General features: G+C 50.9%; 49 protein-coding genes and 1 riboswitch (2 of these 50 cut by a window edge). Of the genes, 32 read left to right on the top strand and 17 right to left on the bottom strand.

The genetic code is table 11. The annotated features are described in order from the left end of the window. The 6 genes from ACF8PK_RS19810 to deoD form a co-directional block, all read left to right on the top strand. Window positions 1–216: the 3' end of a NupC/NupG family nucleoside CNT transporter gene (locus ACF8PK_RS19810; protein WP_014205716.1), read on the top strand. Its footprint begins 1,050 nt before the window's first position; the window shows 216 of its 1,266 coding nt (coding positions 1,051–1,266); the start codon falls outside the window, past its left edge; the stop codon is at window positions 214–216. Window positions 217–478: 262 nt separating this feature from the next. After that, window positions 479–649 (top strand): XapX domain-containing protein, encoded by a 171-nt coding sequence (locus ACF8PK_RS19805; protein ID WP_004729583.1) that lies wholly within the window; start codon window positions 479–481, stop codon window positions 647–649. Between the two features lie 246 nt (window positions 650–895). Further along, a complete protein-coding gene (gene deoC, locus ACF8PK_RS19800; protein ID WP_392443209.1) occupies window positions 896–1,675 on the top strand; it encodes a deoxyribose-phosphate aldolase in 780 nt (259 codons plus the stop codon). Window positions 1,676–1,767: 92 nt separating this feature from the next. Beyond that, complete coding sequence (gene deoA / locus ACF8PK_RS19795; RefSeq protein ID WP_392443207.1) at window positions 1,768–3,096, top strand: thymidine phosphorylase; 1,329 nt, start codon at window positions 1,768–1,770, stop codon at window positions 3,094–3,096. A 19-nt stretch (window positions 3,097–3,115) separates the two neighbouring features. Further along, window positions 3,116–4,336, top strand: coding sequence for a phosphopentomutase (deoB, locus tag ACF8PK_RS19790; RefSeq protein WP_392443205.1), 1,221 nt, complete (start codon window positions 3,116–3,118; stop codon window positions 4,334–4,336). Between the two features lie 158 nt (window positions 4,337–4,494). Beyond that, the gene (gene deoD / locus ACF8PK_RS19785; protein WP_004729579.1) at window positions 4,495–5,220 is read left to right on the top strand and encodes a purine-nucleoside phosphorylase; all 726 of its coding nucleotides are present in this window, start codon (window positions 4,495–4,497) and stop codon (window positions 5,218–5,220) included. Window positions 5,221–5,290: 70 nt separating this feature from the next. Here deoD and ACF8PK_RS19780 read toward each other — a convergent pair whose 3' ends face one another. Then, complete coding sequence (locus tag ACF8PK_RS19780) at window positions 5,291–5,896, bottom strand: YtjB family periplasmic protein (protein ID WP_014205714.1); 606 nt, start codon at window positions 5,894–5,896, stop codon at window positions 5,291–5,293. Window positions 5,897–5,999: 103 nt separating this feature from the next. Between ACF8PK_RS19780 and serB the strand changes: the two genes are divergently transcribed. Next, window positions 6,000–6,980 (top strand): phosphoserine phosphatase, encoded by a 981-nt coding sequence (serB, locus tag ACF8PK_RS19775; RefSeq protein WP_392443202.1) that lies wholly within the window; start codon window positions 6,000–6,002, stop codon window positions 6,978–6,980. A gap of 43 nt (window positions 6,981–7,023) precedes the next feature. Here the strand turns inward: serB and ACF8PK_RS19770 are convergent, their stop codons facing one another. Further along, window positions 7,024–9,372: a PilZ domain-containing protein gene (locus tag ACF8PK_RS19770; RefSeq protein ID WP_158164967.1), complete on the bottom strand. Its 2,349-nt coding sequence runs from the start codon at window positions 9,370–9,372 to the stop codon at window positions 7,024–7,026. Window positions 9,373–9,504: 132 nt separating this feature from the next. Between ACF8PK_RS19770 and radA the strand changes: the two genes are divergently transcribed. Next, on the top strand, window positions 9,505–10,884 hold the full coding sequence (gene radA, locus ACF8PK_RS19765) for a DNA repair protein RadA (RefSeq protein WP_004729573.1): 1,380 nt from the start codon (window positions 9,505–9,507) through the stop codon (window positions 10,882–10,884). Window positions 10,885–11,075: 191 nt separating this feature from the next. Continuing rightward, window positions 11,076–13,163 (top strand): elongation factor G, encoded by a 2,088-nt coding sequence (gene fusA, locus ACF8PK_RS19760; protein WP_392443200.1) that lies wholly within the window; start codon window positions 11,076–11,078, stop codon window positions 13,161–13,163. 128 nt (window positions 13,164–13,291) lie between these two features. On the opposite strand, the gene ACF8PK_RS19755 is transcribed toward fusA, so the two are convergent. Next, the gene (locus tag ACF8PK_RS19755) at window positions 13,292–14,224 is read right to left on the bottom strand and encodes a LysR substrate-binding domain-containing protein (protein WP_004729570.1); all 933 of its coding nucleotides are present in this window, start codon (window positions 14,222–14,224) and stop codon (window positions 13,292–13,294) included. Between the two features lie 98 nt (window positions 14,225–14,322). Here ACF8PK_RS19755 and ACF8PK_RS19750 point away from each other — a divergent pair, with 98 nt between their 5' ends. Further along, window positions 14,323–14,529 (top strand): DUF1127 domain-containing protein, encoded by a 207-nt coding sequence (locus tag ACF8PK_RS19750; RefSeq protein ID WP_392443197.1) that lies wholly within the window; start codon window positions 14,323–14,325, stop codon window positions 14,527–14,529. Here ACF8PK_RS19750 and ACF8PK_RS19745 read toward each other — a convergent pair. The 3 genes from ACF8PK_RS19745 to ACF8PK_RS19735 all read right to left on the bottom strand — a co-directional run bounded on the left by ACF8PK_RS19745 (window position 14,526) and on the right by ACF8PK_RS19735 (window position 18,288). Further along, on the bottom strand, window positions 14,526–15,431 hold the full coding sequence (locus ACF8PK_RS19745) for a LysR substrate-binding domain-containing protein (RefSeq protein WP_154180789.1): 906 nt from the start codon (window positions 15,429–15,431) through the stop codon (window positions 14,526–14,528). The genes ACF8PK_RS19750 and ACF8PK_RS19745 overlap by 4 nt on opposite strands. 354 nt (window positions 15,432–15,785) lie before the next feature. Beyond that, the gene (locus ACF8PK_RS19740; RefSeq protein ID WP_154180790.1) at window positions 15,786–17,471 is read right to left on the bottom strand and encodes an AMP-binding protein; all 1,686 of its coding nucleotides are present in this window, start codon (window positions 17,469–17,471) and stop codon (window positions 15,786–15,788) included. A gap of 187 nt (window positions 17,472–17,658) precedes the next feature. Beyond that, window positions 17,659–18,288, bottom strand: a complete 630-nt coding sequence (locus tag ACF8PK_RS19735) for a helix-turn-helix transcriptional regulator (RefSeq protein ID WP_004729563.1) — start codon at window positions 18,286–18,288, stop codon at window positions 17,659–17,661. Between the two features lie 577 nt (window positions 18,289–18,865). On the opposite strand from ACF8PK_RS19735, the gene ACF8PK_RS19730 reads away from it, so the two are divergent. The 14 genes from ACF8PK_RS19730 to ACF8PK_RS19665 are packed head-to-tail and all read left to right on the top strand — an operon-like array spanning window position 18,866 to window position 31,324. Further along, window positions 18,866–19,030 (top strand): Flp family type IVb pilin, encoded by a 165-nt coding sequence (locus ACF8PK_RS19730; RefSeq protein ID WP_055465924.1) that lies wholly within the window; start codon window positions 18,866–18,868, stop codon window positions 19,028–19,030. Between the two features lie 31 nt (window positions 19,031–19,061). Next, a complete protein-coding gene (locus ACF8PK_RS19725; RefSeq protein ID WP_158164970.1) occupies window positions 19,062–19,592 on the top strand; it encodes a prepilin peptidase in 531 nt (176 codons plus the stop codon). A 27-nt stretch (window positions 19,593–19,619) separates the two neighbouring features. Continuing rightward, window positions 19,620–20,969, top strand: a complete 1,350-nt coding sequence (locus ACF8PK_RS19720) for a hypothetical protein (protein ID WP_055465926.1) — start codon at window positions 19,620–19,622, stop codon at window positions 20,967–20,969. Next, window positions 20,966–21,715: a Flp pilus assembly protein CpaB gene (gene cpaB, locus ACF8PK_RS19715; protein WP_004729559.1), complete on the top strand. Its 750-nt coding sequence runs from the start codon at window positions 20,966–20,968 to the stop codon at window positions 21,713–21,715. The genes ACF8PK_RS19720 and cpaB overlap by 4 nt, the downstream gene beginning before the upstream one ends. Window positions 21,716–21,723: 8 nt before the next feature. Continuing rightward, complete coding sequence (locus tag ACF8PK_RS19710) at window positions 21,724–23,193, top strand: type II and III secretion system protein family protein (protein ID WP_055465927.1); 1,470 nt, start codon at window positions 21,724–21,726, stop codon at window positions 23,191–23,193. A gap of 10 nt (window positions 23,194–23,203) precedes the next feature. Next, window positions 23,204–23,461 carry a hypothetical protein gene (locus tag ACF8PK_RS19705; RefSeq protein ID WP_392443193.1) on the top strand — a complete coding sequence of 86 codons (258 nt, stop codon included), beginning with the start codon at window positions 23,204–23,206 and terminating at the stop codon, window positions 23,459–23,461. An 11-nt stretch (window positions 23,462–23,472) separates the two neighbouring features. Beyond that, entirely contained in the window at window positions 23,473–24,696 is a 1,224-nt protein-coding gene (locus ACF8PK_RS19700; RefSeq protein WP_004729552.1) for a Tad domain-containing protein, read from the top strand. Continuing rightward, window positions 24,696–25,127, top strand: a complete 432-nt coding sequence (locus ACF8PK_RS19695; protein ID WP_392443189.1) for a TadE/TadG family type IV pilus assembly protein — start codon at window positions 24,696–24,698, stop codon at window positions 25,125–25,127. Before ACF8PK_RS19700 ends, ACF8PK_RS19695 begins: the two co-directional genes overlap by 1 nt. Beyond that, a complete protein-coding gene (locus ACF8PK_RS19690) occupies window positions 25,124–25,612 on the top strand; it encodes a TadE/TadG family type IV pilus assembly protein (RefSeq protein ID WP_055465931.1) in 489 nt (162 codons plus the stop codon). The genes ACF8PK_RS19695 and ACF8PK_RS19690 overlap by 4 nt, the downstream gene beginning before the upstream one ends. Window positions 25,613–25,623: 11 nt before the next feature. Then, complete coding sequence (locus ACF8PK_RS19685) at window positions 25,624–26,847, top strand: AAA family ATPase (RefSeq protein ID WP_041942621.1); 1,224 nt, start codon at window positions 25,624–25,626, stop codon at window positions 26,845–26,847. 17 nt (window positions 26,848–26,864) lie between these two features. After that, on the top strand, window positions 26,865–28,325 hold the full coding sequence (locus ACF8PK_RS19680) for a CpaF family protein (RefSeq protein ID WP_392443187.1): 1,461 nt from the start codon (window positions 26,865–26,867) through the stop codon (window positions 28,323–28,325). Window positions 28,326–28,334: 9 nt separating this feature from the next. After that, on the top strand, window positions 28,335–29,300 hold the full coding sequence (locus ACF8PK_RS19675; protein WP_055465933.1) for a type II secretion system F family protein: 966 nt from the start codon (window positions 28,335–28,337) through the stop codon (window positions 29,298–29,300). Window position 29,301: 1 nt separating this feature from the next. Further along, entirely contained in the window at window positions 29,302–30,258 is a 957-nt protein-coding gene (locus ACF8PK_RS19670) for a type II secretion system F family protein (protein ID WP_055465934.1), read from the top strand. A gap of 7 nt (window positions 30,259–30,265) precedes the next feature. Continuing rightward, the gene (locus tag ACF8PK_RS19665) at window positions 30,266–31,324 is read left to right on the top strand and encodes a lipopolysaccharide assembly protein LapB (RefSeq protein WP_158141090.1); all 1,059 of its coding nucleotides are present in this window, start codon (window positions 30,266–30,268) and stop codon (window positions 31,322–31,324) included. Between the two features lie 21 nt (window positions 31,325–31,345). Here ACF8PK_RS19665 and ACF8PK_RS19660 read toward each other — a convergent pair whose 3' ends face one another. The 4 genes from ACF8PK_RS19660 to ACF8PK_RS19645 form a co-directional block, all read right to left on the bottom strand. After that, a complete protein-coding gene (locus tag ACF8PK_RS19660; RefSeq protein WP_143680168.1) occupies window positions 31,346–32,503 on the bottom strand; it encodes an HD domain-containing phosphohydrolase in 1,158 nt (385 codons plus the stop codon). 102 nt (window positions 32,504–32,605) lie between these two features. Next, window positions 32,606–33,766 (bottom strand): chromate efflux transporter, encoded by a 1,161-nt coding sequence (gene chrA / locus ACF8PK_RS19655; RefSeq protein WP_392443182.1) that lies wholly within the window; start codon window positions 33,764–33,766, stop codon window positions 32,606–32,608. 102 nt (window positions 33,767–33,868) lie between these two features. Next, complete coding sequence (locus tag ACF8PK_RS19650; RefSeq protein WP_392443180.1) at window positions 33,869–34,717, bottom strand: phosphatase PAP2 family protein; 849 nt, start codon at window positions 34,715–34,717, stop codon at window positions 33,869–33,871. Between the two features lie 369 nt (window positions 34,718–35,086). Next, window positions 35,087–36,175 carry a phosphatase PAP2 family protein gene (locus ACF8PK_RS19645; RefSeq protein WP_392443178.1) on the bottom strand — a complete coding sequence of 363 codons (1,089 nt, stop codon included), beginning with the start codon at window positions 36,173–36,175 and terminating at the stop codon, window positions 35,087–35,089. 361 nt (window positions 36,176–36,536) lie between these two features. Between ACF8PK_RS19645 and galM the strand changes: the two genes are divergently transcribed. Continuing rightward, window positions 36,537–37,583, top strand: a complete 1,047-nt coding sequence (gene galM, locus ACF8PK_RS19640) for a galactose-1-epimerase (protein ID WP_392443309.1) — start codon at window positions 36,537–36,539, stop codon at window positions 37,581–37,583. A 156-nt stretch (window positions 37,584–37,739) separates the two neighbouring features. After that, entirely contained in the window at window positions 37,740–38,084 is a 345-nt protein-coding gene (locus tag ACF8PK_RS19635) for a tRNA-binding protein (protein ID WP_004729531.1), read from the top strand. On the opposite strand, the gene ACF8PK_RS19630 is transcribed toward ACF8PK_RS19635, so the two are convergent. The 3 genes from ACF8PK_RS19630 to ACF8PK_RS19620 form a co-directional block, all read right to left on the bottom strand. Continuing rightward, a complete protein-coding gene (locus tag ACF8PK_RS19630) occupies window positions 38,081–38,632 on the bottom strand; it encodes a gamma-glutamylcyclotransferase family protein (RefSeq protein ID WP_206981639.1) in 552 nt (183 codons plus the stop codon). The two genes, ACF8PK_RS19635 and ACF8PK_RS19630, sit on opposite strands and share 4 nt — an antisense overlap. Before the next feature lie 112 nt (window positions 38,633–38,744). Then, the gene (locus tag ACF8PK_RS19625) at window positions 38,745–39,686 is read right to left on the bottom strand and encodes a zinc transporter ZntB (protein WP_014205692.1); all 942 of its coding nucleotides are present in this window, start codon (window positions 39,684–39,686) and stop codon (window positions 38,745–38,747) included. Between the two features lie 47 nt (window positions 39,687–39,733). Then, window positions 39,734–41,185 (bottom strand): RimK family protein, encoded by a 1,452-nt coding sequence (locus ACF8PK_RS19620; RefSeq protein ID WP_014205691.1) that lies wholly within the window; start codon window positions 41,183–41,185, stop codon window positions 39,734–39,736. Between the two features lie 193 nt (window positions 41,186–41,378). Here ACF8PK_RS19620 and ACF8PK_RS19615 point away from each other — a divergent pair, with 193 nt between their 5' ends. Together ACF8PK_RS19615 and ACF8PK_RS19610 are read left to right on the top strand one after the other, a co-directional pair. Continuing rightward, the gene (locus ACF8PK_RS19615) at window positions 41,379–42,482 is read left to right on the top strand and encodes a GNAT family N-acetyltransferase/peptidase C39 family protein (RefSeq protein ID WP_392443174.1); all 1,104 of its coding nucleotides are present in this window, start codon (window positions 41,379–41,381) and stop codon (window positions 42,480–42,482) included. 168 nt (window positions 42,483–42,650) lie between these two features. Next, the gene (locus ACF8PK_RS19610) at window positions 42,651–43,835 is read left to right on the top strand and encodes an NnrS family protein (RefSeq protein WP_392443172.1); all 1,185 of its coding nucleotides are present in this window, start codon (window positions 42,651–42,653) and stop codon (window positions 43,833–43,835) included. Between the two features lie 68 nt (window positions 43,836–43,903). Here the strand turns inward: ACF8PK_RS19610 and ACF8PK_RS19605 are convergent, their stop codons facing one another. From ACF8PK_RS19605 to ACF8PK_RS19590, 4 genes are all read right to left on the bottom strand, one after another. Then, window positions 43,904–44,911, bottom strand: a complete 1,008-nt coding sequence (locus tag ACF8PK_RS19605; protein WP_392443169.1) for an adenosine deaminase — start codon at window positions 44,909–44,911, stop codon at window positions 43,904–43,906. Window positions 44,912–44,992: 81 nt separating this feature from the next. After that, window positions 44,993–45,092, bottom strand: a riboswitch (purine riboswitch). A gap of 240 nt (window positions 45,093–45,332) precedes the next feature. Then, on the bottom strand, window positions 45,333–46,364 hold the full coding sequence (gene dapD, locus ACF8PK_RS19600) for a 2,3,4,5-tetrahydropyridine-2,6-dicarboxylate N-succinyltransferase (RefSeq protein ID WP_143680160.1): 1,032 nt from the start codon (window positions 46,362–46,364) through the stop codon (window positions 45,333–45,335). 266 nt (window positions 46,365–46,630) lie between these two features. Next, window positions 46,631–46,921 (bottom strand): YebG family protein, encoded by a 291-nt coding sequence (locus ACF8PK_RS19595; RefSeq protein WP_004729512.1) that lies wholly within the window; start codon window positions 46,919–46,921, stop codon window positions 46,631–46,633. Between the two features lie 100 nt (window positions 46,922–47,021). Continuing rightward, window positions 47,022–47,912 (bottom strand): LysR family transcriptional regulator, encoded by an 891-nt coding sequence (locus ACF8PK_RS19590; protein WP_206981633.1) that lies wholly within the window; start codon window positions 47,910–47,912, stop codon window positions 47,022–47,024. A 146-nt stretch (window positions 47,913–48,058) separates the two neighbouring features. On the opposite strand from ACF8PK_RS19590, the gene ACF8PK_RS19585 reads away from it, so the two are divergent. The 4 genes from ACF8PK_RS19585 to recD all read left to right on the top strand — a co-directional run. Beyond that, complete coding sequence (locus tag ACF8PK_RS19585; protein ID WP_392443166.1) at window positions 48,059–49,027, top strand: TDT family transporter; 969 nt, start codon at window positions 48,059–48,061, stop codon at window positions 49,025–49,027. A gap of 94 nt (window positions 49,028–49,121) precedes the next feature. Then, window positions 49,122–52,643, top strand: coding sequence for an exodeoxyribonuclease V subunit gamma (recC, locus tag ACF8PK_RS19580; protein ID WP_392443163.1), 3,522 nt, complete (start codon window positions 49,122–49,124; stop codon window positions 52,641–52,643). 296 nt (window positions 52,644–52,939) lie between these two features. After that, complete coding sequence (recB, locus tag ACF8PK_RS19575; protein ID WP_392443161.1) at window positions 52,940–56,566, top strand: exodeoxyribonuclease V subunit beta; 3,627 nt, start codon at window positions 52,940–52,942, stop codon at window positions 56,564–56,566. After that, window positions 56,563–57,671 carry the 5' portion of an exodeoxyribonuclease V subunit alpha gene (gene recD / locus ACF8PK_RS19570; RefSeq protein WP_392443159.1) on the top strand. Its footprint extends 1,048 nt past the window's final position, so only the first 1,109 of its 2,157 coding nucleotides appear in the window; it begins with the start codon at window positions 56,563–56,565; its stop codon lies off the right edge, out of view. The genes recB and recD overlap by 4 nt, the downstream gene beginning before the upstream one ends.

Here is a 57,671-nt window from a genome sequence, read left to right as displayed (position 1 = left end):
GGTGCAGTGATGTCTGAGAAGACGCAAGCAATCATCTCCTTCGCTCTGTGTGGTTTCGCGAACCTATCTTCAATCGCGATTCTGCTGGGTGGCCTAGGTGGTATTGCACCAAACCGTCGTCACGACATCGCACGTTTCGGTATGAAAGCTGTGGCTGCTGGTACGCTATCTAACCTGATGGCAGCAACCATTGCTGGCTTCTTCCTGTCTTTCTAAGTTTGTAGAGAAAGATTATATAGACGCCGTTTAACATCACCCCGTAGCAAGAGATTGCTGCGGGGTTTTTTTGTTTTCTGACCATCGAAAATGAAGAGGGTGCGTGTAATGGATTGCATGCAAAATCTAGCGCCGACAAGGGCTGAACCTCGTTTCGATGGGGAATTATTTTGAGATACAAACCGTTTGCTCTAGCAACGGCACTACAGTTTTGCGACGAATATCTATACTGTATACATCTAGAGAAAATAGGGTAAACCTCATGAATGATGTTGTCCTTGCAACCCTGGCTGGGGTTGTGGTTGGAATCCTGTTTTCTGCCATCAAACTTCCGATTCCTGCGCCACCGGTGTTACCGGGTGTCATGGGGATCGTCGGTGTCTACATCGGTGGTGTAACTTATCAATGGTTGATTGAGAAGTTTTTTAGCTAGCATGAATGAATACATGGAGTATTATTCACGCTGTGGCAACGCGAGTTGTCTGTATACGTTAGACACCACAATCGCAGATTGTTGTGCCATAGACCAAATTTGGTACTGTGCGGTGACAGGGATAGCAATTGGTGCGTCGCACCGAGTCTTCAAGGAACCAAGTCCGTTCATTTGTGACTGTCCGCCACGAAGCAAACGCTGGTGGTTGGACGGTGAACTATTTGAAACTATTGATCGGAGATAGAAATGAGCGATTTAAAAGCAGCAGCACTACGTGCACTTAAACTGATGGACCTGACCACGCTGAATGATGATGACACGGATGCGAAAGTGATCCAGCTTTGTCATGATGCGAAGAGCCCAGTCGGTAACACCGCTGCGATCTGCATCTACCCTCGCTTTATTCCTATTGCTAAGAAGACCCTTCGTGAGCAAGGTACACCTGACGTTCGTATTGCAACCGTGACTAACTTCCCACACGGGAATGACGATGTGGAAATTGCAGTCGCTGAAACCAAAGCTGCTGTGGCTTACGGTGCAGACGAAGTTGACGTGGTGTTCCCATACCGTGCTCTGATGGCAGGCAATGAACAGGTTGGTTTTGACCTGGTGAAACAATGTAAAGAGGCTTGTGGCGACACTGTGCTTTTGAAAGTGATCATCGAAACCGGTGAACTGAAAGAAGAAGCGCTGATCAAAAAAGCCTCTCAAATCTGTATTGAAGCGGGTGCCGACTTCATCAAAACATCAACCGGTAAAGTGCCAGTGAATGCAACGCCTGAATACGCGCGCATGATGCTGGAAGTGATTCGTGACATGGGTGTTGCGAAAAGCGTCGGTTTCAAACCTGCGGGCGGCGTTCGTACTGCAGAAGATGCAGCGCTGTATCTGGCTATGGCGGATGAACTGCTGGGTGACAACTGGGTCGACAGCCGTCACTACCGTTTTGGTGCATCAAGCCTACTGACCAATCTCCTAAATACATTAGAAGTGACCAACGAAACTGCAGATCCTGCAGCGTACTAATTCGTTTTGCGTCTGAGGTGGCGCGCTGCGCCACCAACAATTCACTCTACACGACTAGACCATGGCTCTGATTCAGAGCTTGGGAGGCACTCATGTATTTACCTCAAGAAATTATTCGCAGAAAACGTGATGGGGAAGTCCTGACCGCAGAAGAGATCAACTTCTTTATTCAGGGTGTCGCAAACAATACGGTTTCTGAAGGCCAAATCGCAGCCTTTGCGATGGCGGTGTTCTTTCGTGAAATGACCATGCCAGAACGGATTGCGCTGACTTGTGCAATGCGCGATTCCGGCATGGTGATTGACTGGAGCCACATGAATTTTGATGGCCCGATCGTCGACAAACACTCCACTGGCGGTGTGGGCGATGTGACCTCACTGATGCTTGGCCCAATGGTGGCAGCATGTGGGGGGTACGTGCCGATGATCTCTGGCCGTGGCCTTGGCCACACCGGTGGTACGCTGGATAAACTGGAATCGATTCCAGGCTACAACATTACCCCAACCAACGACGTGTTCGGCAAAGTCACCAAAGAGGCTGGCGTGGCCATCATCGGTCAAACCGGCGATTTGGCCCCCGCGGATAAACGTGTTTACGCGACGCGTGATATCACCGCCACCGTCGACAACATTTCGCTCATCACGGCTTCCATTTTGTCGAAAAAATTAGCGGCAGGTTTGGAATCGCTGGTGATGGACGTCAAGGTGGGTTCTGGCGCGTTCATGCCGACTTACGAAGCGTCGGAAGAGCTGGCGAAATCTATCGTGGCTGTGGCCAACGGTGCGGGCACCAAAACCACCGCAATTCTGACCGACATGAACCAAGTGTTGGCTTCATCGGCGGGGAATGCCGTGGAAGTGCGCGAAGCGGTGCGCTTCCTCACCGGGGAATACCGTAACCCACGCTTGTTTGAAGTGACCATGGCGTCGTGCGCTGAAATGCTGGTGCTGGGTAAATTGGCCCAAGACACCACCGATGCGCGCGCTAAACTGCAAGCGGTGTTGGATAACGGCCAAGCGGCGGAACGCTTTGGCAAAATGGTGGCCGGTCTTGGTGGCCCTGCTGATTTTGTGGCGAACTACGACAACTACCTTGACAAAGCAGAGATTATTAAACCTGTCTATACCGAGCAAAGCGGCGTGGTGTCTGCGATGGACACGCGCGCGATCGGTATGGCGGTGGTCGGCATGGGCGGCGGACGCCGTGTGGCGACAGACAAGATCGATTACGCGGTCGGCTTTGACCAGTTTATTCGTCTGGGTGAGGTGGCCGACAGCAATAAACCTTTAGCAATGATTCACGCCCGCACGGAAGCGCAGTGGCAAGACGCTGCCAACGCATTACAACGTGCAATTAAAGTGGGCGGAGAGTATGTACCAACTCCGGAAGTGTACCGTCAGATTCGTGAAGAAGACGTGTAGTTTCGGCGAGGAGTGAGCAATGAAAAGAGCATTTATTTTAGTTTTAGATTCTTTCGGTATTGGCGCGGCACCGGATGCAGAAGTATTTGGTGATGTGGGTGCAGACACACTCGGTCACATCGCCGATCAGTGTGCCGCCGGCGACGCGGACAACGCCAATCGCAAAGGTCCACTGACGCTACCTAACTTGTCTAAGTTGGGTCTGGCGATGGCCCACAAAGAGTCAACGGGTCGTTTCGCGCCGGGCTTGGATGAGCGTGCAGACATCATCGGTGCTTACGGTCATGCGTCGGAACTGTCGTCTGGTAAAGACACTCCGTCTGGTCACTGGGAAATCGCTGGGGTGCCGGTTCTGTTTGAATGGGGTTACTTCAGCGACAAACAAAACAGCTTCCCGAAAGCGCTAACCGATCGCATTCTGGCGCGCGCGGGTCTCGACGGATTCTTGGGCAACTGCCACGCATCGGGCACGCAAGTGCTGGATGACCTGGGTGAAGAGCACATGAAAACCGGTCGTCCGATTTTCTACACGTCAGCAGACTCCGTCTTCCAAATTGCGTGTCACGAAGAGACGTTTGGTCTTGATCGCTTGCTGGAACTGTGCCAAATCGCGCGTGAAGAGCTGGAAGATTACAACATTGGCCGCGTGATCGCGCGCCCATTTATTGGCCCGGGCAAAGGTCACTTTGAACGAACCGGTAACCGTCGCGACTTGTCCGTTGAGCCGCCTTCAGCGACCGTGCTGCAAAAACTGGTCGATGAGAAACAAGGCCACGTGGTATCGATCGGTAAGATTGCTGATATCTACGCCAACTGCGGCATCACTAAGAAAGTGAAAGCGACTGGCATTCCGGCGCTGTTTGATGCGACGTTGGAGCAGATTTCTGCAGCCGGTGACAACACCATCGTGTTCACCAACTTCGTCGATTTCGATTCCGCTTACGGCCACCGCCGTGATGTTGCTGGCTATGCTGCGGCATTGGAATACTTCGACAAGCGCCTGCCACAAGTGCTGGAACTGATGCAAGACGATGACCTGCTGATCCTGACCGCGGACCATGGCTGTGATCCAACTTGGCCGGGCACTGACCACACGCGTGAACACATTCCCGTGATTGTGTACGGCAAAAAAGTGAAACCGGGCTCTCTGGGCCAACGTGACACCTTTGCTGACATCGGCCAAACGCTGGCGAGCTACTTCGGTACGTCAGCAATGGACTACGGTAAAAACTTTCTGTAAACCCGCGCCGCAGGCGTGAACGCGTCATGAACGTGTCACGTCTGCGGGCAACTATTTCACTGCCTGTAGGCAACTCTTTCAATGCCTGTGAGCAGAAATAAGAATCAACGATTAAGATTTACCCGATGATTGGGTAAACGAAACAAAGGAAAACACACATGGCTACTCCACATATCAATGCTGAGATGGGCGATTTTGCTGATGTTGTACTCATGCCGGGTGACCCGCTGCGCGCGAAGTACATCGCAGAAACTTTCTTAGACGATGTTGTTCAGGTTTGCGACGTGCGCAATATGTATGGTTACACAGGGACTTACAAAGGCCGCAAAGTGTCAGTCATGGGCCACGGCATGGGCATTCCATCTTGCTCAATCTACGTGACTGAGCTGGTGAAAGACTTCGGCGTGAAGAAAATCATCCGTGTTGGTAGCTGCGGCGCGGTCAACGAAGACATCAAAGTGCGTGATGTGGTGATTGGTATGGGTGCTTGTACCGACTCTAAAGTGAACCGTATCCGTTTCAAAGACCACGATTTCTCTGCAATCGCCGATTACAAAATGGTGAAAGCGGCAGAAGAAGCGGCGAAAGCACGCGGTATCGACGTGAAAGTGGGCAACTTGTTCTCTGCAGAACTGTTCTACACACCAGATCCATCGATGTTCGATGTGATGGATAAATACGGCATTGTGGGTGTGGAAATGGAAGCGGCAGGCATCTACGGCGTTGCCGCAGAATACGGCGCGAAAGCACTGGCGATCTGTACCGTGTCTGACCACATCAAAACCGGTGAGCAAACCACATCAGAAGAGCGTCAAAACACGTTCAACGAAATGATTGAAATCGCGTTGGATTCTGTGCTGATTGGCGATCAAGCTGGTTACTAAGTCGCTCGAAGCGATAAAAAAACAAAAACCTCAGCCTAGGCTGAGGTTTTTTTGTGCATGACCCATGAGGTTAGCCGACGTTTTTCAGCAGCAAGTTTTCCCCTTTGCTTTTGGGTTGGCGACGCAGCAGCAGTGTCAGCAACATGCCACTGATAAAGCTCATCAATAGCATCAAATACATGTAACGATCGCTTTTGCGATAGTGATGATCAGAAATTGCGGTCACTTTGCCGGTTTCAAACGTGATGCGTACAAAGCCAATCAAACTGCCATCGTGCATCACCGGCTCGACCAGTTGTTGACGGCCTATGGCGGCAGTTTGCAATGGTGTATCCAATCCCAACACTTCGCGCACACTGAGCGCGGCGTCGCTGGCGGCCAGTTTCACCCCTTCAGCATCGTAAATGGTGGCATCAAACACCAAACGCTCTTGGGCCAGTTGATTGGTTAATGCCAATAAGCGTTCCTGATCTTGATCGGCAATCATGCTGCTTGCTGACAACGAGGCCTGCGTGATCAGTACTTTGGTCAGCGTTTCCAACTGATTGGCTTGAATGCGTTCATTGCCTTTACTGATCACCACACTGTTTTTGATGGTGATGAAAAACATTGTCGCCAGCAGGATCATTGCCACCGCACGAACCACCATTCGGAAGGAGAATAAGGAGCCGTCCATAGACCGTTCACCCTAAGAAAAATAAGACTGGGCTCATATTGAGACTTGCGTTTTTAAATTGCAATAGGGTAACGTCAGGGAATCCCAACAAAGGAAAGTGGACATGGACGCTTTGAAAACCTTACCTATTAAAAAACATACGACTTTGCTCAACCGCCTGCCTGAAACCCGTTTTGCGAGCCAGTTAGACAAGGCCAAAGCCAGCTGGATTATCTTTGGCGAGTGTCTGTCGCCGCAGCAATTTGACGACATCGACTTCTTTACGGGTCAATACAACACCATCTTGGACACCTGGAAAGTGGGGTATTACGACGTCGCATTGATGGCGGGCGAGTTAACGCCGGAGCATGAAACCATTCTCAAAGGCCTCGCGCTGGATTTTGCGCGCATCACGGAAGTTCCGGATCTCTCAAAGCCCGGCCTGATTGTGCTGGATATGGACTCAACGGCGATTCAGATTGAATGCATTGATGAGATTGCGAAGTTGGCTGGCGTGGGCGATGAAGTGGCGGAAGTCACTGAACGCGCGATGCAGGGCGAACTCGATTTTGAACAAAGCTTGCGCCAGCGTGTCGGCAAACTTAAAAATGCTGATGCCGCGATTCTAGACGCGGTGCGTCGCGAGCTGCCGCTGATGCCTGAACTGCCCGAATTGATTGGCACATTGCAGTCGTTTGGCTGGAAAACTGCGATCGCATCTGGCGGGTTTACGTACTTCTCTGATCATCTGCAACAGATGTTGTCGCTGGATCACGCGCAGTCCAACACACTGGAGATCATCGAGGGCAAACTGACCGGGCAAGTGTTGGGCGATGTGGTGTCAGCGCAAACCAAAGCCGATATTTTGGTGGATCTGGCGCAGCAGTTTGATATTGAAATGCACAACACCGTGGCGGTGGGGGACGGAGCCAACGATTTGGTGATGATGTCGGCAGCTGGCTTGGGCGTAGCATATCATGCCAAGCCGAAAGTCGAAGCCAAGGCGCAAACCGCAGTGCGTTTTTCTGCTTTGGGCGGCGTGTTGTGTATTTTGTCAGCCGGGTTGGTGAAACAGCAAAAATTGAGTTGGAAAACGCAGCCGTAAGCAGAACGTTGAATGAAAAAAACGAGGCGTTTCGCCTCGTTTTTTATTGGGTCAATTCCAAGCGAATCAACACCTCTTCGGTGATATCGATGATTTCGCCGAATCCCGACATCGCGGTCAGCTCTTTTTCCAACGCTTTGGCGTGTGGCATGCTGATCTGCGCCAGTTCGTTGAGGTCGCTGCGCATTAACGTGGTGATGGGGTCAAACACCGGCACGCCACTGACCCGTAGCACATAAATTTCGCCCATGTGTTGCGCGCGCTGAATGAACTGAATGCGCTCTTTGGTGTTGACGAAATCGCTCACCAAACGTGATTCAATGGATTGAATACGAGAGCCAAACTTCATCGCCGCAATGTACACGTCATTGTATTGTGGCTCAGCCCCATCGATGCGACGCATCGGGGTGGCCAGTAACGAATTGGTGTGGCCTTTGAAAATAGGCTCCAGCGAGATGCGATTCTCGTGTCCGAGCTTCGCCAGCAAAGCCAAATGGGGCGGTAATGGGTAGTTCACGCCAATCACACGTGGGCGTAAATTCGCCCCCACTTTTTCGACAAAAATCGGCGAGCTGACAATCTTATCCAGCAAAATATTGTGCAGACCTTCCAGCAACGTCGGGCTGGGCAGGATCTCTTCTTTACGTAGCAACTTGTCCTGATTGTTTTCGATGATGCTGTTAAAAAAGGCGATGCTCTTCATCGTCTGCGCGTTTTCTTCAATCATCAGTTGCAAACGACGGCCTTCCGGCCCGACACGCACCACTTGATACGGTAGGGCATCCAGCGGCAGCTTTTTGTCGTACAGTTTGAGTTCCTGAAAATTGACCGTCACCATGTCTCCGGCTTTGAGGTCGACGGGCGAGGCCAGTATCAAACTCAGTCCGCGTTTGGACAAGTCGACGGTAAATCCTTCGGCCACCGCCTGCGCGTCATTCATCAGCTGCATGGGGGTGCGGAATTTATAGCGCGGCTCTTTGCGGCGGGTTTTGGCATCAAAGTAGATGTTGAGCGGCGCGCCTTCCACTTTCCGCGGATGACGAAACGGGTTGAGCTCACTGCTGGCCATCGTGGGTTTGTCGACCAGCAGATAATCTTTGGCGGCGCTAAGGTCACTCACTTCCTGCAAAATGCCACAATGGGTCAGTTCGCTGGAGTGATTGGTCAACTCCTTTGCGTGGGTGGCCAGTTCGGAACGCTCCTCCTCGGAGAGTTCAAACACCGACAGGCGAAATGCTTTCCAACTGTTTTTACGTGCGCCGATGTGCCAGAACAGTTTGCGCTGTTCGCGAGATGCTTCCGGCATCATCATCGAAAAGAACAGGGTTTTGCCTTGATGATCATGTTTGAACGAATACAACACGTTGTTGCTGCCACGCATGCCCGGTTTGGTCAGCTGTTCCATACGAGCGCTGTTAAACAGGCTACCGAGTGCTTGTTGGTTGCGTTCGTCTTGCCAATATTGCCAAATCGGTTGGTTGTTTTCGGTCATCAATACCAATTTGAGTTCGCTGCCGCTAAAGAACACCGGCAAATTGGCGGTGTGTTTGAGGTAGCTATGTTCAAAACCGCGCGTGCGGGCACGAATGATTTTGTCTTGGTTATCATGCTTGGCTTTTTGCGCGTTATTGCGCAGCGATTCGTCGATCACGCGTTCAATGACGGTGGTATCTGTCAGTTTCAGAGTGCGTAGAAACTTAACGGCATCGTTGTCGTACGAGTCGTCAATCGCCAGAATCCGGTATTCGATGGCGGCGCTGAGGCCACCGATTTCAGACGACTGTGCCAGTTCAGTAAAAAACACTGAAATCACGTCGCCGAGTTTGTAATCGAATGCGGACGGCACTTTGAATTTTGCGCCCGAGGCCGATAAGTCAACGCTCAAACCATGCACGACTTGCTGATTTGGGCGCAGATGGATTTTCACCTGAGAGGCTATTTTTAAGCGGTTTTCCTGACGTTTGAGGTCATACCCTAATTTCACCGGTTCGACTTCAAACGGGCTATCGGCACTGGTGAGTTTGGATTGATTGAGCGTGCCGCGCTGTTTCATCACGCGGAAATTATTGCGTGTGTTGTATAGGATTTCCCACACGCCTTCGGTGTAGCTACCGTACTTCTTTAGCCCTTTGTGGTAGGCGTTAAACGCGACGTCGTCGAGCCAATGTTTGCGGCCATCCAGATCGTATTCTCGGCACTCGCCTTGCACGCGACCGCGTAGGTCGATGCTCTTGCTACACGGCGCCATCACGCGGTTGAGCTCCATCTTCACCAACAGTTTGACTGATGGCGGATGGCTGCTGGTGAGCTGGTTCAGCAGGCGCTCGAAATCGGGTGAGTGAAACACCGGAATTAATTGTTCAGCGAAAGAGAGAATTTCAGATTGCTGCATATTTTTCTGTTAGAGTGTGGTTCTCATTCATGATACATCGGCTTTAGACGTAAAATCTTTAGCGGTATGTTGCAGTGATTCAATAATTTATTAAAGCTGTGTAGTCACAACTTAGACGATTTTTGAGGATTCATGGTTAAAGCAAAACGGGCGTATGTCTGCAATGACTGTGGTGCGGATTTTCCGCGTTGGCAAGGGCAATGTAATGCCTGCGGTGCGTGGAACACCATTTCTGAAGTGCGTTTGGCGGCATCGCCGCAGGTGGCGCGCAATGAACGCTTGAGCGGTTACGCTGGCAGTGCAACGGAAGCGGTGGTGCAAACGCTGTCTGAGATTGATTTGCAGGAAGTGCCGCGTTTTAGCAGTGGTTTTAAAGAACTCGACCGTGTGCTGGGCGGCGGCGTGGTGCCGGGGGCGGCGATCCTGATCGGGGGCAGCCCAGGCGCCGGTAAATCAACCTTGCTGCTGCAAACCATGTGTCTGCTTTCGTCACAAATGAAAACCCTGTACGTCACGGGGGAAGAGTCGCTCCAGCAAGTGGCGATGCGTGCCTCTCGCCTTGGATTGCCGAAAGAGCATTTGCAAATGCTGTCGGAAACTAACGTCGATCGCATTTGCCAAATTGCGGAAAAAGAGCAACCACGCATTATGGTCATTGACTCGATTCAAGTGATGCATGTTGCCGATGTGCAATCGTCGCCGGGCAGTGTCGCGCAGGTGCGTGAAGCGGCCACGGCCCTGACGCGTTACGCCAAACAAAACAATGTCGCGGTGTTTATCGTCGGTCACGTGACGAAAGACGGCACCTTGGCGGGCCCTAAAGTTCTCGAACACATCATCGACTGTTCGGTGCTGCTCGATGGCGGGGCTGACAGTCGTTTTCGCACACTGCGCAGTCATAAAAACCGTTTTGGTGCGGTGAATGAATTGGGCGTTTTTGCGATGACCGGACAAGGGCTGCGTGAAGTGAGCAATCCATCGGCGATTTTCTTGTCGCGCGGAGAAGAGGCCACGTCTGGCAGTTCCGTGATGGTGGTGTGGGAAGGTACACGGCCTTTATTGGTTGAAATTCAGGCGCTGGTGGATTACTCACAGTTGGCGAATCCTCGCCGTGTGGCGGTCGGTTTGGAACAAAACCGTTTATCGTTGCTGCTGGCCGTGTTGCACAAACACGGTGGGTTGCAGATGGCGGACCAAGATGTGTTCGTCAATGTGGTTGGTGGTGTGAAAGTCACCGAAACCAGTGCCGACCTCGCCCTATTGATGGCGCTTTTGTCTAGTTTTCGTGACAAACCACTGCCAAAAGATGTGGTAGTATTCGGCGAAGTGGGGTTGGCCGGCGAAATTCGTCCGGTCCCGAGCGGTCAGGAACGATTGAACGAAGCGTTCAAACATGGCTTCAAAAAAGCCGTCGTCCCGATGGCGAATATGCCGAAAGGTGGCATCCCTGGAATGCAAATTCATGGGGTTCGAAAGTTGTCGGAAGCCATTACGGCCTTTGATGAACTGTGAGGAAGTGAATGGTAAACGCTCGGTAAATATTTCGCTTATCGGCTCGCGTCTTGAAGGCGGATCGCCTATATTTCATCAGCAGTAGACAGCCGTAAACTATTTTTTTTCAGCAAGTGTACGCAGGGGTATCAGTCTTGACGGATTGTGATATACTCTGCGCGCACTTTATACCTTATTAACAGAGTAAGACAATGGCAGATTTATCGAAATACAGAAACATTGGTATTTTCGCGCACGTTGACGCGGGTAAAACCACTACCACTGAGCGTATTCTTAAGCTTACTGGTAAAATCCATAAAACTGGTGAGGTTCACGATGGTGAATCGACTACAGACTTCATGGAGCAGGAAGCAGAGCGCGGTATTACTATCCAATCAGCTGCGGTAACTTGTGAGTGGAAAAAACACCGACTAAACGTTATCGATACTCCTGGACACGTTGACTTTACAGTAGAAGTATACCGTTCACTGAAAGTTCTTGATGGCGGTATCGGTGTATTCTGTGGTTCTGGCGGTGTTGAACCTCAGTCAGAAACTAACTGGCGCTACGCGAACGAATCAGAAGTTGCACGTATCATCTTCGTTAACAAACTGGACCGTATGGGTGCAGACTTCTTCCGCGTTGTAGAACAAGTGAAGAACGTACTGGCAGCGAACCCACTGGTGATGACGCTTCCAATCGGTCGTGAAGACGATTTCGTGGGTGTTGTTGACGTACTGAACCGTCAAGCTTACGTATGGGATGATTCAGGTCTTCCAGAAAACTACGAAATTAAAGACGTTCCTGCAGACATGGTTGATCAAGTAGAAGAGTACCGTGAGCTTCTGATCGAATCTGCTGTAGAGCAAGACGACGAGCTGATGATGGCTTACATGGAAGGTGAAGAACCAACTGTTGAGCAAATCAAAGCATGTATCCGTAAAGGTACTCGTGATCTAGCGTTCTTCCCAACATTCTGTGGTTCAGCGTTCAAAAACAAAGGTATGCAACTTGTTCTTGACGCAGTTGTAGATTACCTACCAAGCCCAACAGAAGTTGAACCACAAGATCTGACTGATCCTGCAACTGGTGAACCAACTGGCGAAAAAGCAATCGTTGATGCTGATCAGCCACTGAAAGCGCTAGCATTCAAGATCATGGATGACCGTTTCGGTGCTCTGACTTTCATCCGTATCTACTCTGGCCGCATGAAGAAAGGCGACACTGTCCTTAACTCTGCGACTGGTAAAACTGAACGTATCGGCCGTATGGTTGAGATGCAAGCGAACGACCGTACTGAGATCACTGAAGCGCAAGCAGGTGACATCATTGCTGTTGTTGGTATGAAAAACGTTCAAACTGGTCACACGCTGTGTGATCCAAAACACGAATGTACGCTAGAACCAATGATCTTCCCTGAGCCAGTAATCTCTATCGCTGTTGCTCCTAAAGACAAAGGTTCAACTGAGAAAATGGGTATCGCGATCGGTAAAATGGTTGCAGAAGATCCATCATTCCAAGTTGAAACTGACGAAGATTCAGGCGAAACCATCCTGAAAGGTATGGGCGAACTTCACCTAGACATCAAAGTGGACATCCTGAAACGTACTTACGGTGTTGAACTGGAAGTCGGTGCTCCTCAGGTTGCTTACCGTGAAACTATCACAAAAGCAATCGAAGACAGCTACACCCACAAGAAACAGTCTGGTGGTTCAGGTCAGTTCGGTAAGATCGACTACCGCATCAAACCAGGTGAGCCAAACTCAGGCTTCACTTTCAAATCAACTGTAGTTGGTGGTAACGTTCCTAAGGAATTCTGGCCAGCAGTTGAGAAAGGTTTTGAGAGCATGATGGCGCACGGTGTGCTTGCAGGCTTCCCAACGCTTGACGTTGAAGTTGAACTGTTCGACGGTGGCTTCCACGCAGTTGACTCATCTGCAATCGCATTTGAAATCGCAGCGAAAGGTGCATTCCGTCAATCAATGCCAAAAGCGGGCGCGCAACTTCTAGAACCTATCATGAAAGTTGACGTGTTCACTCCAGAAGATCACGTTGGTGACGTTATCGGTGACTTGAACCGTCGTCGTGGTATGATCAAAGACCAACAAGCTGGTGCAACTGGCGTTCGTATTAAAGCAGACGTTCCTCTATCAGAAATGTTCGGCTACATCGGTACGCTACGTACTATGACTTCAGGTCGTGGTCAGTTCTCTATGGAGTTCGAAAAATACGCACCATGTCCAGCAAACGTTGCTGAGAAAGTAATTGCTGAAGTTAAAGAGCGTAACGCTAAGAAGTAATTCTTAAGCGAAGCACTTAACAACAAAGCCCCGTGAGCGAAAGCTGACGGGGCTTTTTCTTTTGGCGCCATTTGAGAGGACGGACGGTGTGATGTGCAGTGACTGCGTTGCCAGCAGTACCTCAGCACTTAGCGATCAAACTGTGTGTCACGAACTTCGCCAGTGTAGGGATAACGCTGCTGAAACTGAGTAATTTCTGAACGCAACCATTGATGAAACGCTTGAATCTTTGGACGCTTGAAATAACCATTTGGCGCACATAAATAGAACTGAAAACGCGGCTTTAACGCCACATTGCCAATCTGCACCAACTTCCCTTCTTCGATGTAGCGACAGACCGTCGCGTGCTTCACCAACGCAACGCCTTGAACGGCGAGTGCACCTTCGAGCACAAACTGCGAGCCGTTGTATTGCAGCGTCGGTTTACTGCTGTCATAGCCAAGGTTACGAAGCCACACGCCCCAATCCATGTCGGGCCAGATATCCTCAATCAGGTCGGCACGCACCAGATCATCGAGCTGATAAATCTTGTGCTGCTGCTGATAAATCGGGTGGCAAACAGGATAGAGCACTTCGTCCATCAACCATTCTGAACGCACGTTCTTATAATCGCCACTGCCGTAGCGAATGCAAACATCCACACTAGAATCTTGAAAATTGACCAAATCGCTGGTGGGTTCGATCAGCAGCGAGATTTCCGGATGTTGCGCGCGAAAATCACCAATCCGTGGCACCAGCCAGTGTTGAGCAAACGAGGGTAGGGTGGAAATGGATAGCTGATGCGGCGCCGGATCTTGGTTGATCAGCCGAATCCCTTCCTGCAAGTGAGCAAAGCCTTTTTGCGCTTGGTGATACAAAATGGTGCCTTCATGGGTCAGCAGGATCTTGCGGTGCTGGCGAATGAAGAGTTCAGCGCCCAACCACTCTTCCAGTAAACGGATCTGTTGGCTGATCGCCGCTGGCGTCACAAATAACCGTTCGGCCGCCAGTTTAAAACTGCCCGTTTCCGCAGCCGTATAAAAATAGAACAGTCCTTGAAAAGGCGGGATACGTTCACTCACATTAGTTTTCCTTAACTCAATAGCAAAATCTATCGTTTGTCGCCTGAATGATTAATGACGATTATTAGCCATAACAAATCAGGGTTCAAGGGGGACTTATGAACGTAACTCACACTGAAACATCCAGCACTCACCATGAAATACCACGTGATTCACTTAACGCATTCTTGAGCCAACTCATGCAGTGGCGCCACAACTACCGGACGCGTCGTCAGCTACGTGAGCTACCACCCCACTTACTCAAAGACTTAGGCCTTGAACAGGATCAGGTACACGCTGAAGCCAATAAATATTTTTGGCGTTAAAGCGGTGCTTGTTGTTTCAGCTCTCGTCGCAGCCAATCACTAAACGCATGAATGCGGGCTGCGCGGGACGAGGCGGGATCGCTGATTAAGCTATAGCGCACGCCGGGCGTGAGCCCGATGGCAAACGGTTTCACCAATAAGCCTCGGGCGACAAAATCACCCGCTAAGCTATCGGTGGCTAAACAGGCACCGTGCCCGGCAATGACGGCATTCAATGCCATGTCGAAGGTGCTGACTTCCATCCACTGCACCGCCTCTTTCTTCATGGCGACGTGTGCAGCTTGAAACCAGTGCGACCAGGGGAAACTCTGTGAGTCGAAGTGAATTAACCAGCAGTTCAGCAGTTGTTCGGGTTGGGAGAACTGCATTGACTGAGCCAGCTCGGGAGAACAAAACGGATAGACGGGCTCTTCGAACAATATTTCTTGATCCAGTTCGCTGTCGGTGACCGTTTCATTGCCTTGCCAGATCGCGACATCAATCGCGCTGTGGCGAATATTGGGGGTGTCGCAATCAGTGATGAGACGAATCGGAATATAAGGATGCTCCATGGTGAACTTCCATAGGCGGGGCATTAACCAACGTGACGCAAATGACGGTGGTGTTCGCACACACAGCACCCCTTCAACGGGTTCACTCTGAATTTGATTGAGTCCGGTGATGATTTTTTCAAAGCCACTACTGACTTGTTGGTAGAGCGTTTCACCCGGTTTGGTGAGGTGCATTTCGCGCCCTTGGCGCACAAAAAGCTGACAGCCCAATGCATCTTCCAATTGCCGAATCTTTTGACTGACCGCCGCTTGAGAGATAAATAATTCCGCCGCGGCAGCGCTGTAACTGCGCAGGCGAGCGGCGGCTTCAAAATAACGCAGACCAGCTAAGTGCTTCAGTCGATTGTCCATAATCTCTGCTTATAGTCGGTGGTGGAAATGATCGTTCGTGTCACGAGGTCGTGCTATCCATAATACGCATAAGAGAGTGCAGGATACAGGAGTAAATCAATGGAACGAGCGATCAAACTCACCCAGAAAAAGACGTGGATTAACCGCTTCTCAAGCTTTATGAAGGCGGTGTGGTTGAACAGGCCATCTCGTCGAAAAGTTGCTTCATTGCCAGAGAGTGTCCATTTGCAAAAAGACATGGGTTTGGAGTCGTCACGCAACACTTCACACGACTATCAGCGTTACTTATAGTCATGACATCAAAAAGGGAGCAATAGCTCCCTTGTGGTGTTGATAGCAATGATGAAGGAATGGTTACTCTTCCCACACCACCAATTGCCCTTTGGGCCAGTTTTGGCCGACGTCGTGGTATTTCTGTTCCAGCACGTGGCGTTTGATCTTCAGCGTGGGGGTCAAAATCCCGTTTTCGATGCTCCATGGCGTTTTGATCATCAAGACGCCTTTGATCTGTTCATGCGACTCCAGCTCCTGGTTGATCTTAGCGATCACTTTATGGGTCGTACGTTCATAGCGGGCGCGATCAAAGTTGGTAAAATGATGCGGCACCACCAGCAGAATTGGAGCCGGTAAGCCGAGACCAATCAGGCACATCATCTCCACTCGGCTGTACTCAAACAATTTGTTCTCTATCGGAACCGGAGAGACGAATTTACCTTTGGCGGTTTTGAAAGTGTCTTTCTTACGCCCTTGAATCGTCAGATACCCATCGGCGTCAAGTGAGCCGATATCGCCCGTGTGCAGCCAGCCTTCTTTATCGAAGGACTCCTGCGTCGCAATGTCGTTTTTGTAGTAACCAGAAAACAACCCTTTGCCGAGCACCATGATCTCACCATCAGGGGCAATTTTCAGATTGATGCCGGGGCCGGCTTGTCCGACGGTGCCGATTTTATCCGCGCGGAATGGGTAGTTGATGGTACTGTATGCAAAAGATTCGGTCATGCCCCACGCTTCCGTGATATTCAGTCCTAAACGGTGATACCAATGCAATAATGCTGGGGAGACAGGGGCTGAACCACACCCCAGCACGCGCGCTTGATCCAATCCAAGCCCATCAGCCAACTTACGTTTGATCAGCGTGTTGATCAACGGGATTTTGAGCAGAATATCGAGCTTCTTCTGCGGCAATTTATCTTGAATACGTTGCTGGAACAACGTCCAGAGCCTTGGCACCGAAATAAACAGCGTCGGACGCTGCATCTTCACATCTTCGATAAAGGTATCGAGTGATTCGGGGAACGCGGTTGGCACGCCGCCTTGGATCGATGAACCAAAAATATAAACTCGTTCAGTGATGTGTGCCAAAGGCAGATACGAGAACAGGCGGTCCCCCTCTTGGATACCGATATGACGAATCAGTTGCTGCACTGACCAACTGAACGCGCCAAAGGTCAGCATTGCGCCTTTGGGGAGGCCCGAAGTGCCAGAGGTGTAAACCAAAGACATCACTTTTTCATCGTCATGTTGAGGACGCTTTTCGCTCGGCGGGTAGTGCGCAATCAAATCATGATAGTGATGCTGACACTGCGGCGCTGAATCGTAGGGCAAAGCAATACTGATGAGATCCGGCATCTCGGCCAGAACCTGCGCCGTAGGGTTGGCATCGTCGAGTTTGCCAGCAATGAGGATCTTACTTTCACTGTGCGTCACACAGTATTCGATGGTCTCAGCACCCGCGGTTGGAAAAATCGGGACACTGACAAAATCACCCAGCATCATCGCCAGATCGCAGATGAACCATTCGGCACAGTTTTTTGAGACCAACGCGATTTTATCGCCAGGCTGCGCGCCTAAATCGCTTAGCGCAGAGGCAAGACGCAATGCCTGATCGGCCACTTCGGCGTAGGTAAACTCGACAAATTGGCGATTAATGACTTGCTTGAGATAGACTTCATTAGGGCGTTCCTTGGCCCATTTTAAAATCATCTCGTTGGGTGGGGGGAGAGCACAGGTCGGTTTGCGTAACTCGTTAGGCTGAATCATTCTCTAACTCCATGTTATTGGCAAAACAGTGATACCTTTGCTGCGCAGTGTTTCACGATGATTCTCGGTCTGTGAGTTCATCATTAAAACCGCCCAGATTAGGTACGTTATTGTTATGTTAATTTATTGTTAACTCTAGCAGTTCGTTTTGCCCTGGGGAAGCATTACTCACACCCAGTTACAGAATTTATGACGCGTGAAGCTGACGGAATACGCCTGGGCTAATGCCGGTTTTCTTTTTAAAAATGCGCGAAAAATAGGACACATCCCGATAGCCGCATTGATACGCGATGAAGGCGATTTTCGCGTTTTTCTCATCTACCAGTAAACGCTTCGCCATGGCAATTCGCTTGTTGCAAATGTAATCGCGGAAACTGACACCGATGACTTTGTGGAACAATTTCGAGAAGTAAGAGACGGAGTAGTGGCAATAATTGGCGATGTCTTCCTCACGAATTTCTTTGGTAATGTTGAGGTCGATGTAGCGAAGAATGTCCAGCATTTCTTTGCTCATGCTTGTGGGTGATGTTGGGCTGTGGGGCAGTTTGGGGTCAAACACCTGCTGATCAAAACTGAGCTCCAATTTCTCACACAAAGAGACCAGAATGATTGAGGGATCATCGCGAGAAATATCCATCAAACCAAAAATGGCTTCGTGGCGACCAATCGCATTTTTATACGAACCGTCATGAATGATAATCAGATACTTATGAAGATTGGCGCACATTTTCAATGCGGTGAGGAGTAATTCTTGTCCGCGATCCTTTTGATAGAAAAAGAGCGCATAGTGAATATCCGGTTCACTGAGAATGGACACGTCGTTCCCATGCTCCACTAAATCAAAATGATGTCGACACACGTCCTGAACTCGCCTAGGTAAAAAGTTTACCGGGCTTCCCAGCCAGTGCCCCTCGTGTTTCCCTGTCATCGTCGTGCTCACATTGTTTTCATGAATAACCCGTTGGAAAGCCGGGTTTTGTAGTAAGCCTAGAATCACGACCAAAAAGTGCAAGTTTCCCCCCAAAGGTATGAGGTCAAATCACGCGTTTTGGCGCGGTTTCGCAGTGATGCTCAATCAAGTCTGGAATGTAAATCACTGAACGATGTTTCATCCATGAGAATGTGTGTTGTCGGAAAATTTGGCCTGATACTTCGATTCGCGATTTAAATCTGAAACATCCTCAAAAACACCCCATTGCCAACTCATGAAACCGAGTGAAAGCAACGGATCATGCCAAATCATTACGGTCCATTCATTCATTATGTTGATAGTTGTTTCAATGTTTTGGTTGTTTTGTGAATAAAAAAGTACCAAAAGAGGTCAAAAAAATCCTAACTACTATTGATAGAACTATCTAGATTCTAAGAGAACCATTCAGGAAGGAGACCACGATATGGATCAATTAATTAATCGCTGCAAAGCATTCTGGAAAGATGAAGAAGGTTTGTCTGTTGTTGAATACGTTGTGGGCGCAGGCCTGCTGGTTACGGCACTGGGCGTGATCTTCTCCGGTTGGGGCTCGACCCTACAATCTGAGTTGAACGACATCTTCTCATAGCTTTATTGTCTTCATCGGCGAAAAACGACTTATGAGCCTGATTATTTGGACGATGTTATTTGTGGTTGGTGTATACGATGCGCGTCAGCATCGTATACCCAATTATTTACTCGCTTTGTTGATGCTGTCTGGCGCAATTCAAACCGTGTTGATTGACCAAGCATTTGGACTGTTTGTGGGGCAGATTGGGGCTATGCTGATGGTGTTTGTGCTTGCCTTGTTGTGTCACATGGCTGGATGGATGGCGCCTGGGGACGTGAAACTGTTGGCAGTCGTTGGATTTCTGACCGGTTTTGTTCATCTTGCGGATACGTTTTTCTACATCGGCATTAGCGCGATTTTTATCGGTGTAATGTATGGCGTGTTGAATTACTTGTTGATACACAAAGAGGTGGTCAGCATCGGCGGTATTTTGAGTCAAGTTCATCTGTCTGGACCGCTACGCACGAAGCTAAATCGTGAAAGTTTAAAAAGGCCCAAGGGCTCAGATCTCGTGATGCCTCTGGCACCGGTCATTGTTGTCGGTGTTGCCTTAGCACAATATGCACAAGCCTACTTTTAAACAGCGCGACCATGACAAGGAGTCATTATGGCAACAGCGGTATCCAACGATCTTCACCGATCCGCCCTGACGCCTCAAGCAACTGCGCCGAAGGTTCCGACATCATTTGAGGATCTCAAAGTTCCGAAAGCCGTGTTAGAAAACCTGCTGTTAAAGCATCTGGCCGCTTATCCTAAATCGGACGTGTTGCAGTTGACTCGGCACATGGCGATCAACAGTCATATGATTGAGGATTTGATTGCTGTTTTAAGGCAAAAATCACTGGTAGAGGTCTTTCAAGCGGAACTCTCCTCCTACCTCAATCCTACATCAGGGCACGTGAGATACGGCCTATCGGAAAGTGGTATGCGGGAAGCCGACGTGGCATTTGCGAAAGATGCTTATCTCGGGCCGGCGCCTGTTTCTCTTGAAGACTACAATGCCATGGTTCAGGCGCAAGATGTTCGCTCTAAAATCATTACGCGTCCTGATGTCGAATTTGCGCTGAAAGATGTTTTTGGTTCGGAGCGGTTGGTCTCGGTGCTTGGGCCGGCGATTAACTCGGGTCGAGCGCTGCTCCTTTATGGCGATGCTGGGACCGGGAAAACCTTCGTTGCCACCCGCATTCTCAATTCTCTCAATACATCGGTATTCGTGCCTTATTCGGTATATGCCATGGGGAACATCATTAAGGTGTACTCGCGGCAGCATCATCGTGCGGTGGATGCCAATAACCAGAATCAATCGCTGTCGTACAAAGATCAATATGACCGCCGCTGGGTGTTGTGTGAACGACCAAGTATTCAAGTGGGTGGGGAGCTCACCATGGATATGTTGGAAGTGAACCACACGGAGCATAACCGTGTTTGGATGGCGCCACTACAAATGATGGCCAATAACGGCATTTTCATTATCGATGATTTAGGGCGACAGCCCATGCCAGTGGCTACTTTACTTAACCGTTGGATCGTTCCGATGGAATACTTCTATGACTATCTGTCATTGCCCAACGGTCAACAAATCACCATTCCTTTTATATTAACACTGGCGTTTTCGACCAACTTGGATCCGGAAAAAATCAGTGACCCAGCATTCTTGCGTCGACTAGGTTACAAAGTTCAGTTTCATCCTCTGGAGCAATCTGAATACCACGCATTGTGGGAAGAAATGGCTTCTAATCGAAATTTACAGGTTCATGCTTCGTCTTTTGAGGTTCTGTACAGTTTGCACAGACAACACGCAGTGGGCTTTTATCCCTGTTTACCGAAAGACTTAATCGGAATCAGTCGAGACATCATCGCATTTGAAGAAAGTGATCCCCTCATCACTCCGGTCATTATGGAGCGAGCTTGGGAAGTTTACTTCACTGCGGATGGCAAAGGAGGAGGTGCTCGATGAGTCGTAATCAAGTGATTTTGTTATTTCTGCTGTCTGTACTGTTTGGGCTTGGCGCGGTGTTTTTTGCCAAACAATGGATGGATCGGCAAGTACAACCGCAGACCGAAGTGGAAGTGGTTGAGCGGGTGCCTGTCGTGGTGGCATCCCGTGATATTCCAGCCAGTACGGTCATTGAAGAGCAGTACTTAACCACCCGTCTGCTGGAAAAATCATGGATGACCGAAAATCAATTTTCTGAGCCCACGGAAGTGATAGGAAAGATCGCCGAATCCGATATCTACCCCAATGAAATTATCGTCGCGCAACGTCTTAGTATTCCCGGTGAAGGGGCCACGCTCGCCGCGTTGATTCCTGAAGATAAACGAGCGGTCACCATTCGCGTGAATGATGTGATTGGTGTCGCGGGCTTCTTGCTGCCGGGGAATAAAGTCGATGTGTTGAACACGATTCAGTACAGCAAAACGTCTGCGAACACGACCACCATTTTGAAAGACATTCGTGTGTTAGCCGTTGACCAAACCGCAAAGACTCAAGAAAACAAGCCGATTATTGTTCGAGCCGTGACGCTGGAAGTCTCTCCCAAAGAGGCAGAAAAACTATTGAGTGCCAAAAGTAAGGGAGACATTCAGCTGGTGTTGCGTAATCCGCATGCGGTTGAGGAAAAAGTGGTGCGTCGTTATGTGCCGCCGCCTAGTGTCACCATCATCAAAGGAACGAACTCATCGAATGTTCGTGTAAAAGAGTGAGGTGAAAGATGAAAACGATAATGACAACACTGATCCTTTTCCTGACGTGCAGTCAATGGGTCTATGCCGCGAATCAGAGCGGTAAAGTGGTGACCGTTCCTCATCACAAATCAACTTACGTGAAACTTCAAGGGGCTGCGAGCCGAGTTTCGCTTGGGGATCCAGAGGTTCTGGATATTGTGATGCTCAAAGCTGATGAACTGTTTTTGATCGGGAAGCGATTAGGGTCGACCAACTTAATGGCTTGGGATAGACGAGGCCAATTGCTGGAGTCGATCAACATTGAGGTCACGCACGACGTGAATAGCCTGAAAGCCAAACTGTATGAATTTTTACCCAACGAAACGATCTCTGTACACAGCGCGCAAAATCGTTTGATTTTGAGCGGGCAGGTCAGTTCACAAGAAAAAATGAATTTGGCATTACGACTCGCGGAAACCTACGCGTCAGGCGATACCGCGGATAAGGCGACGGATTCAAGAAATAAAGAGGCGGAAAAAACAGGCGTGGTGAATTTGATGTCGATTGGTGGTGCGCAGCAAGTGATGATTGAAGTCACGGTTGCGGAAGTACAACGCAGCTTAGTTCGCCGTTTTGACTCCAATTTCCATTTCTTCGAAGGGAACGGCAAGTTCTCGTGGGGTGCAACATCTGCGGGGGGCTACATTGATGACATCACGGGAGTTGCGGGGCCGGTATTTAATGCCCCCGGCATCGACAGCACCGGGTTGTTATCAACCTTTATTGATGGCGATACTCTATTTACGTTGGCGTTAGATGTTGCCAAAGAGAACGGGGTGGCCAAAGTCTTGGCCGAGCCTAACCTCACTGCATTAAGTGGGGCTAAAGCTGAGTTCTTAGCAGGTGGGGAATTTCCTATTCCTGTCCCTAATCGAGACGGCATCACCATCGAATATAAAGAGTACGGGGTTGGGTTGAAATTCATTCCGACCGTGTTGAGTGACAAAAAAATCAACCTGAATCTGGCTGTGGATGTGAGTGAAATCGCCAGTTCAACCACCTTAACGGTTTCGCCATCGGGCACCAATGCGGCGTACTACATTCCACCGATCACGCGTCGAAGTGCGGCGTCCACCTTGGAACTTGCTGATGGACAGACCATCGGGATTGCCGGGCTATTGAGTGAGAATGTGCGCGACTCGGTGAGCAAGTTTCCGGGCATTGGGGATATTCCGGTTCTCGGACAACTGTTCAATAGCCAAGAATATGTTTCGGGTGAAACCGAGCTGGTGATTTTGGTCACCCCGCGTCTGGCAAAACCGATTGATCGTAGCAAAGTGGTGTTGCCGACGGATGCGTTTGTCGAGCCGACCGATCTGAAATACTACCTGTTGGGACAAGGGGCTTATATCGCAGGGCCTCGTGATGTGAAACGCACCAAAGCGTCAGATAGCTACGACGAAATGGCGACGACGGGTAAGGGTGGTTCGGAAGGTTCTTTTGGTCATGATCTGTAAGGAGCATCTTATGAAATATGTTGTTTTGAGTTTGTTGCTACCGTTGATGCTGCTGAGTGGATGTGCCAACGATCCTCGATTAGGGACCCATGTCGCGCAGGTGAAACAGTTACAAACTTATAACCCCAATGCCACGAAAGAAAACCTAGAGGTTTTGCCTGATGGTACTGGGGAACGTATGGAAGGTGTTTACAACACCTATACTGGTAAGAAAGGGGAAGAGCTCAAAGGGGGCTCAACCAGTCAGATTCTTGAGGGCTTTAAATAGTCGAGGTCGTTATGAATACACAACGCCCACTTCGTGGAATTCGTAAGCAGCGAGGTCTGGTTGTTGTGATTGTTACCATAGCAATGTTGGTGCTCATCGCAGTTGCCGCCTTTGCCATTGATATCAACCACGCAATGATGAATCGGACCAAGTTGCAAAATAGCGTGGATGCAGCGGCTCTGGCAGCGGCAATTGTATTGGATAAAGATGGGACAGAGGCGCAAGCCGACACGATTGCGCGGTCGACATTAACCAAAATGTCGACCGCCGCAGGTAACGCTGAGTTGACTCTGGATGTCTCGAATGTGGTGAACGTTGAGGTGCAGTTTTCCAACGATCCGACGGTTTTTCCTGATTCAGGTTATTCGAGTTCGCCTGACGGTGATCGCTATGTTCGCGTGGTGATCAATCAATTGGATTTAGAAAGCTTTTTTTTCGCTCGAGTCATGGGGGTGACTAAACGCTTAACAGCCAGCGCTGTCGCAGGGCCTAGCCCGGGCGGGAATGCGTGTAATATTGTGCCAATGGCGGTGTGTGAAGGCGATGATGCTGGAACGAATGGTTATGACGCAGGCGTCGTGTATGCCCTCAAAATTGCTGACCAAAACGATCCGGCGATGGGGTCTGGTAATTTTCAATTACTTGATTTTGGCTCTGGTGCGAGCACGGTGCGTGAAGCATTGGCCGGTGGTTATGCCGGCTGTGTTGATTTGGACGCCGGGGAAACGGTTACCACCAAACCGGGTAATACCGTCGGGCCGGTCGGGCAAGGGCTGAATACTCGGTTTGGCGACTATTCAGGTGGTGGCCTGAGTGCCACAGATTACCCTCCTGATTTGTATGTTAAACAAACGACACCGACATTGACGGATGCAGATGTCGGCTCGACCCCTGCATGGGGGTATCAAGATTACAAAGACGATTTGAATGACAATGTGTGCCCTGGTGATGCGACGAATTGCAAAAGCAATGGTGATGCCGAGCGACGGATTCTGGCGATTCCGGTTGTGGACTGTTCGGGTGCAAGTGGTGGGACAAACAACTTTGCCGTATCCGCGATCGGGTGTTTCTTTTTGCTGCAAAAGGCGCCCAATTCTAACGGTGGACATACTTCAATTTTTGGCGAGTTTATCGAAGATTGCACCGTGAAAAATACTCGTAACAATGGCACCAGTACGTCCAATGGTCCTCATCGAATTGTCCTATACAAGGACCCCAATAGTGAGGAGTCGTAATGATGAAACGCCTCATGAAAAAGCAAGCTGGTTTAGCCGCGGTGGAGTTCATTATTACCGTGCCGTTGTTGCTGGTGTTATTGGGGGGGATTGTTGAATTTGGTAATGCCTTCGTACGGTATAACACGCTCAGCAAAACCGTCCAGAATGGCTGCCGATATGCGGTCACTGATATTTATGGTACATCCAATTCCGACTCGATTGCGCAGGTGGCGGATATCAAAAATATGGTGGTGTATGGCAACAAAGCAGGGACCGGAACGCCATTGCTCACGACCTTGACTGTGGACGATGTCACGGTGATTCATGCGGATAAGTTTGTGGTGGTGTCAGCCAGTTATGACTACGTACCATTGTTGAATATTTTACCGGATGCCTTGCTGGCCAATATCGTACTGAGTTCGTCAGCGGTGATGAGGACGACGCTATGAAATCATTTCGTCGTATGCAGCGGGGCATGACCCTGATCGAATTCACCTTTTTGGCATCGGTCCTGTTGATGATTCTGTTTGCGATTATGGAAATCGGGATGTACGCCTATTCAATTCAGACCATCAACAACATCACGCGAAAAGCGGCTCGTTTTGCCACCGTGTGTGTGGTATCCGATCCGGATATACCATCGTTGGCATTGAACGATGGGGCGCCGGATGGATTTACTTCGGCCAATTTGGTGATTGAGTATTTGGGCGCGGATGGCAGTAAAGTCACGGACCCGCCAACCAGTTATCAAGCGGACATTTATTACGTGAGGGCTCGCGTTACCGGTTATAGCTACCAGTTTTCAGGGTTGCTGAGTTTTTTAGGTTCAAGTGGCGTGGTTTCCGTTCCTGATTTTGAAACCACTTTACCTTCAGAGTCTTTGGGCGTTCTGCGCCCTGGTTCTTCAGATCCTGATGATAAGACCGATTGCTAAGAGGGATTGCTATGGGAGAGGCCGTGAAGTTATCACGAGGTGACAGCAGTAATTTGAGGCTCAAAACCAGTTTATCGGTATGGGTTCTGTATTCTAGCGACCGGTTCAAGCTCCATATGATGAGCGAGTTATCGAAATGCCATAGCATCAGTTTTGAAGTCATTTCGCTGCATGGTGTGATGTCTGACAGCTTTAAGCATTTTTCGCCACCAGATTTAATTTTTGTCGAAACCGGCCCCAATTGGGCGCAGAAAGTCATTGAACTACAAAATTACGAAAGTCCAGAAGTGGATGAAGAAGAGGTCAATACCTCTCTGATTGTGTTTGGTGATGAGAGTGATAATGGCGCGCTCAAAATTGCCCTGCGTATTGGCGCGGCTGATTTTGTGTCGGATCAAGCCACATTAGAGGAACTGGTCCCGTTACTAAAAAACACGGCCGAAGAGAAAATTGCAGCAAGAAAATTAGGGCAGCTTTTCGTCTTTATTAATACCAAAGGCGGCTCTGGCGCGACGACGATCGCGTTGAATACTGCCGTTGAAGTGGCATTGCAGCACAAAAATAAAGTGTTGTTACTGGATTTAGACATTCACTTTGGGGTGATCATGGATTACCTCAATTTAAACCCGACTTACAGCATCAATGATGCTATTGCGAACGTGGCTGATTTGGACGAAATTTCGCTGCATAGTTTGGTTTCCAAGCATCCATCGGGCTTACATGTACTAAGCTTTAAGCATGAAAATCACAACGAGAATTTTGACAAAGCAATGCAACTGGGCAAGTTGCTGCCGACGTTGATGGAATACTATCCCTATGTTTTTGTGGATCTGTCGATGGGGGTTGATCGCATGTTTGCCCCGGTGTTGTCTCATTCATCCAAAGTGTTTTTGGTGACGCAACAAAACTTAGTGGGGATCAAAAATACCTCGCGCATCGCCAAGTCATTGATGCTGGAGTATGGGATTGCCAAAGAACAGATCGAACTGATTGTGAATCGCTATGAAAAGCGTCAGCAAATTAAGATGAAGGATATTGAACAGACGATCACGGGGGTCAATGTACATATGATTCCAAATGATTTTAAGGCGGCGATTGAAAGTGCCAACTTAGGCAAACCCGTGGTTGAATCGAAGAAAAACAGCTCGATTACTAAATCAGTGATTGAGTTATCTCAAACGTTAGCGCCTGAAGTCAAAGAGAAAAAAGGTTGGATTAAGCGTTTATTTTCCTGACGGATTAGGAGGGTTGCATGTTCTTCAAAAGAAAAAACATCAATACCGAGTTTCAAGACCAGGTGCTCAAAGTTGAGGATTTACTTCATGTAGAACCCAAATCAACGCTTTCAGCATCTAGCCCCAAGCAGGATGAAAGTCCTTTGGAGAGAAAACTTCGCGAATCGGATGCTAAAAACCGCGAAATCGATGATGCGCGTAAGCAGCTAGAGCAAGAGCTGGCTGTGAAGCACTATTATCATCAGCGCTTGTTGGAAACGTTAGATTTGGCACTGCTTTCAAGCTTGGAAAAAGATCGCGCCAAGAAAGATCTGCATGATGCGATTGTGCAGTTGATGGCTGATGATCAAACGCATGCGCTGAGTGCAGAAGGCCGCAAGCGTGTGATCAAACAGATCGAGGATGAAGTGTTTGGCCTCGGCCCCTTAGAACCTTTGCTGCATGATTCCACCGTCTCGGACATCTTGGTCAATGGCCCTAAAAGTGTGTTCGTTGAACGCCGCGGTAAACTGGAACGAACCCCCTACACCTTTTTGGATGATCGCCATCTGCGCAATATCATCGACCGTATCGTGAGCCAAGTTGGGCGTCGTATCGATGAAGCTTCACCGATGGTGGACGCGCGACTCGCAGATGGCTCACGTGTGAATGCCATTATTCCCCCCCTCGCATTGGATGGCCCATCCGTTTCCATTCGTCGTTTTGCGGTCGACAAGCTGACCATGGATAACCTGCTGTCTTTTAATTCCCTGTCTGAGCAAATGGCTAAATTTGTCGAAGCGGCAGTGAAAGGTGAACTGAACATCCTGATCTCGGGCGGTACCGGCTCTGGTAAAACCACCACGCTCAACATTTTTTCCGGTTTCATTCCCAAAGAAGATCGCATCATCACCATTGAAGACTCAGCGGAGCTGCAACTGCAACAACCTCATGTGGTGCGTTTGGAAACCCGTCCGGCGAATTTGGAAGGCAAAGGGGAAATCACGCAGCGTGATTTGGTCAAAAACTCATTGCGTATGCGACCGGATCGCATTGTGCTGGGGGAGGTCCGTGGTAGTGAAGCGGTGGATATGCTTGCCGCTATGAATACTGGTCATGATGGTTCGTTGGCGACCATTCACGCCAATACACCGCGTGATGCATTGAGCCGGGTAGAGAATATGTTTGCGATGGCAGGCTGGAATATCTCGACCAAGAACCTGCGTGCTCAAATCGCTTCTGCGATTCATTTGGTGGTGCAAATGGAGCGTCAGGAAGACGGGAAGCGTCGTATGGTGAGCGTTTCAGAAATTAATGGCATGGAAGGAGACATCATCACCATGTCGGAAATTTTTAAGTTCCAACGTCAAGGGATGGATGATGAAGGCAATGTGGTGGGGCACTACACGGCAACCGGGGTGATTCCTCAGTGCCATGATTCGTTGTCAAAACGAGGCTTCCATTTGCCGTATGAAATTTTCAATGAGACGTACCAGTAGGAGGTCTCTATGCAAGATATCACGATGTTTTTTGTGCTGCTGTTTTTTGCGGTGGTGTTTATTTCACAGGCGTTGATTCTCCCGGCGGCTGGGAGTAAGGCGAAACACAAAGAGCTGGCGAATCGGCTCAAAGAAACACAATCTAATCTGGATGAAGAAAGTCGCTCATTGTTGCAAGAGCACTATCTGAAAAGCCTGACGCCATTGGATCGTCGTTTGGTGCAAGTGAAGGCGTTCGCTTCGCTGAAAAAAAGCATTGAGTTGTCCGGGTTTGATTGGTCGCTCTCGCAGACGCTTGGCGTCACAACGGTTTTGAGTTTGGGGCTGGGGCTACTTTTACTCATTCTCGGGCAAGTCTGGTACTTGTGCCTCGCTTCTGTCGCCTTTGTGTGGGTATGCCTACACATGACGTTACAGAAAAAAATATCTGACCGCTTATCAAAGTTTGAAGAACAACTGCCGGATGCGTTGGATATCATTCGTCGCATGCTACAAGCAGGTCAGCCGCTCACACAATCATTCAATGAGGTCGGGAATGAAATGCCCGCGCCCATTGGGGTTGAATTCAAAAATACCTTTAACTTGCTGAATTACGGCTATGACTTGCGCCTCGCGATTATGCAGATGGCGGACAGAACGCCCACGGTATCAATGCTGGCATTTTCCAGTGCCGTGTTACTGCAAAAAGAGACGGGCGGTAATTTGTCTGAGAACCTAGACAAAGTCTCGAAGGTGTTGCGGGCTCGGTTTAAGTTGGCTCGAAAAATCAAAACCATTTCTGCCGAAAGCCGTATGTCTGCTTGGATTTTGGTGTTGTCACCCTTCGTTTTGTTTGTGGTGATGTCTTTTATGCGACCCGATTACGTCGCGCCGTTGTATGAAGATCCGAGAGGTATGGGGTTGATCAGCTATGGCGTTGTCAGCCTATTTCTGGGCTCTTTATGGATGAGAAAAATTATCAATTTCGAGGTGTAATATGGACGATTTACTGACTGCATTATCCTCATTTCAACTGACTGAACAGACCGTGTTTCTGGGGTTAATTTTGATCGCTACGGTGTTGTTAATTATGTCGGTGGCGCTGATTGTGGTAGGGACCAAAGCGCCGATTCAACGTCAACTCGAAGAAATTCGCAAAGCGGGCGCGGTGAAAACGCCCAGTACTTTGGCTAAAAAACGCGACAAAATTCATAACACCTTGGAATCCATTGCGCCGATTATGTCGCCCAAAAACATCAAAGAGCGAGAGAGCGTACGTCATCAATTGATGCACGCGGGCTACCATGAAGCCAGTGCTCTGACGACGTTTTATGCACTGAAGGTACTGTCAACACTCGCCGGAGTGTCCATCAGTGCGCTGATGTATTTTCTCTATCCAGACATGAAAAATCTCAAATTAATCGTGATTTTTAGTGTGGCTATGGGGCTGTTTCTACCCAATTTCCTCTTGGATCGAATGGTTAAAAAACGCAAATCGAGAATCAAAGGTGGTATTCCGGATGCGTTGGATTTGCTGGTGGTGTGTACGGAATCGGGGTTGGGGTTTAATGCCGCACTGCGCCGTGTTGCTGACGAGTTGATGATCTCCCATCCGGATCTGGCGGATGAGTTGGATACCGTGTGCGCAAAGATAAAAGCGGGTGTTGAGATGTCTGAAGCGATGGCGCAGTTGGTCGAGCGTACTGGCCTTACTGAAATCAGCGGCTTGGTGAGTATGCTGGCGCATGCCTCGCGTATCGGTGGCAGTATTTCGCAAACCTTGCGTGATTACACGGAAGATTTTCGTGATAAACGGAATCAGGAAGTTGAAGAAATTGCCGCTAAAATTCCGACCAAAATGATTTTTCCGCTGCTTCTGTTTGTTTGGCCCTGCTTTTTTATCGTAGCAGTTGGTCCTTCCATGCTGTCTTTGACGGCGCATTTCGGACGATGAGGTATTTATGAGAAGACGTTACGCGACGTTGCTGATGCTGATCACGCTGGGCGGTTGTGCCAGTCAAACCGATCAACCCAAACCTTTTGAAAATGAACTTTATGATGGTCGTCCGGTTGAAACGTTTAACTCTGACGCTGCGCCGTTGACTGAAGTGGAGGCGATTAAACGCGGTGATTACGCATTAAAAGGTAACAACACTGACTTGGCGCTATATGAGTACATTCGTTCGTTGGATTTTCCTGATGCGCAATATCGCGACAAAACCTTGTACACCATTGGGCGTATTCATCAATCGCGGGGCAATCTGGAACTGTCGGAAAAGGCGTATCTTCTGGCTTTAGATGCCAACCCGAACAACATCAAAGTGTTGCAACAACTGGGTTCCAACTACACCAAACAAGGGGATGTTGAGCAGGGGGAAAGTTACTTTATTCGTGCGATTAATGCAGACCAACTGCGTTTGGCCAGCCGTGAGAAACTTGCGCTCAACAGTGTCTCGATCACCGCGATTGAACAGCTCAGCAGTGACAATCAGTCGCCCGCGCTGGCATATATGGGCTTGGGGATTTTGTATGATGTGAAAGCCAAACATCACGTTGCCAAAGCGTTTTATCAACACGCTTTGAAAATTGAACCGAAGTCGAGCAAGGCCCTGATGAACATGGGGTACTCTTATTACATGAGTGGCGAGTACGACAACGCTAAGCGCTACACTGTGGCTGCGTTAGAGCAAGACAAAACCAATGAACGGGCGCAGAACAATCTCGCCTTGATTTACCTCGCCACTGGCGAAGAGCAGCGGGCATTGAACGTGTTCATGCGCTTTATGGATGCGCCCGAAGCGTTAAACAACGTGGGCTATTTCTTGATGTTGCAGGGCAAACCGGAGAAAGCGATTCCGTACTTGCAACAAGCGATTGACAAGAAACCCTCTTACTACAAAGTGGCAAATGAAAACTTGGAGCGTGCGTTGTTGGAAGTTCGCGCCAACACCTCAGACGCCAATTCAGGCTCTGCTGCAAATTCAGGCGCTGCTGCAGTAACGACAGTCACAACGCAGTGATGGCATGGCCGAGAGGCGAGGTCAGTGATGTGTATCTAGCCTATCTTTGGGGTCTGGCTCAGGATAGGCTTCAATCACTTTCTTCAGAAATTCTTGGTGGTAACGCAGCGCATTGACGCAGTGTTTATCCAGCTTGCCAGACAACACCATTTTCTCCAATTCCAGTAACGCAAATGGCACTGACCACGCTTGTTTATAAGGGCGATGGCTAGTTAGCGCATCAAACACGTTGGCAACCGAAATGATGCGAGCGGACACTGGGATGTCATCTTGCGTCAAGCCATACGGATAGCCACTGCCATCGAGAAATTCGTGATGGTAGGCCACGATTTCTTTTAAGACCGACACGCACGGATGGTTGGGCGCCCCCATGTCGTCAATGATGTGATTGATGATCTCGACGCCCTTTTCCACATGGCCGTTGAGCTGTGCTCGTTCGTCCTCTTCCAAATGACTGGGCTTGGTCAGCACGCTCGTTGGCACGGACAGCTTGCCGATGTCGTGACAGCGTGAAAATTGGCTGATGTTCTCGATGGTTTCATCGTCGAGCTGATAGATCGGTGCCACTTCCACGGCAATCACTTTTGCAAATCGGCTGATGCGTTCACGATGCTCACGTGACTCTTTTAAATGCTCAGGAGAGTTTGCGTTAAGGTGGTTGGCCGAATCCAGCAGCGTATGGACCAGATCGTATTCGGATGAAACGACAAAACGTAAAATTTCAATGTAAGGTTTTAAGCTGGATGTTTTGATTTCATTGAAGAATTCCCGTTGGCAGGAGTTGAGAAATAAAAATCCAATGAAGGCTTTCTCGTGATAAACCGGGATGGCTAACGATGAGCGAAAACCTTGCTCAATTAACCATTTTGTGTGCGGGTAAGTGGGTTTCAGCTCTAAGGGAATATCGTTCACATAGCGGCACTCACCGGATTGAGCGCAGAGTTTGAGCGCGGGTAATTCGCTGAGCGGAAACTCGTAATGCATCAGTTCAAAGCCATGAAACGTACTGTCGGCGTATGTTTTGAGCAAATCATGTTCATGATCATAGAGCGCAAAGGAGATGCGGTCGATGTTGGGTTCGGTCACCAACAATCGATGATGAATATCGGCCAACTGATTATTCAATGTGCCCGCAGTGGGAAAGAAACTATGTTCACCTGATTTGCTGTGGGTATTCATGTCGGCGCCTCCTTGCTCACGGTGCTTACCCCGAACTTAAGTTTAGGTCATTGCCAAGAGAAACCACCAACGGATCGCCAACAAATCCAACCAAATCTTGATCTAGATGAACCCCAAGCACACACCCGCTGCGGCGAAATAAACCACCATCAGTAAAATGGGCAGACGCAGTATTTTGAGCAGCACGAACCCTAACAAGAGACAAGCGATGTCTAAGGGCTGACTGACCGCGCTCACAAACACCGGTTGGTATAGCGCTGCCACGAGCAGCCCGACCAGCGACGCATTCACGCCCGCTAGCGCACCATGAACCGCTGGTATTGCTGCGAGCGCGCGCCACTGCTTCAAGACCGCCAGTAACAACAAGAATCCCGGTAGGAAAATTGCCAGCGTGGCGAGCAGTGCAGCACTGACCGGGAAATCAGGAGCGAGTGCGTAACCGAGGTAGGTCGCGAGTGTAAACATGGGGCCAGGCACAGCTTGCGCTGCGGCGTATCCCGTCAGAAAGGTATCGGTCGTGAGTTGGGCGCCGAGTGAGTTTTGCAATAACGGCAGCACGACATGGCCACCACCAAACACCAAACTGCCCGCTTGATAAAAATGATTGAATAGACTCAATAGCGGAGCATAAGCGGCCAGCAGTGGCAAGCCAACCAAGAGGGCGACAAAGAGACTCAGCGGCTGCCAAGCGAAGAAAGCCCCGTTGCATTTTATCGTGTCTGAGTTCGCTGCGGGTGGTGCCGCTTTCAAGCGCACGGCACCCACGAGAGCGGCGACCAGCAGCACCAGCATTTGTGTCGACAGGGTGGGCAGGCAGAGCAACGCAATGGCGGTCAGAAAGCAGATCATCACCGTCAGCTTTTGACGGCAAAAGTTGTGATACATGCCCCAAGCCGCATCGGCCACGACCAGCACAGCCAGTAACTTCAGGCCATGTACGATGTGCAAAAATAGTGGTTGTTCGAGCAGTTGGCTGCTGACTATCGCCACAAGCAACATCAGCAGTACTGATGGCAATGTAAAACCGAGAAAAGCAGCGCAGGCACCGCTTAGGCCGCCTTGTCGGTAGCCAATCGCAAAGCCGACTTGGCTTGACCCCGGGCCGGGTAGAAACTGGCTCAGCGCGACAATTTGTGCGTATTCTTCATCACTCAACCAGCGATGCTTGTGCACGAATGTTTGTCTGAAATACCCGATGTGCGCTGCCGGTCCGCCAAAGCAGACCCACCCCAACGTAAAGAAGATTCTGAATATGTTGACCATCTCATCCTGCTTGTTTGTCGCCCGTCTTTCGCCCGCAATGTAGGGAGAGATAGCATCGAGCTCAACGAAAAAGTTGTAAGAAAATACAGCAGGTTTGTGACATTACGATGAGGGCGTTGTTCTCTTCATCAACCAACCCATGGTTTGCCAAATGATGACGGTCACCAGAGCGCTTACATAGCCATCGATGGCGTAATGCCACGCGAGATGAACTGAACCAATTTGGATCATGAGTGCGTAGCACCATGCCAATATTCCCCATTGACGATGCAATGTAGAAACTGCAAGTGCGAGTAGAACCGCCATTGAGACGTGCATGCTGGGCATTGCTGATATTCCCGAACCAATGCCTTGTTGCCGATTTTCATACATTAACCAAAGATTATTCTGGATCTCAAGTGAACTTAGCATTGGCAAGCCAAGTGATATTAGTTCTCTATTTTGGGTATTTAATTTATCTAGCAATGGCAAGTAGTCTGAACTTTGATTAATGAGATGAACAAAGCATGGGCCAGAAGATGAAAATAATGTCGCCATGAATGTGCCGATTATCAACCAACAAAATATAAATGTTAATATAAATTGGTTTCTTAATGTATTATTTTCTCTATGGACAATAAAGTAAAGTAATGACGCCCACGTTACAATAAACCAAAACTTATAGTTCAAATCAAAAATTAAAGTGAATATAGCATATTTAAATAGTCCGTGAGTTATTTTCCAAGGGGGTGAACCAAAATGAATGTAACTATCAATATAACTTAATGTATTGTCACTATAGAAATAATTTACATCTGGAATAATTGTTTTTAAATATGTGTACGTAGAAAATATGAGGCTAATGGAAATAATGAAAAAAATTAATGCTAACGTTTTTGATGGGGTTTTAAAAGCATTTTTTATGACATTTAACCATGCTATTATAGGGTGAGGGTTTTTAGTTGCTAACATAAGAAAATAAAAGTATACGCACCAGCTTATGAATGTTAAATATGATATTTTAAATAAAGAAGATGTATATATTAAACTTGAGTATTTTAATGGTGATATATTGTTGGATAACTCTAAGGTATAAATGAATAGAATCAATAACAATGCTATGTAATGTATATATTTATCCTGTTTTATCAGTGTTTTAAAATGTATTAATTCAGAGTTTACGTATTTATTTATTGTTAGAATTGTATCCATACCCAGCCCTACAAACAATGTTTTCTTACATTATAGTTGATCTGTGGTTTTTTCGTTTTTGAATAATTAGAACAATGTCACGTCCATGCATGTATTAAAATGCATGGATGAGATTAATGATCAACTAAGTTAGGAATGTTGCTTATCAATCGTGATGACTTTAAATACAAACCAAATGATGACGGTCACCAGAGCGCTTACATAGCCATCGATGGCGTAATGCCACGCGAGATGAACTGAACCAATTTGGATCATGAGTGCGTAGCACCATGCCAATATTCCCCATTGACGATGCAATGTAGAAACTGCAAGTGCAAGTAGAACCGCCATTGAGACGTGCATGCTGGGCATTGCTGATATTCCCGAGCCAATGCCTTGATCGCGCGTTTCGAACTGATGCCAGAGTACGTCCTGAATGTTCAAAGCCCAAATCGAGGGGAAATGGTTTTGCTGTAACCAGTCATTTTGATCCTGAAGGCGCTGCATCAACGGGGCGTATTCATCGTGTGAGGCATTTAGCAATTCGGTGAAGCAAGGGCCCGCCGAGGACAACAGCGTGGCAAACACGCAGCCCAGCAGTATCCAACACGTGATGAAGGAGAGAAAAAAACGTAGCCGGAGGGCGGGGGTGTGTCGGTATAAAGTGAAAAACACCAACATGCCCCAAATGACGAAAAACCACAGATTGTAAAAGAAGTTAATCACCATCGTGGCCAATGGATGGGCAAAGATGGTGTGGGTGATTTTCCAAGGCGACATACCCGCATGGAGCACTTTGTCCCACTGATAAAACAGCGCATCGTATTGATAGAATTGAATATCTGGAATGATGGATTTCATGTAGGTGTAGCTGGACAGGACCACACTAAGACACAACAGTGTCAGCAAGCAGGCCAAAGGGCGAGAGAGTGGCGAACAGAAAGTGAGCACGGTTTTGAGCAGATAAAGCGTGGGGTGAGCGATACGGTTTTTGAGCATATAGCCATAAAAGTACGTGCACCAGAGCACAAATGTCACACTGGTCGTGTGCACGATGGATCCCCAATAAGTGGTGAGTCGGTAATGTAGTTTGGTCTCAATGCCACCCCATGAAATCACCCCATAAATACTGACAATCAGAATCAGCACGTAAAGATAGATGAGCTTATCTTCGGCAAGTATCTGTTTCAGGCTGCGCCATTCTTCACGCCAATGAGGGCGTGGGATTCGACATTCCATTGCGTCACTCGACTGACTTTCGGTCATATTAGTTTAGTGCAAATTATTGAATCGACATCACTTAGTGTGTTTCGAGTCATCGCTGCTCAAAACGACTTGGCTCAGCATGCCTCGTTACTGAGGTCCGTATGGATGCAGATTTTGTGCAAAAAGATAGCGGGAATATCCATGTAAACGTTTCCATTAATGCCAATTCAATCACAGTATGCCGTTGGGGTCGGTTGTTACACTGCCATCCATTCATTGATGTCGATGTAGAGAATGAATGACATGAAAAAAGTATTTACTGGATGGCGACGTGCCGTGAAATCGAATGGCACGGCAACGGAGGTGTTGGGTGGTTAATCCGTTGTTTGAGTCGATGACTCGCAAACCGTTTCAAGACGGAAACGTGGCGACGTTGGTTGAACTGACCAACCGTCATGGTATGCGCATTGTGCTGATGGACATTGGTGCGACGTGGTTGAGTTGTCAGTTGCCGCTGGAAAACGAAGTACGTGAAGTGCTGCTTGGTGTCGACACCATGGCCGCGTTTGAAGCGCAAGGCTGCTTTTTTGGTGCCACGGTGGGGCGTTATGCCAACCGCATTGCCAAAGCGCAATACCAATACCAAGGTCAAACCGTGCACGTGACGGCCAGTCAGGGTGAAAACTGCCTGCATGGTGGACAGCCGGGCTGGAGTCATCGCCGTTGGACATTGACCCGTCACTCCGAGAATCAAGCGGTATTTTCGATCGCCTCAGCGGATGGCGAGCAGGGCTTTCCGGGTCATGTCGAGGCATCCGTGACCTATGAACTGACGGACAACAATGAAGTCCGCATCCGTTATCACGCGGTCACCGACAAAGCAACGCCCGTCAACTTAACCAACCACGGTTACTTTAACCTCATGGGCGCCGATTCTGGCGCGAGCGTGCTGCACCATAAACTACAAATCAACGCCGATGATTATTTGCCGACGGATGAAACGGCGATTCCGCTTGGCGAGTTGCATAGCGTTACCGACACCGGGTTCGATTTTCGCCGCATTAAACCTGTCGGTCAGGATCTGATGCTTGATGAGCAGCAAGTGCCGGCCAACGGTTACGATCACAGCTATTGGCTCAACGACGCCTGTCGCCACGGCGCCTGTGCGGCGACGCTCATCTCCGATGATGAATCGGTCACTCTGCACGTCTACACCGACAAGCCCGCGCTGCAACTGTATAGCGGCAACTGGCTGCAAGGGAATCCGGGACGTCACGGTTCGGTCTATCAGAATTATCAAGGGCTGGCGTTGGAAACCCAATTCTTGCCCGATTCACCCAACCATCCAGAATGGCAACAGGCGAGCTGCATGCTGCTTCCTGAACAAGAATACGCTTACTCAACCGTGTATCAGTTTCAACTGATGGGGGAGAAACTGTAACGTTTCACGGTGAAGCGATGTTTGCCCTCGCCATGTGACGAGGGCATTTTTTTATCACGTGAATGACGTGCGAGTGTTCATAATTCCGCTCAATGTGACTTGTGCTTTCGCAAGGGCTTGCTAGTGTGAGCGATTATTCACTTTCGGAACTCAGCCATGGACTCAACCTTTCACACCGTCGGTTATGACGCGTTTGCCAAACTTGATTTACGCGTTGGCATCATTCGCGCGGTGAAACGTCACGAGAACGCCGATAAGCTTTACATCGTACAAATCGAAGTGGGGGAACAGACGCTGCAAACGGTCACCAGTTTGGTGCCATATTATCAGGCCGATGAGCTGATGAACCGTCAAGTGGTCGTGCTGTGTAATCTTGAACCTGTCACCATGCGCGGTGAGTTGTCGGAATGTATGTTGCTGTGCGCCGAAACGGTTGATGGGGAGGAGAGTGTGTTGTTAACCCCCGAGCGCCCAATTGCCTCAGGGGTTCGGATTGTTTAACGCACGTGTGCTATCAGTGCGTCGATCACCGATTGATGTGCTGGGGTCACGCCGGCTAAATTGCCATATTTGGGCGCATGGCGATCATTTTCCAAGGGGTGCTGCCAGCCAACGGTGTGCTCCACAAAATGACGCGCAAACGCTTCAGAAACTTCCAAGCAGCCTGCCAAGACGGTGTCCACGTAGGTTTGCACAATCGGGCTACGTTCACACGGCGGTTGATGCTGCGCGGTGACGTACACCCAAATCGCTTGGCTCGCATCAAACTCGGCATCGGTTTCGATTTGTTCTGCGGTCAACGCAATGCGCTGATACCCGCGTTCGCGGCGATCAAATTCCGCCAAGGCTGCCTCATCAATCTCCAGCAATACGCCGTTCACTTGGCCATCGCCCGGATTGACGACCAGCGGTGAAATGACGTAGCTATCATTGATTTTTCCCCAATACCGTACCAAGCCATGCACCGTGGCGGGCAGCGCACGCCCGGTGTTGCCGGTGAGTTGTCGGGATGCAGAATTCATCAGGCTTCCGTAGCCGAAAATGTACATAGTGTCTCCATGACTCCGGTTGAACGTCGAGCAGTTCGACGAGAAAGTGAGTTCGGGCTACGCGCCATGCGATCATGCGTGACGTTATGCTGTAGCCCGAGCGAAATGGGGGTTAAGGCTGATTGCTGAAAAACTGCAAACGACGCAGAATCCAGAACTCCAGCGCAAAAATCGCCACCAAGCCGACACAGAAGAAGCCAAAGGCCAGTGGGGATTCAGTGCCGGGAATGCCTCCCACGTTAACACCAAGCAGGCCGGTTAAAAAGCTGGTGGGCAGGAAAATCGCCGCGATAACCGAGAACAAATAGGTGTTCTGGTTCATCTTCTCTGCGTGGTACTGACGCAGTTCGCCTTTGATGATTTCCAGCTCGCTGAGGTAGAAATCCAGTGTTTCGTTGATGCGCGTGATGGTGTTGACGCTGTGGCGTAAGCGCAGGTGCTTGCTGCCCGCCAGTGGCACGCTGGAGTTGAGGTAATCGTCGATGGCGTATTGTTGCGGCTTAATGAAGCGTTTGATTTTCAACAGCGCTTTGTGGGTGTCCATCAGCTCTTCGCTCAGTTCGACTTCATCATCAAAGGCGCTGATTTTGTCTTCGACTAAATCGAGGTAGTTATCGATGTTGCGGTTTAAGCCATCGATGATGCCCAGCACCAATTCCGCCAAGCTCTTGGCACCATTGCCGTCAAGCAAGGCATTGCGCAAGGTATTGATGGTTTTGGAGGGAATCTTCCGGCTCGAAATCAACGCACCGTTGTAGTACAGAATGCGCACGCTGAGCATATCGGCTGGGTCGGAGTTGTCGTTTAGATTGACGCCACGCAGAATCAGCAAAAAGTTTTGTTCGTCATACTGTTCAAACAGCGGACGGGTGTCCTCAGCCAGTAAGCTGTCGACGATGGAGGCGGGAATGGTATTGGCGATCAACCAGTCTCGAACGCCCGCAGCATCGCGTTGGCAGTGATACCAGTGACCGGCTTCAATGTGTTGCGGTGACCCTTCAGGTTGCGTTGCCTGATCGTCACTAAAACGCCAGTGGTCAATGAGAAAATCCATAACAATCCTCTTATGCGAAAAAGCCAGGGGTTACCCTGGCTTTCAGTTTAGAATCCGCGCATCTGAATGCGACGGAGAAACTCGGTCATCACCCGGTCGTACAACAGATCGCCGAGGAAGGCGTCTTCGACATGGTGGTCAATGCTCGGGTTATCATTGACTTCGATAACATAAACTTGACCGTCAATCTCTTTTAAGTCAACACCATATAGCCCACCTCCGATGAGATTGGCCGCTTTGAGTGCCACATCCACCACGTGTTTGGGCACCTGTTTCAAGTCTAATGTTTCAAAACCGCCGGAAGACACACGGCCGCTGCTGTGGTGTTGGTAAATCTGCCAGTGGCCACGGCTCATCATGTATTTACACGCGAAAATCGGTTGGTGGTTCAGCACGCCGATGCGCCAGTCAAAGTCGGTTGGCATAAACGCCTGCGCCAAGATCAGCGCACTTTTTTCAAACAGTGCGTTGGCTTCGTTTTCCAGCTCTTGTTCGTTGCGAACTTTGACCACGCCACGTGAGAAAGCGCCATCGGGAATCTTCAACACCATCGGGAACTCTAAATGCTCCATCAGGTAAGATTTCCAGTTGGGATCGAAACTCTGCACGATCACACTGCGCGGAGCCGGAATGTTATGGCGTTGCAGCAGCTCAGTCAGGAACACTTTGTTGGTGCATTTCATGATCGATTCGGAATCGTCCATCACCACCAAGCCCATCTTCTCGGCCGTTTTGGCGAAACGGTAGGTGAAGTTGCTGATGTTGGTGGTCGCACGAATAAACAGGCCATCAAATTCGCCCAAACGGGACAAATCGTCGGGGGAAATGGTTTCCAAGTTCATGCCCAAACGGTTGGCTGCACGGCGAAAACGCTTCAAAGCCGACGCATCGGATGGCGGCATTTTTTCCTCGTCGTCGACCAACATCGCCATGTCATAGCGATACTTTTTCTCTTGTTTGGGTTTACGCCAGATTTTGGTGGAGAACTGTTCCAGTGACTCAATGAAGAAATCTTGCTCTGGATCGTCTAGGTTCTGGAAAGAGAACGGCGCGATCTTGCTGATTTGCCAATGGCCTTGGTGTTTGGTCATGCTGAGCTCAATCACCGGCACCATAAACTGTTCAAACAGATGGCGGGCCAATTTTTCTAACCCGGGTTCCGGCGTGCGGCCAAAGTAAATTTTGCAGTGAATCGAGTCGGTGTCTTTGCACAACTTATGCAGTTTGAGTAAGCCGCTGGAGAGCAAAAACGGTTGGTTGATGTCATTGATCGCCATGACGCGAGGAATCACACGGTGACCACGAGCTTCCGCCATCAGGGAGCAGTAATAGCCGGTGCTCATGTAGTCGTAATCGCGACACAGGTTGACCACTTGCAAGCTGCGGTGACTGTCTTTCCAATCAGCGTCAAGGTATTGATCGACACTGATCACTTGTTCGGATGGGAAGTATTGCTGCCAGTCACTGGCTTGATCTGTCACGATTAAAAGGTTTGCCATAGTTAATTTTTTCCTATCACAATAGGTGTATCATAGCCCTCAGACTTGACACCCCACGACAGACTGCCCAGCTTCTTTTCTCCGGTGGAGAAATCGTTCTCGACGGTTTGTATGGCGGTGACGCCAAGTGTTTTGGGTAATCTAAATCGCAATCTTGCCAACCACTATCCTGTAAATTCAGTAAGGACATCGTATGGACTTTCGTCTTGCGAACAGTGCTGATCTCAATGCGCTTAATGCGTTAGAACAACAGCTATTTGATGGGGATAAAATTTCTCCGCGTCAAATGAAGCGTTTTTTACACTCCAACCAGGCGATTATTTTCGTGGCGGACGCCGGTGAGGAACTGGCTGGATATGCATTGCTACTATTTCATCAAGGTACACAGCTATCAAGGTTGTATTCGATTGCCGTTAAACCTGATTTCAGAGGACGGAGGATTGCTCAGACATTAGTCGAGCAATGCGAGCGTGCAGCTCTTGATCAAGGCTCTACTACATTACGGCTAGAAGTACGTGAAGACAATATAGCAGCGATAAATTTATATGAAAAAATGGGCTACAAAACTTTGAAGCTGCTCATCCATTACTATGACGATTTATGTGATGGACGTCGCATGCAGAAACGGTTGACGCCCCATGGTCAGAAAGTGCTGCTACCCATGCCGTTGTACGTGCAAACCACGCCGTTTACCTGCGGTGCCGCATGTCTGATGATGAGCTTTTCATGCCTTGATGAGCACTTTGAACCCAGCCGCACGCAAGAGCTGCAATTGTGGCGTGAAGCGACCACCATTTTCATGGCGGCTGGCCATGGCGGATGCAGCGGACAAGGCCTCGCGCTTTCGGCAGCGCGGCGCGGTTTTCATGTCGAGCTGTGGAACCAGTCACGCAGCACACCATTCATCGACAGCGTGCGCGATCCGAACAAGAAACAGGTGATTGAGCTGGTGCATCAGGACTTTTGTCGTCAATTGGCACAAGAAGATGTTGAGATCATTGACGCGCCGCCAAGCCAAGCGCAGCTCGAAACGTGGGTCACGCAGGGTTCGTGCGTGCTGCTGCTCATCAGCACCTATCGTTTTGATGGCAAGAAAGAGCCGCACTGGATCGTCTTGAGTGGCATGAGCGACAAGTTCTTTTTCTTTCATGATCCGCATGCGGAATCGGAAGATCATGCTGTGGCGTCGGCCTATGTGCCGGTGGGCAAAAAAGCGCTGTCGCAGATCATCGGCTTTGGCAAACAAAAGCAAATTGCTTGTGTGGTGATTAGCCGCCGCGACCCAGCGTCATCATAGTGAGTCATCATCAATCAAAGGAGTCTTAATGACTCCTTTTTTATTGTGTTTTTTTGACTCGAAAATGAAAGGTTTATTTTTAATTGATTGATATTTAATGAATAGTTTTCTGGCTCGCTTTATGCGTAGGCTAAGTCATACTCCCTGAACGAGGCAGAAGAGGTCAGCGTGTTAAATATTGTCGATAAACGGGTTGAAGAGCGCATTCCGGCTTACTTGCGGTTGGGGTTTCGACCGTTCTTTTTATTGGGCAGCGTGTACGCGGTGATTGCCGTGGTCGCTTGGGTGTGGATGTTCCAGCAGGGGCAGCCGAATGTGCTGCGTGTGCCCGCATTGTGGTGGCACGTGCATGAGATGTTATTTGGGTTTGCGATGGCGATTGTGGTGGGTTTTTTGCTCACCGCCGTCCAAAACTGGACTGGCATTCCCGGCACCAAAAGCAGACGTTTAGCGCTGTTGGTTACGTTGTGGCTGCTGGTGCGCGTGCTGTTTTGGACGCCAGTTCCATTGTGGCTGACGTCGAGTATTGAAGCGCTGTTTTTGGCGCTGACGGCGTACGAAATTGGTATGCGCGTGGTGAAAGCCAAAGGCTGGCGTAATCTGTTTTTTGTGCCGCTGTTTGCACTAGCGATGGTGGCCAACTTTGCCAGTTATGCCACCATCAAAGGCATGCCGCCGTTTCCTTCCTCTGCGGTTTGGCAAGCGATGTTGTGGTGGTTCATGTTGCTGTTGTCGGTGATGGGCGGGCGGGTGATTCCGTTTTTCACCGCGCGCCGTTTTCAGTTTGAGAAAGCTGCGCCCAAACTGTGGTTGGATGTACTGGCTAACGGGCCGCTGGTGGCGCTGTTTATTGTCAGTTTTTTCCCGATTGTTGAAGCGCAATTGGCGCAGTCGTTGATGTTGCTGGCAGGCGCCGCGCAATGGGTTCGCTGGTTGCGTTGGCAACCGTGGCGTACGCTCAGTGAACCTTTGGTGTGGTCGCTGCATGGGGCGTATGCGTGTATTCCGCTGAGTCTGCTGGTACGCGGGTTCGTCAATCCCGGTTTTGTGTCGCACACCCTACTACACCTGTTTGCGATCGGGGCGCTCGCCGGGCTGATTTTAGCGATGATCGCACGTGTGACCATGGGACATACTGGCCGAGCCATTTACCAAGGGCCGAACATGGCGATGTCGTTTGCCGCGCTGCTCTTGGCGGCGTTGGTGCGCAGCTTGGGCGTGGCGTTCTGGCCGGCGCACATGATGGGGTGGATCAACCTCAGTGCCGGATTGTGGGCGCTGGCGTTTGGTTTGTTTGTGTGGCGATTTGGCGCGATGTTACTCACGCCCAGAGTCGATGGGCACCCCGGTTAATCGGGCGAAGAAAAGAAAAGCTGCGCCATGCGCAGCTTTTGTGTTGATAGGGGCGTCAGTGCCTGGTGTTATGCAAAGCGCGCCAGCACCTCATGCACTTGCGCGCTCATACGCGCCTTGTCTTCAGCGGAGATGAAGCTCGCTTCAATCGCATTGAGGGTGAATTGCGCCAGCTCTTGGTGTGACATCGGGTGTGCGTTGGCGACCGCCATAAAGTTATCGGTCATGTAGCCGCCAAAGTAAGCTGGATCGTCAGAGTTGATGGTCACGCATAGCCCTTGGCGCAGCAGTTCAACCACGTTGTGCTCATCCATCTCGCTAAACACTTTCAGTTTTAGGTTCGAGAGCGGGCAAACGGTCAGCGGCATGCGCGTCTCTTGCAGCACTTGAACCAGTTCAGTATCTTCCACGCAGCGCACGCCATGATCGACGCGTTGCACGCCAAGCAAATCAATCGCGTTGCGAATGTTCAGCGCCGGCCCTTCTTCCCCTGCATGTGCCACGGCTAGAAAACCTGCTTCACGGGCTTGGTGAAACACGCGTGAAAATTTTTCCGGCGGATGCCCCGCTTCAGACGAATCGAGACCGACACCGACAATCTTGTCCTTGTACGGCAGTGCTTGCTGCAGGGTGAGCATGGCATCATCTTCGCTGAGATGGCGCAGGAAACACATGATCAGCTGGCTGGAGATGCCCAGCTCTTGCTGCGCCTTATCCAGCGCCTGCGTGATGCCGCGAATCACGGTGTCAAACGCGATGCCGCGTGCGGTGTGCGTTTGTGGATCGAAGAAGATTTCGGTGTGCATCACGTTGTCTTGCTGGCAACGCAGCAGGTAAGCCCACGTGAGATCGAAAAAGTCTTGTTCGTGGATCAGCACGTTGGCGCCTTGGTAGTAAATATCGAGGAACGATTGCAGATTGGAAAATTGGTAGGCCGCTCGCACTTCATCCGGGGAAGTAAAGGGAATCGCAATCTGGTTCCGTTGGGCGAGGTCGAACATCAGTTCTGGTTCGAGTGACCCTTCAATGTGTAGGTGTAGTTCCACCTTAGGGAGTTGCTGAATAAATTCTTTCATATATCGGCTCTTAATCAAAAAGTTGAGATTAATCGCTTTTCACCTTGGGTGGTTGTGTTGGGCCATACAAAGAGAAAAGCGATCGTGCGCTTAACTCTTCGTAATCAGAATTTTACGGATTCTGGTAGAGACCCCCACACCCTATCAGTGGGGTTATACGAAGCAACAGTGTTGATTTCCGCTCTCATGGCTGACGAGTTTCGTCGCCAGAGTGGCATTCAATGGCGTGCGGAAATTCATTAAATGATAACTGAATTGAATCAAAACGCCACTATTGAGCAAAATCCTTTTTCAACCCACTGAATTGGAGTGACAAAAAAGGCCAACCCGCAGGCTGACCTTGTTTTTGATTCCTTTTGAATGTTGCCGACATGTTCGCGGCAAGTTCGCTCTATTTTTAGCGCTAATTCAATTGGCTGACTTAGTTGTTGCTGTGCAGTTCGCTGTTGAGCTCAACCGCAGATTTGTTCGCCAGACACTCAACCTGACCAGTTTGAGAGTTGCGACGGAACAGTAGGTCGGACACGCCAGCCAAGTCGCGCGCTTTGACGATTTCGACTTCGTTGCCATCTTTGTCCAGCATGCGCACTTTGGTGCCCGCGGTGACGTACAAGCCTGATTCCACCGTACAACGGTCGCCCAGTGGGAAGCCCAGACCGGCGTTTGCGCCCAGCAGTGAGTTTTCACCGATAGACACCACGACTTTACCGCCGCCAGACAGCGTACCCATGATCGATGCGCCGCCGCCGATGTCAGAACCGTTGCCTACCAGAACACCTGCAGAAATACGGCCTTCAACCATGCTCACGCCGGTTGTGCCTGCGTTGAAGTTGATGAAACCTTCGTGCATCACGGTGGTGCCTTCGCCCACGTGTGCGCCCAGACGAACGCGCGAGGTATCGGCGATACGCACGCCTGTTGGGACCACGTAGTCCACCATTTTAGGGAATTTGTCGACACAATCGACGCTCAATGCGCGGCCAGCCAGACGCGCTTCGATTTGGCGATCGGCCAGTTCAGGCAGGTCGATTGGGCCTTCGTTGGTCCAAGCAATGTTGTGTAGCAGACCAAAAATGCCATCGAGTACGGTGCCGTGAGGCTGAACCAGACGGTTTGAGATCAGTTGCAGTTTCAAAAAGCCTTCTGCCACGCTTTGTGGTTTGTCATCTGATGCCAGAATGACCAACACCAATGGCTGTACTGAAGCGGCTGCTTTCTCGGCAAACGCTGCGCTTGCCGCTTGATCGTTCGCTGCAAACGCTTTGGCCAGCTCAGCGCTTTGCGCTGCGGTGATCTCCAACGCTTGGTTGCCTTCGCTGTAGCCAGCCACTGCTGCCAAATCAGCAACCAGCTGATCGCTTGGGTTGAGGATCGGCGTCGGGAAGAATACTTCAATGATTTTTCCGTCGCGGTTTTTGGTTGCAGTACCAAAGCCCAGTGCAAAGTTTGCCATGTTGGTCTCCATTAATCGTTAAGCTTTAAAATTATTGTGTGACAGTGATGGGTTGAGCGTCATCCAGTCATTGGGTTGAAATCATCATAGAGAGACTCTTTCAGAGAAGAAAGGGTAAAAAAAGGATCCGTCCATCGAACGATACTTTTTGTCTTTTGAGAGACACATCTCTTTAGATGGAAGTGGGGCTTGATCGGCCGCTATGCCGACCGATCTGAACGCCAGAGATAAAAAAACCGCTGCTTAGGCAGCGGTTTCGTGTCGAATTAAGCTGCGTCGTCAACCGCGTCTTCGGTTTTGACCGCTTTAGGCTTTTTTGGGGTTGGCTTGCGCTTCGCGCCCAGAGCATAAAGAATCTCTTCTTTGTTCTGTGCCAGGAACATGGCCAGCTCTTCCTGTTTCGCTTCGTCTTCGATCAGTTCACTTTTACCCAGTAGCTCGAACAGCTCATCTGCTGTGTCCAGCATTTTGTCATAAGCGTCAGCTTCGGCCTTCGAGGTAAAAGTCATTTTCTCTTCTCCGTTGCGTTCCACCACGTACTTAACGATGACAGCCATGGTTCATCCTCTACATTATTTTGCTAAAAAATTACTGGCTGTTTATACAGTTTTCAAATGCAAAAGTCCAGCCAGCGACGTCAAACTGAGAGCTACGGCATCACGCTGGCCAGTGGTGACAGAATTCAATAAAACGCTTGAGCAGCGGGCTTTGATATTTCTCTTTATGCACCAGAACCCAAAAGCGGCGCTTCATGTCGAGCGGCACATTGAGCACGTGTACGCGCCCGTCATGAATCGCGGTTTGCGCCGCAAGGCGCGACAGGCAGCCAAAGCCCAGCCCCGCGGAAACGCTGTTGATCAGCGCTTCAGTGGTGTTGAGCTCAAACGCTTCGTGCCACTGCTCAATGCGTGGCGCCATCACGCGTAGGAAAAACTCTCGTGAGCCGGAACCGGCTTCGCGCAGCACCCATTCACTGTGCTCAAAATCGCTGAGCACAATTTTGTCTTTGCTCGCCAGCGGATGCGTCGGCGCGCACACGATGCACATTTCGTCCTGGCTGAATTGAGTCGACATCAATTGCGGGTGCAGGGTTTTACCTTCAATCAACGCAATATCAAGCTCGTAGTCGACCAGTTTTTGACAGATCAGCGCCGAGTTGGAAATAAACAGGCTTTGTGATTGATGCTGAAACTGGGCGCGAAAGGCGCTGAGCAAATAGGGCGCGACCTGATTGCCGATGGTGTCACTGGCGCCGATGCGCAGTTGGCCGGAAAGGGTTTGGTTATCTTCAAACAGGTGATCGAGATCTTTGGCGCGGCTGAGCAGTTCATCGGCCAACGGCAAGAGCTTTTGCCCCTCCTGATTGAGGATCAACCGGTTGTTGACCCGATCAAACAGCGCGTGCCCGAGCTGCTTCTCCAATTCTGAGAGCGCCATGCTGACCGCCGCTTTGGAGAGGAACAGCACCTCGGCCGCCGCTGTCAGGGTTTTGTGCTGCGTGATGGTAGTGAACACGCGCAACTGTTTGAGGGAAATATTGGATGCCATTTTCGTTAAGTTAGATTGAACGTCTGTTAGGAATAATTAGATATATTCAAACGTAGTGCAAGCGTATTATGCCCCCATTCCCGAATACGACGCGGTTGATGACCGGTTTTGTCGTGTTGTTGAAGTAACCGAGTGATGAGGTGGTTATGATTCGAACTGCGAAAAACAAAGTGATGGGCGCGCCAACACCGATGGCGGGTTTGGCGCTCGGTATCGCCAGTTTGGGCTGGTGCTGGGAAAATGCCGCTGATTTGCATGGCGTCGGTCAATGGACTGGCGCGGCACTGGCCAGCGTACTGCTGCTGATCCTGACCGTGAAGTTTTTGTGCCACGGTCATCTATTGCGTCAAGATTTGGCCCATCCGGTGGTCGGCAGCGTGGTGCCCACTTATGCGATGGCGACCATGGTTGTCAGCCATTCCGTCGGCCAGTTTTTCCCCATCGCGGGCGATGCATTGTGGCTGATGGCCGTGGTGCTGCATGTGATTTTTCTGGCGAGTTTTGTGTACCACCGCGCCAAAGCGTTCGAACTGCACCACATGGTGCCAAGCTGGTTTGTGCCGCCGGTGGGTATTATCGTCGCTGACGTGGCGTTTTCTGGTAACCCTGCGCTGGCTCCAATTGCTCATGGCGCGCTGCTATTTGGCATGCTGGCTTACGCGGTGATGCTGCCAGTGATGATCTATCGCTTTATGTTCACCCAAGAAGTGCCGGATGCGGCTAAACCCACCATGGCAATTCTGGCCGCGCCAGCCAGCCTGTCGATGGCCGGTTACTTGACAGTAACCGCCACCCCATCGCCAGTGGTGATTGCGCTGCTGTTTGGGATTGCGGTGCTGATGACTGCGATCATCTACTTGGCGTTCACCCGCTTGCTGCGCCTGCCATTTAGCCCGGGCTATGCGGCATTCACCTTCCCGATGGTGATTGGCGCCACTGCGCTGTTCAAAATGGCGCACTGGATGGACAGCATCGGTATGGCGGCACAAGATGTTCATCAAGTTCACGCGTTGGCGATGGTGGAATTGCTGGTCGCTACCGTGGTGGTCAGTTACGTGGCGCTGCGTTATGTGATGTATTATCAGCCAGCGCCTCGAATTATGAGCAATGCGTAACCCTTTGCGCATCGAAAACCGCAAAATTGTCATTCCTCAAATGCACTTATGCTAATCTCAGTGGCTATGAAAGCTAGAGCAGCATGAGTGCATTGTGTTTACCGTTTACCACGCCAACAAAGTTGATACGCTGAAGATTCTGCTGGTGCATCTGATTAAAAACGATCCACTGGCCAATCCGTTTGAGAAAGAGCAGATTCTGGTACAAAGCCCGGGGATGTCGCAGTGGCTGAAAATGGCACTGGCGCAAGAGCTTGGTGTCGCGGCCAATCTCGATTTTCCACTGCCGGCAACCTTCATCTGGGAGATGTTCACTCAGGTGTTGCCGAACGTGCCCAAACGCAGTGCCTTCAACAAAGAAGCGATGACCTGGAAACTGATGGAACTGCTGCCCTCGCAGTTGGATCAGGATGTGTTCGCGCCGCTGCGCCGCTACCTGCAAGACGATACCGACCAGTCGAAGCTCTATCAACTGGCAGAAAAAATCGCTGATATTTTCGATGGTTACTTGGTGTATCGCCCCGACTGGATCGCTCATTGGGAAGCGGGGGAAAGCGTGGCCGAAATCGACGGAGAGCACCCGTGGCAGCCGGTGTTGTGGAAAGCGCTCTACGATTACACGCTGGCGCAAGGCCAATCGCATTATCACCGTGCCAACCTCTACCAAAGCTTCATCGACGCCTTAGCGTACATCGATCTGACTCACGATGAGGTGCTGCGTGCTGCGCTGCCGAAACGCCTGTTTATCTTTGGCATCTCGTCGTTGCCCCCTCGTTACATGGACGCCCTCAAAGCGCTCGGCGAACACATTGACGTGCATCTGATGTTTACCAACCCATGTCAGCATTACTGGGGCGATATTCGCGACCGTAAATATCTGGCGCGGGTGGAAAGTCAGCGCCGCAAACAGCTGGTTCTTCATCCCAACGCGGAGACTCACACCTTCACGGTGGCGGGGGAAGTGTCGCCGCTGAAAGGCGAGCTGGACGATTACGCGGGCGATGAGCTGCACACCGCGCAAGCCGTTGGCAACAGTTTGTTGGCATCGATGGGTAAACTCGGGCGCGACAATCTCTATTTGCTGGCGCAAAGCGACAACGAAGAGCATGAACTGTTTATTGATGTGCCGCGGGATTCGCTGCTGCATCAGTTGCAGGCCGATATTCTGCATCTCGAAGAACATCAAGACGATACGCTGCTGGACAGCAGCGCGCACAAACCCGCACTGCCTCACGGCGATCGCTCACTGACGCTGCATGCCTGCCATAGCCCGATGCGGGAAGTGGAAGTGCTGCACGACGAATTGCTGGCGATGTTTGACCGCGATCCGGAACTCAAACCGCGCGACATCATTGTGATGGTGGCCGACATCAACGCCTACAGCCCTTACATTCAGGCGGTGTTTGGTAACGCGCCGGGGGAACGTTTCATTCCGTATTCGATTTCCGACCGCACCGCCGATCAGGAAAGTCCGATTCTCAATGCGTTTATGCAGTTGGTCGCGTTGCCACAATCACGCTGTCTGGCGTCGGAATTACTGGAACTTCTGGAAACGCCAGCGATGATGGCGCGCTTTGCGCTTGATGCAAGCGAATTTGACACCGCCAAACGCTGGGTTGAAGAGTCGGGCATTCGCTGGGGGCTCAACGACGCGACCGCGCAAGAGTTTGAGCTGCCGCAGACCCATCAGAACACTTGGCAGTTCGGCATCGCCCGCATGCTGCTGGGCTATGCGATGCCGTCATCGGTTGGTTTGTTTGAAGCGGACGGTCACGCCATGGCACCGTACAACGAAGTGCAGGGCATGAGCGCGGAACTCGCTGGCAAACTGGCGCATTTCATCGACACCATCAGCGATTACCGTCAGCGACTGGCGCAAACGCAGCCCATTGAGGCGTGGCGTGAGCTACTGTCGTCGCTGCTTGATGACTGTTTCAGTGTCGATCTGGACGGCGAGATGGCGCTCAAATCGATTCGCGACACGCTCGCGGCGCTCAAAGAGCAGCTCGCCGACGCCGGATACGCCGACGCAATATCACCCGCCATCATGGGCCAGTACCTGCATGACAAGCTGTCCGGTACGCGCGTCAGCCAGCGTTTTCTCGCTGGTCAGGTCAACTTCTGTACCCTGATGCCGATGCGTTCGATTCCGTTTAACGTCGTCTGCCTACTGGGGATGAATGATGGGGTTTACCCGCGTTCCATGCCGCCGGAAGGGTTTGATTTAATGAACGGCCGCACGCGTCCGGGCGATCGCTCGCGCCGCGATGACGACCGTTATCTGTTCCTCGAAGCGATGCTTTCCGCGCAGCACACTCTGTACATCAGTTACGTGGGCCGCTCGATTCAGGACAACACGGAGCGCGTGCCGTCGGTGTTGGTGACTGAATTGCTGGAATATTGCCAGCAGAACTATTGCTTGGCCGGCGATGAAGCGCTGCCGAGTGATGACTCTGGCGCGCGCCTGATTAAGCAGTTGCAGTTCACTCACGCCATGGTGCCCTTCAGCCCGCAAGCGTTTTTGACCGATGTCGGCAGCTATGCCAAAGAGTGGCTGCCTGCTGCGCTGCGCCAAGGCACTCCGAGTGGCACGTTCCACCGCGCGTTGGATGATTATCTGCTCGATGCGGTTTATCCGTTGGAATTGGATCTGGTTGAGCTGCAACGTTTTTGGCGCTTACCGGTGCAATATTTCTTCAATCGCCGCCTGAAAGTGGTGTTTGAGCCGCCTTTGCCGGTGATGGAAGATGATGAGCCGTTCGCGCTCGGTGGCCTTGCCAGCTATCAGCTGCGTGACGCGCTGTTGGACGGCTTGCTTAACGCACCCTCGGCGCAGGCACGTGACGAAGTGTTGGCGCAGTTCAATAAGCAGCAGCGCGCGCAAGGTAAGCTGCCGGTCGGCGCGTTTGGTGAGTTGGAATTTGAAACCAATCGCGTGCAAGCCGAAGAGCTGGTCGAAAAAGTTCAGTTTCTCTGTCAGGCGCCGCTTGATGATCTCGATGTCAACCTGACCCTCACGGCGCTCGGCCAGTCACGCCCGGTGCATTTAAGTGGCTGGCTGACACGGCGCTATCAATCGGGGCTGGTGCGCTATCGCAGCGGTGCGATTCGCTCGGAAGATATGCTGGCGGCGTGGATCGATCATCTGGCGGCAGCGGCATCGGGCGCTAACCTGATCACGCATGTGATTGGCTACGATCGCAAAGACGGCGTGGTGCATCAGGTGCTGCCGCCATTGAATGCCAACGCCAGTGAGAGTGCGGCGCTGGCACTCGCGCAACTGAACGAATTAGTGCGCCTTTATTACCAAGGCATGACTGCGCCGCTGGCCTATTTCCCGAAAACAGCGTTGGCCAGTGTTGAAGCTGGATTTAGCCGCGGGCAATGGGTCGACGATGAAGAAAAATCGCTCAAGAAGATGGCCGAGACATTTAATGACGGTTTCATGACCAGCGGCGAAGGCAACAACCATTACATCGCGCGTTTGTGGCCGCAATGGACGGACGAACTGGCGCATCAGGTGCGTGTGTTAGCGAGTTTGGTCTTGCAAGCACCGCGTTTACAGTTGCGCGATTACGCCGACCACATCTCAATCGAGAAGGCCAGTCAGGCATGATGGTTAGCATCGAATGTTGGGAAGCATCGAATATCGGGAAGAGAGTAGAGTGGCCGCCAGAAAATCATTATTGGTGTAGGGCGTTCGCTGTACGGCCACAGGTCAGAGGGACCATGATTCGGTAGATGGCAAGCGGGGCTTGCTTCAATGGGGTGCAGTGTAATGATCCAATATGGTGCGCGCTGTGAGTCCGATCCCATAACCTCCTGTCTGGGCAAGTTTTTGCACAGATTCATAGAATTATTTAATTCGGATCACATAAATTTTCGAATAATGACCCAAAGGCAACTGGAAATATGAGTGTCACTGCCAACATCACTGCGACGCCACTGGAAACCATGACGTTTCCGCTGCACGGCGCGCGTCTGATTGAAGCGTCGGCGGGTACGGGTAAAACCTTTACCATCGCCGGATTGTATCTACGTTTGCTGCTTGGCCACGGGAGTGAACACACCCGTCACGCCAGCGCGTTGACGGTCGATCAGATTCTGGTGGTGACCTTTACCGAAGCGGCGACCGCTGAGTTGCGAGACCGAATTCGTGCCCGCATTCACGATGCGCGTCTGGCGTTCAGCCGCGGGAAAAGTGATGATCCGGTGATTCAGCCGCTGCTGGCGGAATTTGCCGATCACCAACTGGCGACGCAGCTCTTGCTCAACGCGGAGCGCCAAATGGATGAAGCGGCGGTCTACACCATTCACGGTTTTTGCCAGCGCATGCTGACGCAAAACGCGTTTGAGTCTGGCAGCCGTTTCAACAACGAATTTGTCACCGATGAAAGCCATCTGAAAGCGCAAGTGGTGGCCGATTACTGGCGCCGTCAGTTTTATCCGTTGCCGCTCAATCTGGCTGCGGAAGTGCGCCGCTTGTGGGCATCGCCTGCGGCGCTGCTGGAAAAAATCGGCGGTTATCTGACCGGCGCGCCGCTGTCGCTGACGACACCGGTGATGGAGGGCGACCTCGCGGCGCTGCATCAACACAACCTGACTCGCATTGAGGCGATGAAAGCGGCGTGGCTGGCGGCGGCCGATGACATTCACGATTGCATCGCCAATTCCGGCATTAACAAGCGCAGCTACACTAAGAAATCATTGCCGGAGTGGATCGCCGCGGTGTCGGACTGGGCGGCGCAGCCAACCCATGGTTACGAGGTGTCGGACAAGCTGGCGCGTTTTGCTCAGGATGTGCTGGTAGAGAAAACGCCATCGGGCGATGCGCCGCGTCATGCCGTGTTTGAGGCCGTGCAGGCGTTTTTGGCTGAGCCAGTCAGCTTGGAAGCGCCGCTGCTGGCGCACGCGATCACGCACTGTCGCACGCTGCTGGCGAAAGCCAAAGCCAGCAAGCAGTGGCTGTCGTTCGATGACCTGCTGACGCAACTATCCGCATCGCTGGATGGTGATGATGAAGGCACGCTGGCGGCGCGCATTCGCACGCTCTATCCGGTGGCGATGATCGACGAATTCCAGGACACCGACCCGCTGCAATACAGCATTTTTAGCCGCATTTATTTGCCGCATCCGCAGTGCGGTCTGTTTATGATCGGCGACCCGAAACAGGCGATTTACGGCTTTCGTGGCGCGGACATTTTTACCTATATTAAGGCGCGCAATCAGGTGAGCGCGCACTACACGCTCGGCACCAACTGGCGCTCCAGCGCCGACATGGTGGCGGCGGTGAATCAGGTATTTACCCTGCCAGACAGCCCGTTTATATACGACAACGACATTCCGTTTTTACCAGTTAGCGCCAGTCCGAAAGCGAGTGGCCGTGCTTGGCTGCTGAACGGAGAGGTGCAACCTGCGCTGACCTACTGGTCAATGGCAGCTGACGCGCCGGTGACCAAAGGCGCGTATCTCGACACCATGGCGGCGGCGACCGCAAGCCAGATTCAAACCATTTTGACAGCGGCGCAGCAAGGGCAGGCGCAGTTTCGTCACGGCGGAGCTATTCAAGCCAGCGACAGTATTCAGGCGGGTGATATCGCAGTGCTGGTGCGCACCGGAAATGAAGGGCGCTTGATCAAAGAGGCGCTGGCTCAGCAAGGCATTGCCAGCGTGTATCTCTCGAACCGCGACAGTGTGTTTACCAGTGCGATTGCGCCGGATATGCAGCGTCTGCTGCAAGCGGTGCTGACCCCGGATAACGATCGCGCCATGCGCGCGGCGCTCGCTTCCCCCTTGTTTGCGCTCAATGCGCAGCAGTTGGACGCGCTCAATAACGATGAAAATGAGTGGGAAAATGCGCTGAACGAATTCAAACAGTATCGTCAGTTGTGGCTCGATCGCGGTGTGCTGCCGATGCTGCGCGCGGTGCTGAGCCTGCGTCATATTGCCGAGCGCTGGCTGGAAGAACCCGACGGCGAACGTCAACTGACGGATTTCATGCACCTGAGTGAATTGCTGCAACAGGCGACGCAGGAGATCGACAGCGATCATGGCCTGCTGCGCTGGTTGGCGCAGTCGATCGCTGATGCCGAGCAAGGGCTGGGCGGCAGTGATGAGGCGATTCAACGCTTGGAATCTGAGCGCAATCTGGTGCAGATCGTCACCATCCACAAATCCAAAGGTTTGGAGTACGAGTTGGTGTTTTTACCGTTTGTGCTCAGCTATCGCGAAGCGAGCGAAGGTAAATATTACGATGCTAGCAGCGGCCAGACCTTGCTGGACATCAGCGGTCAGGATGCCTCAATTCAACAGGCGGACAAAGAGCGTCTGGCGGAAGATCTACGTCTGATTTATGTGGCCCTGACCCGCGCCGTGTACGGCTGCTTTATTGGTGTGGCGCCACTGCGCAACGGCCGTTCCAGCAAAGAGCCGACCGGCGTGCATCACAGTGCGCTGGGTTATCTGCTGCAAAATGCCCAGCAAGGCGGCCTGGCGCTGCTCGCAGAATCACTGCATCAACACACGGCGTTGGCGTGTGTTGCGGTCACGGAGCCACCCGCTGTGCCTGAATCGGTATTTGTGCCTTCGGCTGAGCCATTGCCACCGCTGAGCGCGCGTTCGCTGAGCCACGAGATTGATCGCCTGTGGCGCATCACCAGTTATTCCGGCTTGGTCAAACAGGGCAGTCATCAGCATGATGCGAGCTTTGAAATCGGTGGCTTTGATGTCGACTCGGCGGATGAGCACGATGAGGCGGCATTGGCTGAACCCGAGCGCTCGATTTTCACCTTCCCGCGCGGCGCGCAGCCCGGCACATTTCTGCACAGCCTGTTTGAAGAAGTGGAGTTCACCCAACCCGCCAGCGATGAACACAACACGCGTATCATTGCCGACTTGATGGAGCGCGAGCAGATCGACGCCGAGTGGCTGCCTGTGCTGCAATCGCTAGTGGATACCGTGCTGCGCACGCCACTCAACGGCAAAGATTTGTGCCTTAACCAAAAAGCGCCGCATCAGCGCCTGACCGAGATGGAGTTTTTACTGCCCATCGAGGTGCTCAGTGCGCCTGCCCTGAACCGTGTGGTGCAGCGCCATGACCCGCTGTCGGCCAAAGCGGGCGATCTCGGCTTCTACACCGTACAGGGCATGCTGAAAGGATTTATCGACTTGGTGTTTGAACATCAGGGCAAATATTACGTGCTGGACTGGAAGTCCAACCATCTGGGCGATGAAGTCGCCGCGTATCAGGGCGAACGGTTAGCGCAGGCGATGGCTGAGCACCGCTACGATTTGCAGTATCAGCTTTATGCGCTGGCGCTGCACCGTTTTCTACGAAGCCGTTTGGCGGGCTATGACTATCAGCAGCATTTTGGCGGCGTCTATTACCTGTTTTTACGCGGCATGGATGGCTCGTCGCAACACGGCATTTTCAGCGCCAAGCCGAGTCAGGCGATGTTGGAAGAGCTGGATGAACTGATTCAGGGCAAAGCGGTGACATCGCGCACCACGTCCGCCGGACAGATGGAGTTGGATTTATGATGGATGTCCGTTTGGATTTCACGCAGCTGAGCGCGCAGTTAAAGCAACTGGCGGCGCAGGGCGCACTGCGCCAGCTCGATTACCAGTTTGCGCATTTCCTCGCACAACAAAGCGACGCGGAGACGCTGAGCGATCACGAGCGCGCGGCGTTGATGTTGGCCGCAGCGGCGGTCAGTGCCGAACTGGGGCGCGGTCATATCTGTTTGCCACTGGTTGATGAGCAGGGCAACTGGGTTGAACTGGCGAGCAAATTGGGGGTGTATGGCGAGGCTGCCCTGCCGTTAAATCAGCTGTGGTTGTCTGTGGATTGGGCGGCGCTGGTGGCGCGCACGCCGCTGATTGGCGCACGCGGTGAAGCGGTGCCGCTGATGTTTGATGGTCAGCGCCTATACCTGCATCGTTATTGGCATTATGAAGTGACCTTGGCGGCGCGTTTGCAGTGCTTTGGGACACCCATGATCTTAAAGCCTATGGCAGTCCAAAAACTTCGCCAGCGTCTGGATACATTGTTTGCCCGCGACTATCGTTTTTTACAGCAAGCCTTGCAGCGCAAGGGAGAAACGTCGGCATTGAATCAGGTTGGTCGTCAGCGTCTGGTGTGCGATATGCTTGATGTGGTCGACGAGTCTGGGCTCGATTGGGAAGCGATTGATAGTGTGTTGCAACAGGCCAAACGCAGCGAGGATTTTGCGCCGCTGGAGACCTTGGTGCCCCAAGCGCACTGCTTGAACTGGCAGAAAGTGGCAGCCGCGATTGCACTGACACGCCGCTTTGCGGTGATTTCTGGCGGTCCCGGCACGGGCAAAACGACCACCGTGACCAAATTGCTGGCGGCGCTGATCAGTCAGGCGCAACAAGCGCAGCACACGCCGACCATCAAGCTGGTGGCACCGACGGGGAAAGCGGCTGCGCGACTGACGGAATCGATCGGGAAAGCGGTGGCAAGCTTAGCCGTCGAACCTGAGCTCAAAGCGCTGATCCCCACCGAATCGAGCACCATTCACCGCTTATTGGGGGCGATTCCCGACAGCGCTGAGTTTCGCCATCACGCAGGCAATCGCCTGCACCTTGATGTGCTGGTGGTCGATGAAGCGTCGATGGTCGA

The sequence above is a fragment of the Vibrio sp. CJQ_6 genome (genome assembly GCF_043106745.1).
GTDB lineage: Bacteria > Pseudomonadota > Gammaproteobacteria > Enterobacterales > Vibrionaceae > Vibrio > Vibrio furnissii.
The sequence above is the reverse complement of the archived record's forward strand: the minus strand, read 5'-3'. Positions and strand labels throughout refer to the sequence as shown.

Coding starts and splice junctions, on each gene's coding strand:
- ACF8PK_RS19750 (WP_392443197.1), top strand. CDS start 14,323: ATGAACGTAACTCACACTGAAACATCCAGCACTCACCATGAAATACCA.
- ACF8PK_RS19710 (WP_055465927.1), top strand. CDS start 21,724: ATGAAAACGATAATGACAACACTGATCCTTTTCCTGACGTGCAGTCAA.
- ACF8PK_RS19805 (WP_004729583.1), top strand. CDS start 479: ATGAATGATGTTGTCCTTGCAACCCTGGCTGGGGTTGTGGTTGGAATC.
- ACF8PK_RS19665 (WP_158141090.1), top strand. CDS start 30,266: ATGAGAAGACGTTACGCGACGTTGCTGATGCTGATCACGCTGGGCGGT.
- ACF8PK_RS19660 (WP_143680168.1), bottom strand. CDS start 32,503: ATGAATACCCACAGCAAATCAGGTGAACATAGTTTCTTTCCCACTGCG.
- ACF8PK_RS19615 (WP_392443174.1), top strand. CDS start 41,379: ATGGACTTTCGTCTTGCGAACAGTGCTGATCTCAATGCGCTTAATGCG.
- ACF8PK_RS19675 (WP_055465933.1), top strand. CDS start 28,335: ATGCAAGATATCACGATGTTTTTTGTGCTGCTGTTTTTTGCGGTGGTG.
- deoD (WP_004729579.1), top strand. CDS start 4,495: ATGGCTACTCCACATATCAATGCTGAGATGGGCGATTTTGCTGATGTT.
- ACF8PK_RS19700 (WP_004729552.1), top strand. CDS start 23,473: ATGAATACACAACGCCCACTTCGTGGAATTCGTAAGCAGCGAGGTCTG.
- ACF8PK_RS19770 (WP_158164967.1), bottom strand. CDS start 9,372: ATGCAGCAATCTGAAATTCTCTCTTTCGCTGAACAATTAATTCCGGTG.
- galM (WP_392443309.1), top strand. CDS start 36,537: ATGACTCGCAAACCGTTTCAAGACGGAAACGTGGCGACGTTGGTTGAA.
- deoA (WP_392443207.1), top strand. CDS start 1,768: ATGTATTTACCTCAAGAAATTATTCGCAGAAAACGTGATGGGGAAGTC.
- ACF8PK_RS19595 (WP_004729512.1), bottom strand. CDS start 46,921: ATGGCTGTCATCGTTAAGTACGTGGTGGAACGCAACGGAGAAGAGAAA.
- ACF8PK_RS19740 (WP_154180790.1), bottom strand. CDS start 17,471: ATGATTCAGCCTAACGAGTTACGCAAACCGACCTGTGCTCTCCCCCCA.
- dapD (WP_143680160.1), bottom strand. CDS start 46,364: ATGGCAAACTTTGCACTGGGCTTTGGTACTGCAACCAAAAACCGCGAC.
- ACF8PK_RS19590 (WP_206981633.1), bottom strand. CDS start 47,912: ATGGCATCCAATATTTCCCTCAAACAGTTGCGCGTGTTCACTACCATC.
- ACF8PK_RS19620 (WP_014205691.1), bottom strand. CDS start 41,185: ATGGCAAACCTTTTAATCGTGACAGATCAAGCCAGTGACTGGCAGCAA.
- ACF8PK_RS19695 (WP_392443189.1), top strand. CDS start 24,696: ATGATGAAACGCCTCATGAAAAAGCAAGCTGGTTTAGCCGCGGTGGAG.
- deoB (WP_392443205.1), top strand. CDS start 3,116: ATGAAAAGAGCATTTATTTTAGTTTTAGATTCTTTCGGTATTGGCGCG.
- ACF8PK_RS19745 (WP_154180789.1), bottom strand. CDS start 15,431: ATGGACAATCGACTGAAGCACTTAGCTGGTCTGCGTTATTTTGAAGCC.
- ACF8PK_RS19720 (WP_055465926.1), top strand. CDS start 19,620: ATGGCAACAGCGGTATCCAACGATCTTCACCGATCCGCCCTGACGCCT.
- ACF8PK_RS19725 (WP_158164970.1), top strand. CDS start 19,062: ATGAGCCTGATTATTTGGACGATGTTATTTGTGGTTGGTGTATACGAT.
- ACF8PK_RS19605 (WP_392443169.1), bottom strand. CDS start 44,911: ATGAAAGAATTTATTCAGCAACTCCCTAAGGTGGAACTACACCTACAC.
- ACF8PK_RS19630 (WP_206981639.1), bottom strand. CDS start 38,632: ATGTACATTTTCGGCTACGGAAGCCTGATGAATTCTGCATCCCGACAA.
- ACF8PK_RS19780 (WP_014205714.1), bottom strand. CDS start 5,896: ATGGACGGCTCCTTATTCTCCTTCCGAATGGTGGTTCGTGCGGTGGCA.
- ACF8PK_RS19650 (WP_392443180.1), bottom strand. CDS start 34,717: ATGTTAGCAACTAAAAACCCTCACCCTATAATAGCATGGTTAAATGTC.
- serB (WP_392443202.1), top strand. CDS start 6,000: ATGGACGCTTTGAAAACCTTACCTATTAAAAAACATACGACTTTGCTC.
- ACF8PK_RS19705 (WP_392443193.1), top strand. CDS start 23,204: ATGAAATATGTTGTTTTGAGTTTGTTGCTACCGTTGATGCTGCTGAGT.
- ACF8PK_RS19585 (WP_392443166.1), top strand. CDS start 48,059: ATGATTCGAACTGCGAAAAACAAAGTGATGGGCGCGCCAACACCGATG.
- cpaB (WP_004729559.1), top strand. CDS start 20,966: ATGAGTCGTAATCAAGTGATTTTGTTATTTCTGCTGTCTGTACTGTTT.
- ACF8PK_RS19690 (WP_055465931.1), top strand. CDS start 25,124: ATGAAATCATTTCGTCGTATGCAGCGGGGCATGACCCTGATCGAATTC.
- recB (WP_392443161.1), top strand. CDS start 52,940: ATGAGTGTCACTGCCAACATCACTGCGACGCCACTGGAAACCATGACG.
- deoC (WP_392443209.1), top strand. CDS start 896: ATGAGCGATTTAAAAGCAGCAGCACTACGTGCACTTAAACTGATGGAC.
- chrA (WP_392443182.1), bottom strand. CDS start 33,766: ATGGTCAACATATTCAGAATCTTCTTTACGTTGGGGTGGGTCTGCTTT.
- ACF8PK_RS19625 (WP_014205692.1), bottom strand. CDS start 39,686: ATGGATTTTCTCATTGACCACTGGCGTTTTAGTGACGATCAGGCAACG.
- fusA (WP_392443200.1), top strand. CDS start 11,076: ATGGCAGATTTATCGAAATACAGAAACATTGGTATTTTCGCGCACGTT.
- ACF8PK_RS19680 (WP_392443187.1), top strand. CDS start 26,865: ATGTTCTTCAAAAGAAAAAACATCAATACCGAGTTTCAAGACCAGGTG.
- ACF8PK_RS19645 (WP_392443178.1), bottom strand. CDS start 36,175: ATGGAATGTCGAATCCCACGCCCTCATTGGCGTGAAGAATGGCGCAGC.
- radA (WP_004729573.1), top strand. CDS start 9,505: ATGGTTAAAGCAAAACGGGCGTATGTCTGCAATGACTGTGGTGCGGAT.
- ACF8PK_RS19670 (WP_055465934.1), top strand. CDS start 29,302: ATGGACGATTTACTGACTGCATTATCCTCATTTCAACTGACTGAACAG.
- ACF8PK_RS19635 (WP_004729531.1), top strand. CDS start 37,740: ATGGACTCAACCTTTCACACCGTCGGTTATGACGCGTTTGCCAAACTT.
- ACF8PK_RS19685 (WP_041942621.1), top strand. CDS start 25,624: ATGGGAGAGGCCGTGAAGTTATCACGAGGTGACAGCAGTAATTTGAGG.
- ACF8PK_RS19730 (WP_055465924.1), top strand. CDS start 18,866: ATGGATCAATTAATTAATCGCTGCAAAGCATTCTGGAAAGATGAAGAA.